Source organism: Nocardia sp. NPDC024068, assembly GCF_040638875.1.
In the GTDB taxonomy this organism is placed as follows: Bacteria; Actinomycetota; Actinomycetes; order Mycobacteriales; family Mycobacteriaceae; genus Nocardia.
Genome location: NZ_JBEZYU010000027.1, coordinates 1 through 56,004 on the forward strand (window position 1 = coordinate 1; position 56,004 = coordinate 56,004).

Annotated in this window: 56 protein-coding genes and 2 pseudogenes (1 of these 58 only partly in view); 17 read left to right on the top strand and 41 right to left on the bottom strand. The window is 69.1% G+C overall.

The genetic code is table 11. The annotated features are described in order from the left end of the window. Positions 1-377: 377 nt before the first annotated feature. From AB0F41_RS20130 to AB0F41_RS20165, 8 genes and pseudogenes are all read right to left on the bottom strand, one after another. The gene (locus AB0F41_RS20130) at positions 378-1,019 is read right to left on the bottom strand and encodes a GyrI-like domain-containing protein (protein WP_357425916.1); all 642 of its coding nucleotides are present in this window, start codon (positions 1,017-1,019) and stop codon (positions 378-380) included. Continuing rightward, positions 1,016-2,524 carry an Asp-tRNA(Asn)/Glu-tRNA(Gln) amidotransferase subunit GatB gene (gene gatB, locus AB0F41_RS20135; protein WP_357425918.1) on the bottom strand — a complete coding sequence of 503 codons (1,509 nt, stop codon included), beginning with the start codon at positions 2,522-2,524 and terminating at the stop codon, positions 1,016-1,018. Before gatB ends, AB0F41_RS20130 begins: the two co-directional genes overlap by 4 nt. Before the next feature lie 43 nt (positions 2,525-2,567). Next, positions 2,568-3,968 (bottom strand): alpha/beta fold hydrolase, encoded by a 1,401-nt coding sequence (locus AB0F41_RS20140; RefSeq protein ID WP_357425920.1) that lies wholly within the window; start codon positions 3,966-3,968, stop codon positions 2,568-2,570. A 51-nt stretch (positions 3,969-4,019) separates the two neighbouring features. Beyond that, positions 4,020-5,054: an ATP-dependent 6-phosphofructokinase gene (locus AB0F41_RS20145; RefSeq protein ID WP_357425922.1), complete on the bottom strand. Its 1,035-nt coding sequence runs from the start codon at positions 5,052-5,054 to the stop codon at positions 4,020-4,022. A gap of 90 nt (positions 5,055-5,144) precedes the next feature. After that, complete coding sequence (locus AB0F41_RS20150) at positions 5,145-6,041, bottom strand: hypothetical protein (RefSeq protein WP_357425924.1); 897 nt, start codon at positions 6,039-6,041, stop codon at positions 5,145-5,147. 1,733 nt (positions 6,042-7,774) lie between these two features. Then, positions 7,775-8,602 (bottom strand): annotated as a pseudogene (locus AB0F41_RS20155) (serine/threonine-protein kinase); the annotation flags it as partial. Positions 8,603-8,670: 68 nt separating this feature from the next. Then, positions 8,671-9,360 (bottom strand): response regulator transcription factor, encoded by a 690-nt coding sequence (locus AB0F41_RS20160; RefSeq protein ID WP_357425926.1) that lies wholly within the window; start codon positions 9,358-9,360, stop codon positions 8,671-8,673. Positions 9,361-9,504: 144 nt separating this feature from the next. Next, positions 9,505-10,983 carry a histidine kinase gene (locus tag AB0F41_RS20165; RefSeq protein ID WP_357425928.1) on the bottom strand — a complete coding sequence of 493 codons (1,479 nt, stop codon included), beginning with the start codon at positions 10,981-10,983 and terminating at the stop codon, positions 9,505-9,507. A 190-nt stretch (positions 10,984-11,173) separates the two neighbouring features. On the opposite strand from AB0F41_RS20165, the gene AB0F41_RS20170 reads away from it, so the two are divergent. Further along, positions 11,174-11,479 (top strand): hypothetical protein, encoded by a 306-nt coding sequence (locus tag AB0F41_RS20170; protein WP_357425930.1) that lies wholly within the window; start codon positions 11,174-11,176, stop codon positions 11,477-11,479. Positions 11,480-11,526: 47 nt separating this feature from the next. Continuing rightward, positions 11,527-12,237 (top strand): ABC transporter ATP-binding protein, encoded by a 711-nt coding sequence (locus tag AB0F41_RS20175; protein ID WP_357426036.1) that lies wholly within the window; start codon positions 11,527-11,529, stop codon positions 12,235-12,237. Positions 12,238-12,265: 28 nt separating this feature from the next. On the opposite strand, the gene AB0F41_RS20180 is transcribed toward AB0F41_RS20175, so the two are convergent. The 3 genes from AB0F41_RS20180 to AB0F41_RS20190 form a co-directional block, all read right to left on the bottom strand. Then, positions 12,266-14,269, bottom strand: a complete 2,004-nt coding sequence (locus tag AB0F41_RS20180) for a protein kinase (RefSeq protein WP_357425932.1) — start codon at positions 14,267-14,269, stop codon at positions 12,266-12,268. A 107-nt stretch (positions 14,270-14,376) separates the two neighbouring features. Next, entirely contained in the window at positions 14,377-15,039 is a 663-nt protein-coding gene (locus AB0F41_RS20185; protein WP_357425934.1) for a response regulator transcription factor, read from the bottom strand. A gap of 104 nt (positions 15,040-15,143) precedes the next feature. Beyond that, entirely contained in the window at positions 15,144-16,388 is a 1,245-nt protein-coding gene (locus AB0F41_RS20190) for a sensor histidine kinase (RefSeq protein ID WP_357425936.1), read from the bottom strand. 166 nt (positions 16,389-16,554) lie between these two features. Here AB0F41_RS20190 and AB0F41_RS20195 point away from each other — a divergent pair, with 166 nt between their 5' ends. The 4 genes from AB0F41_RS20195 (at position 16,555) to AB0F41_RS20210 (ending at position 20,329) form a co-directional block, all read left to right on the top strand. Further along, entirely contained in the window at positions 16,555-17,364 is an 810-nt protein-coding gene (locus AB0F41_RS20195; RefSeq protein WP_357425938.1) for a hypothetical protein, read from the top strand. Next, entirely contained in the window at positions 17,361-18,761 is a 1,401-nt protein-coding gene (locus AB0F41_RS20200; RefSeq protein WP_357425939.1) for an alpha/beta-hydrolase family protein, read from the top strand. The genes AB0F41_RS20195 and AB0F41_RS20200 overlap by 4 nt, the downstream gene beginning before the upstream one ends. Positions 18,762-18,887: 126 nt before the next feature. Beyond that, positions 18,888-19,853, top strand: coding sequence for a hypothetical protein (locus AB0F41_RS20205; protein ID WP_357425941.1), 966 nt, complete (start codon positions 18,888-18,890; stop codon positions 19,851-19,853). Positions 19,854-19,885: 32 nt separating this feature from the next. Continuing rightward, positions 19,886-20,329 (top strand): SRPBCC domain-containing protein, encoded by a 444-nt coding sequence (locus AB0F41_RS20210; protein ID WP_357425943.1) that lies wholly within the window; start codon positions 19,886-19,888, stop codon positions 20,327-20,329. 134 nt (positions 20,330-20,463) lie between these two features. On the opposite strand, the gene gatA is transcribed toward AB0F41_RS20210, so the two are convergent. Continuing rightward, on the bottom strand, positions 20,464-21,960 hold the full coding sequence (gene gatA, locus AB0F41_RS20215) for an Asp-tRNA(Asn)/Glu-tRNA(Gln) amidotransferase subunit GatA (RefSeq protein ID WP_357425945.1): 1,497 nt from the start codon (positions 21,958-21,960) through the stop codon (positions 20,464-20,466). Beyond that, on the bottom strand, positions 21,957-22,256 hold the full coding sequence (gene gatC / locus AB0F41_RS20220) for an Asp-tRNA(Asn)/Glu-tRNA(Gln) amidotransferase subunit GatC (protein WP_357425947.1): 300 nt from the start codon (positions 22,254-22,256) through the stop codon (positions 21,957-21,959). Before gatC ends, gatA begins: the two co-directional genes overlap by 4 nt. 275 nt (positions 22,257-22,531) lie before the next feature. Here gatC and AB0F41_RS20225 point away from each other — a divergent pair, with 275 nt between their 5' ends. Beyond that, entirely contained in the window at positions 22,532-23,182 is a 651-nt protein-coding gene (locus AB0F41_RS20225) for an amino acid-binding protein (RefSeq protein WP_357425949.1), read from the top strand. Between the two features lie 33 nt (positions 23,183-23,215). Here AB0F41_RS20225 and AB0F41_RS20230 read toward each other — a convergent pair whose 3' ends face one another. Beyond that, positions 23,216-23,551 carry a hypothetical protein gene (locus AB0F41_RS20230; protein ID WP_357425951.1) on the bottom strand — a complete coding sequence of 112 codons (336 nt, stop codon included), beginning with the start codon at positions 23,549-23,551 and terminating at the stop codon, positions 23,216-23,218. Positions 23,552-23,848: 297 nt separating this feature from the next. On the opposite strand from AB0F41_RS20230, the gene AB0F41_RS20235 reads away from it, so the two are divergent. Then, the gene (locus AB0F41_RS20235) at positions 23,849-24,052 is read left to right on the top strand and encodes a hypothetical protein (protein ID WP_357425952.1); all 204 of its coding nucleotides are present in this window, start codon (positions 23,849-23,851) and stop codon (positions 24,050-24,052) included. 34 nt (positions 24,053-24,086) lie between these two features. Here AB0F41_RS20235 and AB0F41_RS20240 read toward each other — a convergent pair whose 3' ends face one another. From AB0F41_RS20240 to AB0F41_RS20260, 5 genes are all read right to left on the bottom strand, one after another. Continuing rightward, entirely contained in the window at positions 24,087-25,334 is a 1,248-nt protein-coding gene (locus tag AB0F41_RS20240) for an AAA family ATPase (RefSeq protein ID WP_357425954.1), read from the bottom strand. Between the two features lie 189 nt (positions 25,335-25,523). Next, positions 25,524-27,644 carry an NAD-dependent DNA ligase LigA gene (gene ligA / locus AB0F41_RS20245; RefSeq protein WP_357426037.1) on the bottom strand — a complete coding sequence of 707 codons (2,121 nt, stop codon included), beginning with the start codon at positions 27,642-27,644 and terminating at the stop codon, positions 25,524-25,526. Positions 27,645-27,725: 81 nt separating this feature from the next. Further along, on the bottom strand, positions 27,726-28,760 hold the full coding sequence (locus tag AB0F41_RS20250) for a methionine synthase (RefSeq protein ID WP_357425956.1): 1,035 nt from the start codon (positions 28,758-28,760) through the stop codon (positions 27,726-27,728). Further along, entirely contained in the window at positions 28,757-29,857 is a 1,101-nt protein-coding gene (gene mnmA / locus AB0F41_RS20255; protein WP_357425958.1) for a tRNA 2-thiouridine(34) synthase MnmA, read from the bottom strand. The genes AB0F41_RS20250 and mnmA overlap by 4 nt, the downstream gene beginning before the upstream one ends. A 2-nt stretch (positions 29,858-29,859) precedes the next feature. Next, positions 29,860-31,086 (bottom strand): cysteine desulfurase family protein, encoded by a 1,227-nt coding sequence (locus AB0F41_RS20260; RefSeq protein ID WP_357425960.1) that lies wholly within the window; start codon positions 31,084-31,086, stop codon positions 29,860-29,862. 507 nt (positions 31,087-31,593) lie between these two features. On the opposite strand from AB0F41_RS20260, the gene AB0F41_RS20265 reads away from it, so the two are divergent. Then, positions 31,594-31,914 carry a MerR family transcriptional regulator gene (locus AB0F41_RS20265; RefSeq protein WP_357426039.1) on the top strand — a complete coding sequence of 107 codons (321 nt, stop codon included), beginning with the start codon at positions 31,594-31,596 and terminating at the stop codon, positions 31,912-31,914. Between the two features lie 80 nt (positions 31,915-31,994). Here AB0F41_RS20265 and AB0F41_RS20270 read toward each other — a convergent pair whose 3' ends face one another. Next, positions 31,995-32,426 (bottom strand): chromate resistance protein ChrB domain-containing protein, encoded by a 432-nt coding sequence (locus tag AB0F41_RS20270; RefSeq protein WP_357425962.1) that lies wholly within the window; start codon positions 32,424-32,426, stop codon positions 31,995-31,997. Then, on the bottom strand, positions 32,423-32,926 hold the full coding sequence (locus AB0F41_RS20275) for a Chromate resistance protein ChrB (RefSeq protein WP_357425964.1): 504 nt from the start codon (positions 32,924-32,926) through the stop codon (positions 32,423-32,425). Before AB0F41_RS20275 ends, AB0F41_RS20270 begins: the two co-directional genes overlap by 4 nt. A gap of 110 nt (positions 32,927-33,036) precedes the next feature. Here AB0F41_RS20275 and chrA point away from each other — a divergent pair, with 110 nt between their 5' ends. Further along, on the top strand, positions 33,037-34,425 hold the full coding sequence (gene chrA, locus AB0F41_RS20280; RefSeq protein WP_357425966.1) for a chromate efflux transporter: 1,389 nt from the start codon (positions 33,037-33,039) through the stop codon (positions 34,423-34,425). Positions 34,426-34,587: 162 nt separating this feature from the next. Here chrA and AB0F41_RS20285 read toward each other — a convergent pair whose 3' ends face one another. Next, positions 34,588-35,253 (bottom strand): STAS domain-containing protein, encoded by a 666-nt coding sequence (locus AB0F41_RS20285; protein ID WP_357425968.1) that lies wholly within the window; start codon positions 35,251-35,253, stop codon positions 34,588-34,590. A 387-nt stretch (positions 35,254-35,640) separates the two neighbouring features. Here AB0F41_RS20285 and AB0F41_RS20290 point away from each other — a divergent pair, with 387 nt between their 5' ends. Next, the gene (locus AB0F41_RS20290; RefSeq protein ID WP_357425969.1) at positions 35,641-36,237 is read left to right on the top strand and encodes a hypothetical protein; all 597 of its coding nucleotides are present in this window, start codon (positions 35,641-35,643) and stop codon (positions 36,235-36,237) included. Positions 36,238-36,339: 102 nt separating this feature from the next. Here AB0F41_RS20290 and AB0F41_RS20295 read toward each other — a convergent pair whose 3' ends face one another. The 3 genes from AB0F41_RS20295 to AB0F41_RS20305 all read right to left on the bottom strand — a co-directional run bounded on the left by AB0F41_RS20295 (position 36,340) and on the right by AB0F41_RS20305 (position 39,666). After that, positions 36,340-37,287, bottom strand: a complete 948-nt coding sequence (locus AB0F41_RS20295) for a lysophospholipid acyltransferase family protein (RefSeq protein WP_357425971.1) — start codon at positions 37,285-37,287, stop codon at positions 36,340-36,342. Next, complete coding sequence (locus AB0F41_RS20300; RefSeq protein ID WP_357425973.1) at positions 37,284-38,111, bottom strand: GNAT family N-acyltransferase; 828 nt, start codon at positions 38,109-38,111, stop codon at positions 37,284-37,286. Before AB0F41_RS20300 ends, AB0F41_RS20295 begins: the two co-directional genes overlap by 4 nt. Before the next feature lie 253 nt (positions 38,112-38,364). Then, entirely contained in the window at positions 38,365-39,666 is a 1,302-nt protein-coding gene (locus tag AB0F41_RS20305; RefSeq protein WP_357425975.1) for an NAD(P)/FAD-dependent oxidoreductase, read from the bottom strand. A gap of 111 nt (positions 39,667-39,777) precedes the next feature. On the opposite strand from AB0F41_RS20305, the gene AB0F41_RS20310 reads away from it, so the two are divergent. Then, positions 39,778-40,635, top strand: a complete 858-nt coding sequence (locus AB0F41_RS20310) for a LysR family transcriptional regulator (protein WP_357425977.1) — start codon at positions 39,778-39,780, stop codon at positions 40,633-40,635. Between the two features lie 4 nt (positions 40,636-40,639). Here the strand turns inward: AB0F41_RS20310 and AB0F41_RS20315 are convergent, their stop codons facing one another. Continuing rightward, positions 40,640-41,584 carry a WYL domain-containing protein gene (locus AB0F41_RS20315; protein WP_357425979.1) on the bottom strand — a complete coding sequence of 315 codons (945 nt, stop codon included), beginning with the start codon at positions 41,582-41,584 and terminating at the stop codon, positions 40,640-40,642. An 89-nt stretch (positions 41,585-41,673) separates the two neighbouring features. Here AB0F41_RS20315 and AB0F41_RS20320 point away from each other — a divergent pair, with 89 nt between their 5' ends. Then, positions 41,674-42,036 (top strand): VOC family protein, encoded by a 363-nt coding sequence (locus tag AB0F41_RS20320; RefSeq protein ID WP_357425981.1) that lies wholly within the window; start codon positions 41,674-41,676, stop codon positions 42,034-42,036. Between the two features lie 149 nt (positions 42,037-42,185). On the opposite strand, the gene AB0F41_RS20325 is transcribed toward AB0F41_RS20320, so the two are convergent. From AB0F41_RS20325 to AB0F41_RS20345, 5 genes are all read right to left on the bottom strand, one after another. Continuing rightward, positions 42,186-42,482: a hypothetical protein gene (locus AB0F41_RS20325; RefSeq protein WP_357425983.1), complete on the bottom strand. Its 297-nt coding sequence runs from the start codon at positions 42,480-42,482 to the stop codon at positions 42,186-42,188. A gap of 250 nt (positions 42,483-42,732) precedes the next feature. Then, positions 42,733-43,053 carry a hypothetical protein gene (locus tag AB0F41_RS20330; RefSeq protein WP_357425984.1) on the bottom strand — a complete coding sequence of 107 codons (321 nt, stop codon included), beginning with the start codon at positions 43,051-43,053 and terminating at the stop codon, positions 42,733-42,735. Positions 43,054-43,106: 53 nt separating this feature from the next. Continuing rightward, positions 43,107-43,967, bottom strand: coding sequence for an SDR family NAD(P)-dependent oxidoreductase (locus tag AB0F41_RS20335; protein ID WP_357425986.1), 861 nt, complete (start codon positions 43,965-43,967; stop codon positions 43,107-43,109). A gap of 226 nt (positions 43,968-44,193) precedes the next feature. Further along, positions 44,194-45,096, bottom strand: coding sequence for an aldo/keto reductase (locus AB0F41_RS20340; RefSeq protein WP_357425988.1), 903 nt, complete (start codon positions 45,094-45,096; stop codon positions 44,194-44,196). Positions 45,097-45,180: 84 nt separating this feature from the next. Next, positions 45,181-46,149 carry an aldo/keto reductase gene (locus tag AB0F41_RS20345; protein WP_357425990.1) on the bottom strand — a complete coding sequence of 323 codons (969 nt, stop codon included), beginning with the start codon at positions 46,147-46,149 and terminating at the stop codon, positions 45,181-45,183. Positions 46,150-46,271: 122 nt separating this feature from the next. Between AB0F41_RS20345 and AB0F41_RS20350 the strand changes: the two genes are divergently transcribed. Then, complete coding sequence (locus AB0F41_RS20350; protein WP_357425992.1) at positions 46,272-47,288, top strand: Rpn family recombination-promoting nuclease/putative transposase; 1,017 nt, start codon at positions 46,272-46,274, stop codon at positions 47,286-47,288. 52 nt (positions 47,289-47,340) lie between these two features. Here AB0F41_RS20350 and AB0F41_RS20355 read toward each other — a convergent pair whose 3' ends face one another. Further along, the gene (locus AB0F41_RS20355) at positions 47,341-48,081 is read right to left on the bottom strand and encodes a helix-turn-helix transcriptional regulator (RefSeq protein WP_357425994.1); all 741 of its coding nucleotides are present in this window, start codon (positions 48,079-48,081) and stop codon (positions 47,341-47,343) included. A 128-nt stretch (positions 48,082-48,209) separates the two neighbouring features. On the opposite strand from AB0F41_RS20355, the gene AB0F41_RS20360 reads away from it, so the two are divergent. Next, positions 48,210-49,331: an MFS transporter gene (locus AB0F41_RS20360; protein WP_357426041.1), complete on the top strand. Its 1,122-nt coding sequence runs from the start codon at positions 48,210-48,212 to the stop codon at positions 49,329-49,331. A gap of 56 nt (positions 49,332-49,387) precedes the next feature. Here AB0F41_RS20360 and AB0F41_RS20365 read toward each other — a convergent pair whose 3' ends face one another. The 9 genes and pseudogenes from AB0F41_RS20365 to AB0F41_RS20405 form a co-directional block, all read right to left on the bottom strand. Further along, on the bottom strand, positions 49,388-49,699 hold the full coding sequence (locus tag AB0F41_RS20365; RefSeq protein WP_357425995.1) for a helix-turn-helix transcriptional regulator: 312 nt from the start codon (positions 49,697-49,699) through the stop codon (positions 49,388-49,390). After that, positions 49,692-49,970, bottom strand: a complete 279-nt coding sequence (locus tag AB0F41_RS20370; protein WP_357426043.1) for a type II toxin-antitoxin system RelE/ParE family toxin — start codon at positions 49,968-49,970, stop codon at positions 49,692-49,694. Before AB0F41_RS20370 ends, AB0F41_RS20365 begins: the two co-directional genes overlap by 8 nt. Beyond that, a pseudogene (locus tag AB0F41_RS20375) lies at positions 49,953-50,339 on the bottom strand (electron transfer flavoprotein subunit alpha/FixB family protein); the annotation flags it as partial. The pseudogene AB0F41_RS20375 and the gene AB0F41_RS20370, both read right to left, overlap by 18 nt. Before the next feature lie 57 nt (positions 50,340-50,396). Beyond that, positions 50,397-50,903: a DUF2247 family protein gene (locus tag AB0F41_RS20380; protein ID WP_357425996.1), complete on the bottom strand. Its 507-nt coding sequence runs from the start codon at positions 50,901-50,903 to the stop codon at positions 50,397-50,399. 8 nt (positions 50,904-50,911) lie between these two features. After that, a complete protein-coding gene (locus tag AB0F41_RS20385; protein ID WP_357425998.1) occupies positions 50,912-51,376 on the bottom strand; it encodes a hypothetical protein in 465 nt (154 codons plus the stop codon). After that, on the bottom strand, positions 51,373-51,672 hold the full coding sequence (locus AB0F41_RS20390) for a WXG100 family type VII secretion target (RefSeq protein ID WP_357426000.1): 300 nt from the start codon (positions 51,670-51,672) through the stop codon (positions 51,373-51,375). Before AB0F41_RS20390 ends, AB0F41_RS20385 begins: the two co-directional genes overlap by 4 nt. A gap of 54 nt (positions 51,673-51,726) precedes the next feature. Further along, positions 51,727-52,005, bottom strand: coding sequence for a WXG100 family type VII secretion target (locus AB0F41_RS20395; RefSeq protein ID WP_357426002.1), 279 nt, complete (start codon positions 52,003-52,005; stop codon positions 51,727-51,729). Between the two features lie 402 nt (positions 52,006-52,407). Next, the gene (locus tag AB0F41_RS20400; protein ID WP_357426004.1) at positions 52,408-53,364 is read right to left on the bottom strand and encodes an electron transfer flavoprotein subunit alpha/FixB family protein; all 957 of its coding nucleotides are present in this window, start codon (positions 53,362-53,364) and stop codon (positions 52,408-52,410) included. A 36-nt stretch (positions 53,365-53,400) separates the two neighbouring features. After that, entirely contained in the window at positions 53,401-54,186 is a 786-nt protein-coding gene (locus AB0F41_RS20405) for an electron transfer flavoprotein subunit beta/FixA family protein (protein ID WP_357426006.1), read from the bottom strand. Between the two features lie 195 nt (positions 54,187-54,381). On the opposite strand from AB0F41_RS20405, the gene AB0F41_RS20410 reads away from it, so the two are divergent. After that, positions 54,382-55,167 carry a class I SAM-dependent methyltransferase gene (locus AB0F41_RS20410; protein ID WP_357426008.1) on the top strand — a complete coding sequence of 262 codons (786 nt, stop codon included), beginning with the start codon at positions 54,382-54,384 and terminating at the stop codon, positions 55,165-55,167. Beyond that, positions 55,164-56,004, top strand: partial view of a glycoside hydrolase family 57 protein gene (locus tag AB0F41_RS20415; RefSeq protein ID WP_357426010.1) — the 5' portion only. It continues 734 nt past the right edge of the window; 841 of the gene's 1,575 nt are visible here — the first part of the coding sequence; the start codon lies at positions 55,164-55,166; its stop codon lies beyond the right edge, outside the window. Before AB0F41_RS20410 ends, AB0F41_RS20415 begins: the two co-directional genes overlap by 4 nt.

Here is a 56,004-nt window from a genome sequence, read left to right on the forward strand (position 1 = left end):
CTCCCCTCGATGGGATTTCGTCGGTATTCGACAACGGCTTTGGCGGCCTCTTACCCGAGGAACCCGCATTGCAATGCTCGGCGGCCTTGTTGGCGTCGAGACTCGTGGCTTCGCCACATGCGCTTCGAGGTCCGACAGCCGACGCGGGCCGAAACCTTTCTGGGCCTCGCTGGACTCGGCACCGATATCGGACGGTCGGGTTGAAGTTGCGGCGCGGTGGGGTGGTGGGGGGTGGTGGGTACAGATGCGGCGCGGTGGGGTGGGGTGGTGGGTACCGGTGCGGCGCGGGGGTGGTCGGAGGTGGGGGCGAGGCCGAGGGGGATGAGCTGGTCGGCCGTGTGTGGTGGGCCGCGGAATATCGAAGGGGCGATTGCGGGTCAAGAGCCCGCGGCGACTACCGGTTGGCGGAGGATGGTGCGGAGTTTGCCGGGGGCGACCTTGCGGGCATCACTGAGGTAGATCTCGTGGTGGCGGCCGGTCATACGCAGTCCGTTGTCGGGGATGAACTTCCGGTGCAGCCGTTCCAGTACGGCGGTCTCGTCGTCGTAGGAGCCGATATGCAGGGTCTGCGCGCAGCGGCCCTCGGACAGGGGCTCCAAGCGGACATCGTGCAGGCGCGCGGGGGCGCCTTTGTCGGCAATCCGGGTCACCGCCCGGTTGAACAGTTCGTCGCCGATCCAGTCCGGGACCATGATCATCAGGGTCCAGTCCCACCGGGACTTGTCGCGGGCGGCGGTGAAGGAGTCCATATCGTCGGCCCACCACAGGCCCTCCAGCGGCATGACCACGTAGTCGCGGCCGAGTTCGCGTTTACTGGCGAATTTGAGCCGGTAGGCCAGCGGGTACAGCGCCTCGGTCGCGTGCGCGAACGCCGGATCGGTATTGGGGTCGCCGTGCCCGTCGATCATGAGGTACCGCAGATCGGGCACCTCCACGACCTCGAACCGGCCCCGGGGCGCCCGGTAGGCCGCGATCTCCTTCTTGAAGTCGACCTTGCCGGGCGCGGGGTCCGCCGTCACGCTCCGCAGGCGGCGAGGACCAGTTCGCGGACCCGGGCCGCGTCGGCCTGGCCGCGGGTGGCCTTCATGACGTCGCCGACGATCTTGCCGGCGGCCTGCACCTTGCCGGACCGGATCTTGTCGGCGATATCGGGGTTGGCAGCCAGTGCCTTGTCGACCTCGGACTGCAGCGCGCTGTCGTCGCTGACCATGCCCAGACCCTTGCTCTCCACGACGGCGGCCGGATCGCCCTCCCCGTCGAGCACCAGGTCCACGACCTGTTTGGCGACCTTGTTGTTCACCGTCTTGGCCTCGACCAGGCCGATCACCTCGGCGACCTGGCCCGGAGTGATCGGCAGTTCCTCGAGGGTGACGCCGCGTTCGTTGGCCTTCTCGGTCAGGTAGGCGACCCACCAGGAGCGCGCCTCCTTGGCGGGCGCCCCGGCATCGACGGTGGCGATGATGAGATCCAGCGCGCCCGCGTTCACCAGATCGCGCATGACCTCGTCGGAGACACCCCACTCCGACTGGATGCGCGCGCGGCGCAGCCACGGGTATTCCGGAATGGTGCCGCGCAGGCTGTCCACCCAGCCGGTATCGGGCGCGACCGGCTCGAGATCGGGTTCCGGGAAGTAGCGGTAGTCCTCGGCGGTCTCCTTGCGGCGACCCGGGGACGTGGAACCCTCGGCCTCGAGGAAATGCCGTGTCTCCTGGATGATTTCGCCGCCGGTCGCGAGAATCGCCGCCTGCCGGCGCATCTCGAACCGGACCGCGACCTCGACGCTCTTGAGGGAGTTGACGTTCTTGGTCTCGGTGCGGGTGCCGAACACCTCGGCACCGACCGGCATCAACGAGACGTTGGCATCGCAGCGCAGCGAACCGTGCTCCATCCGGACATCGGAGACCTCGAGGGATTTCAGCAGATCACGCAGGGCGGTGACATAGGCGCGCGCCACCTCGGGCGCCCGGTCCCCGGCCCCGGTGATGGGTTTGGTGACGATCTCGATGAGCGGCACCCCGGCCCGGTTGTAGTCGAGCAGGGAGTGGCTGGCACCGTGGATACGTCCGGTGCTGCCGCCGACGTGCAGGGACTTACCGGTGTCCTCCTCCATATGCGCGCGCTCGATCTGCACCCGGAACGTGGTGCCGTCGTCGAGGGGTACGTCGAGATAGCCCTCGGTCGCGATCGGCTCGTCGTACTGGCTGATCTGATAGTTCTTCGGCTGATCCGGGTAGAAGTAGTTCTTGCGCGCGAACCGGCCCCACGGCGTGATGGAACAGTTGAGCGCCAGCCCGATCCGCACCGCCGACTCCACGGCCTTCTGATTCACCACCGGCAGCGACCCGGGCAGACCAAGGCAGACCGGGCAGACCTGGGTGTTGGGCTCGGCACCGAAGGCCGTGGGGCAACCGCAGAACATCTTGGTCGCGGTGTTCAGCTCGACATGGACCTCCATGCCCAGCACCGGCTCGTACCGGGTCACGACGTCGGCGTAATCCATGAGTTCGACGGTGGGTGCGCTCATGGCCCACAGTCTAAGCGCGCGCGTACCGCCGGGCGGTGGGCGGTCAGCCCGCCGGAACCCGCTCGCCCAGCCAGCCGGTGACGGTATCGAGGACCAGCGGGTCGACGGTGGTCTCGATGGATTCGTATTCGGTGGGCAGGCCGGTGTAGGCGGGCTGCATCAGATGGTTGAGACCCTCGAAGACGGAGACGGTGGTATCCGGGTTCGCGGCCAGCGACCGCCGCATCGGCGCCTCGTTCTGCGCGGGGGTGACCTGGACGTCCCGGGAACCGAAGAACGCCAACACCGGTACCCGCAGCGCGGTGAGGGCGGGCGTCGGGTCGTGGGCGGCCAGCGCCGCCATATACGGGGTGTTCTCGCTGTTCAGCGGTTCGGCGACGGCACGCAGGTCCGGCGGCAGCGTCCGGTTGTAGGTCTCCGACAGCCGGGCCGCGCGGGTGAGCGCACCGGCGCGCAGCGCCGCGGTCCAGTCGAGGAGGAACGCCCGGTGCGCGTCCACCTGGTCCGGGGTGGCGCCCGCCTCGGTGAACGCGCGACGGCCCTGTTCGAGAACGATATCGGTACCGGGTACGGCCGGCGCGGCCATGAGGATCACGAACGCGACCCCGGCCTCGGGGCGGGCCGCCACCACGGGCGCCAGATATCCGCCCTCGCTGTGCCCGAGCAGCCCGATCCGGTCCGGGTCGATATCGGGACGACCGCGCAGGTAGTCCATACCGGCCACGACGTCAGCGGTCAGGTCGGCGTAATCGGATTGGTTCAGGTTGCCGCCCGTCGCGCCGACACCGCGATCGTCGGTGCGCAGTACCGCGTACCCGGCCCGGGTGAGGGTGTCGGCGAGCACCAGGAACGGCCGGTGTCCGGCGATCTCCTCGTCGCGGTCCTGCGGGCCGCTGCCGGAGATGAGGACCACCGCGGGAAAGGGCCCGTCCCCGGCGGGGTGAGTGAGTGTACCCGCCACCGTGATCGGACCGCTCGGATACGAAACATCTTCGGATACATAGGGATACGGTGGCCCCGGCTGCTGCGGCCGGACCGGCGGCGGCACCGGTTCGCGGTTCAGGGTGAGCCCGAAAGTTCTTCCGGCCTGGCTGAAATCACCCACGATGGCGCCGGCGGATTCGTCGAGCCTGCCGTCGAAGCGGGCGTCGCCCGGCACATCGGGAACATCGAATCGCACCTCCCCCGGCTCGGCCACCACATCGCGCAGCGGATGACGGCCGGTGCGCTGCGCGGGGATATCGATCACGCCACTGCGGGACCCGGTGAAATCGACCGCGACCACGACCGGCGCTCCGGGCACCGCCACGGCGCCGTGCCACTGTCCGCTCACCCGCTCATCCACGTCGCCGCCGGCGCAGGCCGCCACCACGATGACGCCGACCAGCAGCGGGACGAAGACCGACACGACCGCAACCAGAAACGCTCCCCTGCGATGGCGCATGGTGCGACTGTATCCCCGGGCCGGGCCGTGACCGCGGCGCAGCGCCGTGGCTCAGCCGAAGAAGGCCTCGGCCTCCTCGTAGCGGTCCACCGGAACCCGCTTCAGCTGTTTGGTGGCCTCGTGCAACGGCACCAGCCCGATCTCGGTGCCGCGCAGCGCCACCATCTGACCGAAATGCCCGGCGTGTACCGCCTCGGCGGCATGCAGGCCGAAGCGGGTCGCGAGGACCCGGTCGTAGGGGGACGGGCTGCCGCCGCGCTGGACGTGACCGAGCACGGTGGTGCGCACCTCTTTGCCGATCCGGCGCTCGATCTCCATGCCCAACTGCTGGGCGACGCCGGTGAACCGCTCGTGGCCGAATTCGTCGACACCGCCTTCCCGGAGCGCGAATCCGGAATCCGGCGCGGGATGGGCCCCTTCGGCGACCACGCAGATGAAGTGTTTGTCACCGCGCTGGAAGCGGCGTTTGATCAGCGCGCAGACCTCGGTGACATCGAACGGCTGTTCCGGCACCAGCGTGAGATGCGCGCCGGCGGCCATCCCGGCGTGGATCGCGATCCAGCCGGCGTGCCGGCCCATGACCTCGATGAGCATGACCCGCTGATGGGATTCCGCCGTGGTGTGCAGCCGGTCGATGGCCTCGGTCGCGATGGACAGGGCGGTGTCGTGGCCGAAGGTCACATCGGTGCAGTCGATATCGTTGTCGATGGTTTTCGGCACCCCGACCACCGGCACGCCCTCTTCGGACAGCCAGCTGGCGGCGGTCAGCGTCCCTTCGCCGCCGATCGGGATGAGCGCTTCGATCCCGTTGTCGTCGAGCGTCTGCCGGATACGCCCCAGCCCGGCCCGCAGGACGTCGGGGTTGGTGCGAGCGGTACCGAGCATCGTGCCGCCCTTGGCGAGCAGCCGGTCGGTGCGGTCATCGTTGTGGATCCTGATCTTGCGATCCTCGAGTAGACCGCGCCAGCCGTCCTCGAAGCCCACGATCGCGTCGCCGTAACGGCCGTTCGCGGTGCGAACGACCGCGCGGATCACCGCGTTCAGTCCCGGGCAGTCCCCACCTCCGGTCAGGATTCCGATGCGCATGGCGCCCATCTTGCCCGTTGCGGGCGCTTCGCGCCGCTTCGGGCCCGTGAATGTCCGGTAACGCCGGGAAACCCCGTGGCCGGGCCGCCGTCAGGCCGGGCAGGAGCCGCCGGTGAACTCACCCAGATGCTGCTGGATCAACTCCGACATCTCGTCGAGCAGCGTCATACCGTCGGCGAAGGTGCCCGAATCCGGTTGCGCGGCAAGGGCGATCGCCAGGGAGCCGCCGCCGGCCGGAACCAGCCCGAATTGGCGCACCAGATAGCCGCCATCGGTGTCCGGGCCCCAGCCGCCCTTGAATTCCGCCGTGCCGAACACCGAACCCAGACCCCACTGCTGGTTGGCCGTCACCGACCCCATCAGTTCCACGGCCCGCTCCGAACCGGGCAGGCAGGGCAGCCGGGAACCGAATCGCACCTGATCGGCCAGCGACCACTCCGACTGGCCGAACGACGAATACTCCGAGCGGCTGCGTTTCTCCTGGACGACCGTCGTATCGTCGCCGCCGTCGCGCAGTACCTCCTGCACCGCCTGCGCGGCCTCGCGCGGGGTGCCCAGCGTCGACCACAGGGCGTCGGCCGAGGAGTTGTCCGAGGCGGTGATGGCCGCCGAGGTCGCGTAGTTCTGCCCGCCGGGGCTCTTACGTTCCGCGGCCACGACCAGCGGCACCTTCATCGTCGACCAGGCCGGGCCGGTGGTCCACTGCCCCAACCCGACCAGGTTCTCACCGCCGACCGGCATGATCGCCAGCCCCAGCTCGCCCTCCGTGGACTTCTCCAGTTCGACGAAATCGGCGGCCAGAGTGCCGGGAATGGTGACCAGCACCTCGGGCGCCTCGGCCGCCGCCTGGGTTACCGAGGTCGAGACCGTGCGGCGCGATTCGGGTTCGGAACCGCAGCCGGCGAGCAGGGCGGTGGCGGTGAGGCAGCAGCCGAGGGCGAGCAGGCGCCGGACCAATGGGAGTTCCCGTTTCTTCTCGGTCGACACGTCGCTCCGCATGGCTGTTGTGCTCTCCCACAGTCCCGATGATTCGTACCCGGTCGGAAAACCGTACTCCATCGGCCCCCGGCTTCGCCCGGATCGGGTCGCGAAAGTAGGCCACCGCGACCGGATCCGGACTCGAGTACCGCTCAATACAGGTAGATGATCGCGTTGTTGCCACCACGGCAGGTGACCAGCGCGTCCTCCGCCACACATTCCAGTGTGTAGGACTGCCCGGTCACGGGACTGGTGGCTTCCACCGGAACCGTCTCACCCTCGGCGGAGACCACCGCGGGATCCAGATACGCCTGGCGCACCGCTTCAGCGAATTCGCAGCTGGTCACCGAGGTGCCGGTGGCCGCCGAGCCGAAGCGGGAGCCGCCACCGGAGGAACCCGAGCAGGGTTGCGCCCCGGCGGGCAGATCGGCGGGCGCGGTGGTGCTGGTCGCCGGAGCCGAGGTGGTGGTGCGGCCACCGGTGGTGGTCGTACCGCCCGCGGCACTGCTGCGGGGAGCGGCGGAGGTGGCGGCGGCCCCGGTGCTGTCCGCGGCGCTCGGCGACTCCTGGTCGCCGGAGCCGAGGAACCGGATACCGAGGACCGCGACGATCACCACCAGCGCGAACACGATGACACCGGTCAGGATCGGTACGACCGGCGAACGCCGGGACTCGCCGGAGGGCTCCGGCCGCCGGGCGGAGTTCGCGGCGCGGCTGTCCCGGTAGCCGGCTTCGTAGGCCGCCGCGTAGGGGTCGGGCGCCGGGCCGGGGTCGTCGCCGCGATAACCGAACAGGCCGGCGGGGCCGGGGTCCGCCGGGGCGGGTCGAGCCGCGTCGTAGTCGCGGTCGCTGCGGTAGCCGTACCGGTCGCCGGGACCGGAATCGGGCGGCGAGGCGTCATAACCGGAGTCGTCACCGCGGTAGCCGTACCGATCGCCGGGACCGGCCGGTGTGGGCGGAGCGGCGTCATAACCGAGGTCGTCGCCGTGGTAGCCGTACCCGTCGGTGGGGCCGGAACCGGCCGGTTCGCCGTAACCGGACCCGGCCCGCGGATCTCGATAGGGTTCGGCGGCCTGGTAGGCGCGAGTGGTGTCATCCGCCCGGTAGGCGTGAGTGGCGTCGTCGGCCTGGTAGGCGTGAGTGGCGTCGTCGGCCTGGTAGGCGTGAGTGGCGTCGTCCGCCCGGTAGGCGTGAGTGGCGTCGTCCGCCCGGTAGGCGTGGTCGATGTCGGCGCTGTAGGGGTCGGTGGCCCGGGGTGCGCCCGCGGAGGGGAGCATCGTGGTTTCTTCGGCCGCGGGCGGGTGGTGCCCGGCCTCTCCGTAGATGCGGGTCGCCTGGTCGGGCGGGTAGAAATCGGCGACCGGCATACCACCGGTCGCGGGTGCCTGATCGGCGTGCAGTGCCGGATCGGCGGCGGGATGCAGCTGTTCGTGCTGGAACAGATGGGCGTCGGGAAACGGACGGATACCCGGGGCCTGCTCGGCCTCGGCGGGCGGTTCGTCCTGGGTGAGCGGGGTGAACTCGGAATCGGCGGGCCGGAACGAGGTGGGGTCGCCGGGGATGATCGCGGGCAACGTGGTGGTCGGGTCCGGTGCGCCCTCGTCGTCGCGGCGCGGCATCCGCACCACCAGGGTCGGGATACCGCCGGTGGGCGGTCCCGACGGGGGCACCGGGACCTCCGGGGTTGCGGCGAGTTCGCCGGTATGGCCGCCGGTGCCGTACTGCGGCGGTCGCGCCGGGGAATTCAACGCGGACCGGGCGGCGGCCGCGAGTTCACCTGCGGTGGCGAAACGCTCGTACGGATCCTTGGCCATACCGCATGCGATCACATCGTCGAGTCCCGCCGGCAACCCGGTTCGCTGGACGCTTGCCCGCGGCGGCGGTGCGGCCTGATGTGAGCGGATCAGCGCGCCCGTACTCGTGGCCGGGAAGGGGGGCGCGCCGGTGAGGCATTCGTGCAGCACGCAGGTCAGCGAGTAGATATCGGCGCGGGGCGTGATGGCGCCGTGGTCGAAACGTTCCGGCGCCATATAGATGTGGGAGCCGAGCGACGGACTGGCCTGGGTGACCGCGGTGTCGCCTTCGTGGTGGGCGATACCGAAATCGGCGAGATAGGCGAAATCGTCGGGCGTGACCAGGATATTCGCGGGTTTCACGTCCCGGTGCACCAGACCGGTCCCATGGGCGGCGTCCAGTGCGGCGGCGATCTGCTCGAGCACCCCCACCGCGCGCTGCGGGCTCAGCGGGCCCTCCGACCGCAGGATCGCACGCAGATCGGTACCGGCGACCATCCTCATATCGATGAACAGCCGGCCCTGGATCACCCCCCAGTCGTGGATGGGGATGATGTGCGGTTCGGCCAGCCGGGCCGCGGCCTGCGATTCCCGGCGGAAGCGGATCTGGTACTCGGGGTCACCGGCGAGTTCGTCGGCGAGCAGTTTCAGGGCGACCACCCTGTCCTTGACGGTGTCGTAGGCCTCGTAGACCTCGCCCATACCGCCCTTACCCAGCAGTGAGCGCAGCTCATAGGGACCGAACCGTCCACCGACCTCGGAGCCAGGCGCCTGCACCCGTCCATCCTCTCCATTCGCGGGCGCCGTCTGCCTGCCCCGGGCACCTGTCGCGCCCGGGCTGCCCGTCAAACCTTGGATTGTCCCGGGGAAACCACACCGTGGTCAAACGCGTAGACGATCGCCGCGGCCCGGTCTCGCAGGCCGAGCTTCCCGAAGATATGGCCCACATGGGATTTCACGGTGACCTCCGAAATTCCCAGCGCGTGGGCTATCTCACTGTTGGCGCGGCCGCGGCCGATCAACGCCAGTACTTCGTGCTCCCGGCCGGTCAGCTCGCCCGCGGTGACCGACGGGGATACGGCCGGGGCGGTGGTGCGGTAGGTGGTGAGCACGCGTCCGGTGACAGCGGGGTCGAGCCAGGACCCGCCCGCGGCGACGGTACGGACGGCGCGGATCAGATCCTCGGCCGGGGAGTCCTTGAGCAGGAAACCGGCCGCACCGGCCCGTAGCGCGCCGGACAGCAGCTGATCGTCGTCGAAGGTGGTGAGTACGAGAACCGGCGGTTCGGCCCCCCGGGCGCGCAGCATCCGGGTGGCCTCGATCCCGCCGACCCGCTTCATCCGCAGATCCATGAGCACCACATCGGGAGTCTGCGCCGCGACGGCCGCGAGGGCCTCGTCACCGTCGGAGCATTCACTGATGTGGAAGCCGTCGCGGCGCCGCAGTATCCGCCGCAGCCCGCCGCGGACGAGTTCCTGATCGTCGACGATCAGCACCTCGAGCGGTTCCTGCTCGGTATCACTCACCCTGGTCATCGTCCCTCCCGTACCCATCGACCGGCGACCGGCCGGTAGACCGTCCGCCTCGCCCACTCGCCGCGCCGACGGCGGCCCGGCGGTCGGTGCCCGGGTTCGCTCCCAGTGGGCGCGCTCCCCCGGTGCGCCGCGACCGCTGGAACGTCACGACGCGGGCCGCGGCGCAGGACCGTACACCGGGCTGGATTCGGCGACCGGCCGCGGCCCACCCAGGAGGTTCGACAGCACACAGCCCCCGCCGGCCGGAGCTCCGGCCGCGTCGTCGTCGCCGCCCTCGGCCTGCGCATCCAGCGGGAACTCGGCACGCACCCGCCACCCGTCCGAATCCGGCCCGACGACGATACGACCGCCGAGGCCCTCGGCGCGGTGACGCATTCCGGCCACCCCGGCGCCGTTCCCGAGCTGCCGGCCGGGACCGCCGGCCGGGGAGTCCGGTCCGCCGGGTACCGGATTGCGCACGTGCACCACCACCGACCGCCTGCCCACCTCCACGGCGAGGTCGACGGCCGAACCCGGGGCGTGCTTGGCGCTGTTGGCCAGCGATTCCTGGCAGATCCGATAGAGCGCCAGACCCACCGCCGGCGATACCGCGCACAGATCTCCGGTGAGCCGCCGCCGCACCGCGAGCCCGGCATTGGCGAAGTCGTCGACGAGGGCCGGGATGTCCTCGGCACCGGGTTCGGCCCCGGCGGCCGCGGGCCCCGAATCCAGCAGACCCACCGTGCGCCGGATATCGGCCATGGCCTGCCGGCCCAGCCGTTCGGCGTCGGCCAGGGCGTCGACCGCCTCGTCGACGTCACGGTCACTGGTGAGCGCGTGCCGGGCCGCGGTCACGTGCAGCAGGGTGACGGTGAGCGAATGCGCGATGACGTCGTGCACCTCGCGGGCGATCCGGTTGCGTTCGGTGGTCGCGGCCTGGGCGGCGCGGGCGTTCTGATTCTCACGTTCCTGGTAGAGGAAGAGCCGCTGATACTGCAGCATCACCCCGACCAGCCAGCCGAGCAGGATGCCGAGCGCGTACATGGGGACACCCACGCGCAGCGATTCGTCACTCCACAGCGCCTCGCCCAGCACCGCGAAGACCACCAGCTCGGCCGCGGCCAGCAGGGCCATCGGCGCACTCACCGTTTTCGGGGCGATCGCCGCGATCTCCGCGATCGCCACCATCAGCACGAACGGTGCGAAATCGGCGTCGACCGGCTGCACGAAGAACAGCGCCGCGGCGACCATCGTGGCCGCGCACAGCGCCAGCGGCCGGGGCACGATCCCGAAGAACACATAACCGGGCACCGAGACGAACAGCAGGACCAGCGCGATCAGTGGGAGCACGGTCGGGAAATACTCGTGACGTTGCAGGCAGGCCACCACCCCGACGACCAGGATGGCCAGATCGGCGAACAGCACGACCTTCGGCGGGTAATCGAACGGCAGATCGCGCAGCGGGTACAGGCCTACCCGCACACCGCGGCGGGCGGCACGGTCCCGGACCGCGCGCAGAAGGTGCCCGATCCGGCCGGCGGACCGTATGCCCGCGGGCCGTAGGCCCGTGGAGGGCGTGTCCGTCTCCGCCGCCGTGGTGCGCTCGCCCGCGGCGGTACGGAGTGTGAGGTGGCTCTCGGGCACATGTCCAGGGTAATCACCGGCACACCCGCGGGGCATCCTCCCGCGGCGGGTTCCGCGCTCCGCCCACGGTAGGAGATCGATTCACGTCCACGGCACGACGATTTACCGGACCCGGATTCGTAGCGTGGAACACGAGATCGCCGCACCGGACCGGTGGGCGACGGAGGTCCCGGCAGAAAGGACCAGAGCCATGTCCTGGGAAGATCAGCATCTACGCACCGAGATCCTGCACACCGTCCTGGACCGGGCCGCCGCCGACCCCGGCCGCGAGGACCTCTTCGACGCCATCCCGCAGCTCGAACGGCTGTTCGGCGATCCGCAGGGAGTACTTGCGGCGCTGCGGTATCGGTGGAAGATTCATCTCGACGCCAAGCTGGAGGCCGGGGCGGCCCACGGCCGGACGCTGCGGGAGGCCTACCTCGAGCTGGCGTCGGAACAGCCTGTGCTGCGCGCGGTTCTCGACGCGCGCACGGCGTCGCCCGTTCCGGTCGGGTGAGGCACCCGCGCGGGCCCGGACGGACAACCGTGGAAGACGGGGTGGCGATGACGCAGCCGGCCATGCTGGAACTGACCGAGGTCGTGAAGGAGTATCGCGTCGGCGAGGAGCCGGTCCGCGCGCTCGACGGCATCGACCTGCGCCTGGAAGCCGGGGAGTTCACCTCGGTGATCGGCCCGTCCGGCTCGGGTAAGAGCACCCTGCTGCATATGCTCGGCGCCCTGGACCGTCCCGATTCGGGATCGATCCGCTTCCGGGGCACCGAGATCGGCGATCTGAGCGAGGAGCGGCAGTCGGAGTTCCGGCGGCACCGGGTGGGTTTCGTCTTCCAGTTCTTCAACCTGCTGCCCACCCTGTCGGCCTGGGAGAACGTCGCGGTGCCGAAACTGCTGGACGGCACCGGTCTGCGGAAGGCCAAACCGCGGGCGCTGGAACTGCTCGACCGGGTCGGGCTCGGCGCCCGCGCGGACCACCGGCCCGCCGAACTGTCCGGCGGGCAGATGCAGCGGGTCGCGGTGGCCCGCGCGCTGATCATGGATCCGCCGCTCATCCTCGCCGACGAACCCACCGGGAACCTGGATTCCAAAACCGGTGCCGCGATTCTGGAACTGCTGGCAGCGGTGGCGGATTCGGGTAATTCGGTGGTGATGGTGACCCACGACCGGGGCGCGGTGGACTACTGCGACCGGGTGGTCACCCTCGGTGACGGCCGGATCGGCGCGGACGAACGAACCCCGGCCGGCGCCGTCGGGGCGTGACGGCGCGGCCTCCCGGTGGCGGGCGGGCTCACAGCGGGGCCCGAGACCACCACTGTTCGACGTCCTGGCGTGCGGCCGATCCCCAATAGCGCACGAAGAGCAGCGAATTGCCCCGCGGTGAGTCGACGCCCGTCCCGAACTCGACCACCATATTCGTGCTGGACCGGCCGCGGTCGGCGGGATCGTCCCAGAAATGCGCGGTATACGGTTCGCCCTGTTTATCGCCGGATTCGGAATCGTTGGGCGGCAGCGAATCGACCACATCGCGGGCGGCCTCGGCGTCGGGATAGGTAAGGACCGTGTAATCCAGCCGGGTGGCGCTCAGGGTGGGCTGGCGGCAGTCCCAGACCGCCTCCCAGGGTTGCGATTCCAGCATCTCGCGGAACACCGCCACATCCTCGAGGATCGGAATACGGTCGCCGGGTTCGTACTGCCCGCACACCGTGTCCTGGTACCCGATGCCTTCGAAGCCCGAACCCTGCGGGAGCAGGGCCGGGAACAGCCGGCGGGTGCGGTCACCGGGTGCCGTACCCGGTGAGCGGCCCGCGTCGGTGGTGCCGGGACCGCTGGTGCCGGTGGGTTCCCGCTCCATGGTGGAGGGCGCGGGTGCGAACGCGGCGTCGTCCGAATCGTCACCGCCCACGACCACCAGCAGCGCCGCCACGATGAGCGCCACGATGATCAGCGGAATCAGGACCGCCACGGCGATCAGCGCCGCGCGATTGCCACCGCGCGACGACGAGTGCTCGGGATGGTAGCCGCGATACTGCCCCGGCGGAGGTACCGCCGAACCACCGGTCTGTTCGACGCCCGGCGCGCGGCCCGCGCCCGGCGGCGCCGCCACGACCACCGGCTGCGCCCCGGTGCGCTCGGCGTCGCCGGGGCCGGGGTGCGCGGCGCCCGGGACCGGATGCGCGGGCGGCGGCGCGGCAACCGCAGCTGGGGGCACGGCGCCCGGGGGTACGGCGGTCGCGGCGCCGGTCTGCTCCACCGAGGGCGGCGCCGGGTAGCCGGATCGGTCGCCCGCGGACTGGGGCGCCGGGGCGCCCGGAGGCACCGGCGCGCCCGCCGGGTACCGGTTCTCGGTGCCCGGGTACCCGGCGGGTGGCGCGGCCGGGAACCCGGTCGCGGCACCGGGATACACACCCCCGGGACCGCTGAGTTCGGTCCCGGGCGAATAGGTCTGCGTACCGGCCGGGGCCGTCAGCGCGTGTTTGGCGGCCGTCGCGAATTCCACACAGGTGCGATAGCGGTGACCCGGATGTTTGGCCATTGCTTTGGCCAGCACGGCGTCCAGGCCTGGGGGCAGACCGCGGCGTTTGACGGCCAGCGGCGGCGGCGCGAGCTGCAGATTGCCGTGGATGATATCGGCGGGGTTGGGCGAATCGAAGGGCGCCATTCCGGTGAGCAGCCAATACAGCGCGCAGGCCAGCGAATACTGATCCGACCGGCCGTCCATCTCGCCGCCGGTCATCTGTTCGGGCGAGGCGAAGGCCAGGGTCGCGGTGAACATGCCGGTCTGCGTGAGCCGGACGGTTTCCGCCCGTAACCGGGCCAGCCCGAAATCGGTGAGGAAAACCCGTTCGCCCTGGCCCGTATTGGCGCGCGCCAGCAGGATGTTGGAGGGTTTCACATCGCGGTGCAACACACCCATACCGTGGGCGTAGTCGAGGGCGTCGGCGACCCCGTCGATGATCTGCACGGCCTTGTCCGGCGGCAGGGTGAGCGGGTTGACCGTTCCCGCGTCGGCACCGTCGATGTACTGCATACACATCCACAGGTGCTCGCCCTCGACCCCCCGGTCGTAGACCGTGACGATGCCCGGATGGTCGAGCTGGGCCGCGAGATCCGCCTCCCGTTCGAACCGGGTGCGGATCGCGGCGTCGGCGAAGAGTTCCGGTTTGAGCAGTTTCAGCGCAGTCTGTTTCCCGAGTCGCGGATGGCGGGCCAGATAGACCGCGCCCATTCCCCCTTCTCCGAGCAGCCGCTCGACGGTGAACCCGGCGAACACGTCACCGCTGTTGAGCAACACGACCCCCTTCGGGTGACCGACAGACACGTGAGCCTACCGGGGCGGACGCGCCGGTAACGCTCCGACGACGGGAATCGGGGCACCTCATGAAAATCCTGATATTCCGGTCAGCCCGGGGTGACCAGGCCCGATTCGTAGGCCAGCACCACCGCCTGCGCGCGATCGCGCAGATCGAGTTTCGTGAAGACCTTCGACACATGCGTTTTCACCGTCTGTTCGGCGATGAACAACGCCGTGGCGATCTCGGTATTCGACATACCCCGGGCCACCAGTTCCAGGATCTCGCGTTCCCGCGGGGTCAGCGCACCGAGGGCGGGAGAGGGGCTTCGCCGCGCCGCCCGGCGGGCGGTCACCTCGGCGATCAACCGGCGGGTGACGGTCGGGGCCAGCAGCGCCTCCCCCGCGGCCACCACGCGCACCGCCCGCACCAGCTCCTCGGCCGGCGCGTCCTTGAGCAGGAAACCGCTGGCGCCCAGTCCCAGCGCCTCGTAGACGTAGTCGTCGATATCGAAGGTGGTGAGCATGAGCACCCGCACCGGCGGGTCGAACCCGGAGGACAGGATGGAACGGGCCGCGTCGAGTCCGTTCATCTCCGGCATCCGCACATCCATCAGCACCACATCGGGCCGCAACCGCGCCGTCTCGGCGACCGCCACTTTCCCGTCGGGGGCGTCGCCGACAACGCTGATATCCGGCTGCGCCGCGAGCAACGCCCCGAAACCCTGCCGCACCATGGCCTGGTCGTCGGCGATCAACACGGTTATTGCCACGAGCTCAGCTTAATTCCCGAACCGGCCCGGTGTGCGCCGCCGGTTCCCGGGGGGCGGCGCCGGCGGCGCACCGCCGAGCCGGATCGGTGCCGGAAGACAGCCCCTCAGACCGCTGTTCCGGTGCGAGGCAGCACCGCGGTGGCGAAATCCGGGCCCCCGGGCAGCGGGATCCGGGCGGCGACCCGGAACCCGCCGTCCGCCGTCGGCTCGGCGCTCAACCGGCCGCCGACCGCGACCGCCCGCGCCTGCATCCCCTGGATGCCGTGCCCGCCCGGACCCACCAGCACCGGTCCCGGCGCCGGACCGTTGACCACCGCCAGGTCGATCGACCCGCCGCAGTCGAGTGTCACCCGGACCTGCGCGCCCGGCGCGTGCCGGCCCGCGTTGGCCAGCGATTCCTGCACGATCCGGTACAGCGCCGAGCCCACCGTGTCCGGGATCGCCGCGAGCGTCCCCTCCACCGACCAGGTGAGATCCACTCCGGCCCGGGTGGCGCCGAGGAACAGTGCTTCCAGATCACGGGCGGTGGGCTGAGGGACGTTCTCGGCCAGCTGACCGTCGCTGCGCAGCACCCCCAGCAGACTCCGGATCTCGTTGAGCGCCTCCCGGGCGGTGGCGCCGATCGATTCGAACTCCGCGCGCGCCGAGTCGGTCACCCCCTCGACCCGGTAGGGCGCGGTCTGCGCCTGCACCACCACCAGCGACATATGGTGGGCCACCACATCGTGCAGATCGCGGGCGATCCGGGCCTTCTCCTCCAGAATCGTGCGCCGCGCCCGTTCCAGATCGCTCAGCTCCGTCTGCCGGTCGAGTTCGGACCGGGACCGGACCAGCGACCGCACCAGCAGCGCGACGAACACCAGGCCGCCCAGTGACACCGGCCAGGCCCACGGGTCCGCGCCCAGGCCCTCCGCGGACATACCGGCACCCAGCAGCAGTGAGGTCGCGCCCCACACCACGGCGGTCAGCTGGATCGTCGACCGTGTCGCCACCGCGAACACCAGGAAGTACAGGGCCACGATATGGACCACCTGGAACGGGATCTCCTCGCCGGGGAGATTCGGCACGGCCAGCGCGATGAGCAGGGCCGAACCGGCGGAGACCGCCCAGCCCAGCAGCGCGTTCACCCGCATCAGCAGCACCGGGAGGGCCGCGAACGCGGCGATCAGCGGCGCCAGCGCCGGCGGCACATCGTGGGTGAGGAACAGGGTGGGCCACGCCACCGCGTAGAGGACGATCGCCGTCAGCACCGTGCCGGCGTCGAGCCAGCCGCGCCATCCGACCCGGATGACGAAGCCCCACATACCGCGGCGCCTCGGGGCCGGTTTCACGACGGTCGTCTCGTTCATTCCCCCGACATTAGGAACCGGGGCCCCGCGGCGCCTCATACCGTGGGGTGAATTCCCGCCCGTACACGGGAGGGAGCGCGGGGCCGCTCTCGCCTGCCGGACCTGCACCGCAACCCCTCCCGAGCGGGACGCCGGCGGCCGCCTTCCATTCATAACGTCCTGCACCATGCCTGTCTCGAACAACGCCGGGCGCCACGGCGTGCCCCGGCCCCGGAGTTCCCGGCGAACCGTGATCGCCGGTGCCGGGATCGCCGCGGTGGTCGCGCTGTCGCCGTTGCCCGCGGCCACCGCCGCCGGGCCTTCGCCCGCCGTATCCCCCGCAGCGGCCGCGGTACGCGCGCTGACCTCACCGGGAGCCGCAGCGGTGATACCCGCCGATTTCCCCGCCGTCGCCGGCTATCTACCCGAACGGGTCGACGGGCTCCTGGTCGCACCGCACGGTTCGTGTTCGTCCCCGGTCCCGCTGCCGGCGGAGTTCGAGACGGCCTGCAAGTCCCACGATCTCGGCTACGACCTGCTGCGCTACGCCGACCGCACCGGACACCCGCTGGGTCCGTGGGCCCGCCGCGAACTCGATCGCACCCTCGCCGATCGCATGCGCACCGTGTGCACCCACCGGGTGCAGGCAGCGGCCCGCCTACGGTGCGCGGGGATGGCCGAGGTCGCGGCTGCGGCGGTGGGAATCAACTCGATGCGGCAGAGCTACGGGGTCCCGGTAGTGGAGCGGCTCTCCTTCACCGCCGGCGGCGACCGGTTGCCGCAGATGGCCGGGCTGTTACTCGCGGCACTGGTCGCCGCACTGTTCACGAGCCGGATCGAACCTCTCCCGTATGGGCGCTCGCCGGATCGAACCGGATCCCCGCGTACCGCACGCCGACGAGCGCTGCCACAGCCCACCATCGCGCAGACGAGTGCCCCGGCTACCGCAATCGTCATCGCCCGCCCCACCGCGGCGACGAGAGGCGAATTCCGATGAGTGTGCTCACCGTCGACCGTGCCCCGGACCGGCTCCGGGCCAAGGCCGCGATGCACCCGGCCCGCACCTGGTTGCCGCGGGAGTGGCCACCGGTCCGGGCGACCCTGGCGGTCGGCGCGGGCACCGTGGTCTCCCTCACCCCCGGTCTGCTCCCCCGGTCCGCGGCCGTCCAGGCCGCGCTCACGGCGCTGCTGGTCGCGGTCGCGCTCGGCCTCGCCTACGGTTTGCGATCCGTGGCGCGCCGGATCCCACCCGGCCTGCCCCGGCCCGTACTCTCCCGGCCGCTCATCGCGGCCGGTACCGGCGCCGCCGTCCTCGCGGCCGTCGCCTACGCGAACGAATGGCAGAACTCGCTGCGCGCCGCCATGGGCGGCGCGCCCGTACCACCGTGGTACTGGCCGCTGTGGGCGATCTGCGCGCTTCTGCTCACCGCCGGGCCGGCGACCGCGGTCACCGGGACCCGCTGGGTACTGCACCGTCTGGGCTGGTCGCGGGTGCTGGTGACGGCGGTGGTCGCGGCGTTGCCCGCGACCCTGCTCGGTATCCCCGCGGTGGCCGGTCCGGGCGGCCCGGTCGAATCCGGCCTGGTGCGGCCTGTCACGCCGACCCGCTCGGGTAGTGCCGAATCGCTGGTGAGCTGGGCGTCGCTGGGGCGGGAAGGCCAGCGTTTCGTGACCTCCGGTCCGCCGGGCGCGGTCCAGGTGTACGTGGGACTGGATTCGGCGCCGGATCCCGCCGCCCGCGCCGCGCTCGCGGTCCGGGAACTGGTGCGGACCGGCGGGTTCGATCGAGCGCATCTGGTGGTGGCCGTACCCACCGGGTCGGGCTGGGTGGACGCCCGGGCCCTGCAGGGACTCGGGACCCGTTTCGGCACGGATATGGCCGTGGTGGCGCTGCAGTACTCGGGGCTACCGAGTTGGGCGACCTTCCTGCTGGGCCGGGATAGCGCCGCCACCTCCGCGCGGGCACTGTTCGCGGCCATCGAGGCGCACAGCGCGACACTGCCGGATCCGCCGCGGCTGTACCTCTACGGGCAGAGCCTGGGCGCTTTCGGAGGTAGCGCGGTATTCGCCGGATCCGCCGAACAGAACCGCCGGGCCTGCGCGACGCTGTGGGCGGGCATACCCGGCGGTGGCGGGCCCGAACCGGGCGCGCGAACCGCGATCCTGGCCAACACCTCCGATCCGGTGGTCAGCTGGTCACTCGATCTGCTGTGGCGGCCGCCGGACCTCACCGGCGCCCGCCGGGACGCTCCGACCCCGCCCTGGCTGCCCGTCGCGAGTTTCGTGCAGACCACCACCGATCTGCTCGGCGCCCTCGGCGCACCGCCGGGACACGGCCATCGCTACGGCACCGACCAGGGCACCGCTATGCCCTCCTGCGATCCGGAACGCTGATCGATTCCGGTCCCGGACCGGCCGGTTTGCCCGAAGGATGCGGGCCGGTTCCGAGACAGGTCCCGGCGTCCACGCCGGGACCTGCCGTGCGCGCGCCGTCCTGTCGTGCCCTTAAGGTGTCCCACCATGGCTTCACCGAGTTACCACCACCCGCGTCGCGGGCGGCGCCGGTTCCGGCGGCTGTCGCGACCGGCACTGCTGATCGCCGCGCTGTTCGGTCTGGTGATCCCCGTGGTGCCGGCGCCCGCGTCGGAGGCCGTCGGTATCGACGCCTCGATCGCCGGGCCGACCGGTCTTGCGGTGGTGGATCTGACCTCGGGCGCGGCCGGCGCGGCCGCGGCGGCGGATATACCGCGCGATTTCGCGTCCTACTCGGGGTACCAGCCGATTCTCCGGCAGGGGCTGCTGGTGGCGCCCGACGGCCAGTGCTCCTCACCGGTCGAACTGCCCCCGGAGTTCGACACCGCGTGTATGGCCCACGACCTGGGCTACGACCTGCTGCGCTACGCCGACCGCACCGGCGCGCCCCTGGGCCCGTGGGCCCGGCACGCGATGGACCAGGCCCTCGGTGTGCGGCTGCATCAGGCCTGCGACGCGCATACCGAGCCGATGGTCCGCACCCGCTGTGAGACGTTCGCGGAGATCGCGTCGAAAGCGGTGGAGCTGAACTCGCGCCGCCAGCAGTACGGGGTCCCGGTGGTCGAAACCTTCACCCAGGCGGCCACCCATGCGGCGACCGGGCATCCGACCCAGCCGTGGCTGCTGCGGGCGGCGGCACTGAGCGTGGCGGCGCTGGCGCTGTTGTTCGCCGCCGTGCGCCGGCTGCACCGGCGGGTCCGCCGCCCGGCCCTGCCCGTTCCGGGCGTGGCCGCACGACTGGGTCTGCCGACGGGCCCCGGCGATCTGGTCGCACCCCGGCACCCCCGGCCGGGCCTCGTTCCCCGGTCCGTGCGGAATCTGGTGCGCCTGCCCGTGACGGCGGTCGAGATATCGGTCCCGCTGCCACAGTTGGACCCCGTTCCGCTACCGCGGCTACCGAAGCTACCCCCCGTCGCGCCGGAACGCGCCGGGGCCGAGTCGCCCACGGGTTGACCAGCCCTGTAACGCGTTCTAGTTTTGACCCTGTGCTGGTAGTGGACGACGCAGTCGAGGTGGATGCTCCTCCCGAGGTGGTGTGGTCGGTACTCACCGACTTCGGGCGATACGCAGAATGGAATCCGTTCATCGGCCGCTGCCGCGCGGAGCTGACCGTGGGCGCGCCGATCGATATGTCGGTCCGGCAGTTGCTGCCGCGACCACTGCCGATGCGCGAATGGATCCGCAGCGTCACCCCGGGCCGCGAGTTCAGCTACTCCATGAAACCGCTGCCGCTGGGCGCACTGCGCAGCCACCGCGCGCATACCGTGATACCGCTGGACGGCGGCCGCACCCGCTACGAATCGCATTTCGAACTCGACGGCTGGCTTTCGCCACTGGTCGGGCTCCTGTTCGGTCGCGGTTTCCGCCGCGGGTTCCCGGGGATGACCACCGGCGTCCAGGGCGAGGCCGAACGGCTGCACTCCCACTGATCGCCGGTATCGGCAGCCATCGCTCCGGGCCGGACGTGGTCCGGTACGCACCGAAAAGGCGGTGACCCGATCTTCGGATCACCGCCTCTCGTACGATTCCGCCACCCCGGCGGAGGACCCGCCGGGGTTCGCGGTCAGGCGATCGCGCCCCGCGCCGCCTCGTAGGCCGCACCCACCCGGTACAGCCGGTCGTCGGCCAGGGCCGGCGCCATGATCTGCAGGCCCACCGGCATCCCGTCGTCGGCGCTGAGCCCCGAGGGCACCGACATCGCCGGATGCCCGGCCAGGTTGGTCGGCAGCGTGCACAGATCCGACAGGTACATCGCCAGCGGATCGTCGACCTTCTCGCCGAGCTTCCACGGGGTGAACGGGCTGGTCGGCGACACCAGGACGTCGACCTGCTCGTAGGCCTTGTCGAAATCACGGGCGATCAGGGTGCGCACCTTCAGCGCCTGCCCGTAGTAGGCGTCGTAGTACCCGGCCGACAGCGCGTAGGTGCCGATCATGATGCGTCGTTTGACCTCGGGACCGAAGCCGGCGGCGCGGGTGGCCGCCATGACCTGTTCGGCACTGTGACTGCCGTCGTCGCCGACCCGCAGCCCGTACCGCATGGCGTCGAAGCGGGCCAGGTTGGACGAGACCTCACTGGGCAGGATCAGGTAGTAGGAGGCCAGGGCGTATTCGAAATGCGGACACGACACCTCGACCACATCGGCGCCCAGATCCTTCAGGACCCCGACCGCGGCATCGAAGGAGGCCAGCACACCGGCCTGGTAGCTGTCGGAGTGCAGTTCCTTGACCACGCCGACCTTCACCCCGCGCAGATCGCCGCCCGCACCCCGGCGAGCGGCCTCGACCACGGGCGGCACCGGGACATCGCGGGAGGTGGAGTCACGCGGATCGTGCCCGGCGATCACCTCGTGCAGCAGCGCGGTGTCGAGAACCGTCCGCCCGCACGGGCCGCCCTGGTCCAGCGAGGACGCGCAGGCCACCAGACCGAACCGGGAAACGGTGCCGTAGGTGGGTTTGGTGCCGACCGTCGCGGTCACCGCGGCGGGCTGCCGGATGGAGCCACCGGTATCGGTGCCGATCGCCAGCGGCGCCTGATAGGACGCCAGCGCCGCCGCCGAGCCACCGCCGGAACCGCCGGGGATACGGTCGGTATCCCAGGGGTTCCGGGTGGGGCCGTAGGCGGAGTTCTCGGTGGAGGAACCCATCGCGAACTCGTCCATATTGGTTTTGCCGAGAATCGGGATCCCGGCCGCGCGCAACCGCTGGGTCAGCGTCGCGTCGTAGGGCGCCACCCAGCCCTCGAGGATCTTCGACGCGCAGGTGGTCGGCATATCGGTCGTGGTGAACACGTCCTTGAGTGCCAGCGGCACCCCGGCCAGCGGCGAGGCCGGCGCGTTTCCGGCGGCCAGCGCGGCGTCCACCTCCGCGGCGGCGGCCAGCGCCTGTTCCCCGGCCACATGCAGGAACGCGTGGTATTCGCCGTCGACCTCGGCGATCCGATCCAGATGCGCCCGGGTCACCTCCACCGAGGTCACCTCCCGGCCGTGGATCTTGCCGGCGAGGTCGGCCGCGCCGAGTTTCGTCAGATCGGCGGCGCTCACGCTGTGTTGATTGCTCATTCGCCCTCCCCCAGGATCTGCGGGACCAGGAAACGCTGCTCCTCGGCGGCGGGCGCGCCCGCGAGGGCCTGCTCCGGCGTGAGGCACGGACGCACCTCGTCGGCGCGGGTCACATTGGTCACCGGATCCGGCGACGAGGTGGCCGGAACGTCGGCGGCGGCGACCTCGGAGATGGTCTGCACATGGCTGAGGATCGAATCCAGCTGCCCGGCGAACTGATCGAGTTCGGCCTCGGACAGCGCGAGCCTGGACAGCCGGGCGAGGTGTGCGACCTCGTCGCGGGAGATGGCGGTCACCGCGAACCCCTTTCGGCGATAGTTTCGATTGTTACGGCGATCGATCACGAGCACCGGTCAGCCTAATGGTGCGGTCCCCACGGGCCGGTGGGCAGGCCGTGCGTTCCGGTTCCGGCCGGAAAAATTCGAAAGTTGCACATTTCACACCAGTCGACTATCTGTGAACCCCGGGTAGCACGCACAATTCGACTCGATAACCCTCCGAAATGGGTGTAAGCATGAGCAGACCGGGTATTCGTTGAGAGCCTCGGTCACAGAAGGAAAGGGAAACGCACGTGTCATATCTGCTCCGCGTGCAACTTCCGGATCGCCCGGGAAGCCTCGGCTCGCTGGCCGTGGCCCTCGGAACCGTCGGTGCCGATATCCTTTCGCTGGACGTGGTCGAGCGCGGGGCGGGCTTCGCGGTCGACGATCTCGTGGTCGAGATCGCGCCGAACGCGCTACCCGACACCCTCATCACCGCCGCCGAATCACTCGGCGACGTGCGGGTCGACTCCATCCGGCCCTATTCCGGCGTCCTCGACACCCACCGCGAGCTCGAGCTCATCGACAATGTGGCCAATGCCCGCGACGACAGGTTGCAGGTGCTGGTCGACGGCGTGCCCCGGGTTCTGCGGGTCGGCTGGAGCACGGTGCTGGATATCGGCGAGCAAGGCGCCTACCGCGTGGTCGGCAGCCAGAGTGCCCCGCAGACCCAGGCCGGGTCGGTGCCGTGGATGCCGCTACAGAAGCCGCTGGCACTCGACGGCGACGCCGACTGGGTGCCCGAGATCTGGCGCGATATGGACACCAAACTGGCCGCCGCCCCGCTGGGCCCCTCGACCAAGGCGCTGCTGCTCGGCCGGCCGGGCGGACCCGACTTCCGGCCCTCGGAGATCGCGCGGCTGGGCTATCTGGCCGGGATCGTGGCCACGGTCCTCGGCTGACGGGCCACCGCCGCGCCGCTGTACCGGCGGCCGCTACCCCGCGCCACCGGGTTCGACGATCCGCCACCGGTCCGGTTTACCGGGCGGGTACGCGACGGTGAGGGTATCGCCGATGGCCGGCCAGTACGCGGCATCCCACACCATCCGGCCGTAGACCACGGTGCCCGTCTCGGTGGGGCCGGTGAGGTTACCGGTGATGGTGACGAACTGTTCGCCCATCGCCTCGGGTCGCGGACTCACGCCGGTGAGATACAGCGACCCGACCTCGGCGTCGGCGGGCAGCCGTCCGCCCCGCCGCCCGCGAAACACCAGGACGAGCATTCCCGCCAGTGCGGCCACCATGATCACCAGCATCGCCAGTTCGAACACTCCACCATGCTAGGCCCCGGCGGGGCGGGGACGACCGCCGACGCCCCGGGGAAAGCGCCCGGACCCGCGAGCACTTCGAGCCCGGAACCCCACCGGCACCTCCGAACGCCCCCGACCGGCGAATCGTCCGCACGAACGGCCGTGCGGCGGAGAAAAACCGGCCGGAACCCCGGGGAACCCGTACTTCTGTGACTCCGGGCTCGGCGCGAATCAATGTGAAACGACGGGGTATCCCTTCCCTACCGGATGTGGAAGGAAGCAATCGACATGCCGGATTCAACGATAAGGGCAGGTGCAATGGGAAGCCGTGTAGCGAGCCTCGTCATCCTCGTCTGGTTCGTGGCGGGCATTATCGCCGCGTGGCAGCGGGGCTATTTCAACGATCCACCGGAGGAGTGCTCACACCTCGCGACGCTGACGGTCACCGTCGTCTCCGGGCCCCTGAACTACGTGGGACTCAATCCGCGTATGGGATGCACACTCCCCGAACCGAGTAAGTGATCCCGGAACCGGCCGCCCGATCGGGCGGCCGGTTTCACGTTGCCGCCACAGTGCTGGCCCCGGCGCCGGAGCGGCGGATGGTCCAGGCACCGGTGCGGGTCCGCGCGGACCGGCCGTTCCCGCGATCGACCAGCGCGCGGTCGCCGGTGGTGTACACGAGTTGCGCACCGCGGGTGTTGGTTTCCGGGTTCTGGAACAGCTGGACCAGCCGGTCGGCCTCCTCGATCGTCAGCCGGTCGCCGAGATCGTCGACAACCAGCACCTTTCCGGTGTCCAGGGCATCGAGGAGCATGGGCAGCAGCCGCAGTAACGCCAGGGTGGCCGACGATTCCTCGGCGAGGGTGAACACCGGCTCCACCCCGCTGTGCACCAGCCGGAGGCCCACACCGCGGCGCGCGACCATCCGGGTGTAGAGCGCATCGCGGGCGTTGCGCATATTCGTGAGTTCACGCGCGAGCTGAACGGAGGTCAGCCCGCTGTCCTCCGCCAGCTGCGCCGCGTAACCGGGCGAGGCGGCGGCGTGATCGAGCTGCTCGGTCAGCGCCGCGATATCGGCGTCCAGATCACGCAGATAGTCGGCGTACCCGGGATCGTTCTGGGCGATGAGCAGATCGGTGATCCCCAGATCGGCCGTCTGCAACAGGGTGAGCAGCCGGGCCGCGTTCTCGGTGGACCGGGACAGATGCGATCCCACCCGGCGCTCGACGGCCTCGATATCCCCGGCACCGCGGACGACCTCGAGCATGGTCTCGAACCACCGGTAGGCGGGAACCAGCGCCTCGGCATACATCTGGCCCGCCAGGCTCAGCAGCAGCGCGTTGGGCCGCACCAGCGGTACCAGCGCGGTGATCCCGAAACGCGCCGGTTCGAACATGGGCCCGACCCGGACCAGCTCGCCCTCGCGTTCGAAGACGATCCGCCGGCGATTGCGTGGATGGCTGTACAGCCATTCGGCGGCCACATCGGCCGCGTCCGTGCGGAATCCGTAGGTGTACGGGATCCCCTCGGCCACGAAGACCGCTTCGAATTCCGAGGCACGCCCGGTGTGCGCCAGATGCGGGGTGCGTACCGGTCCGGCGTACGGGTCCCAGCCGGTCACCGATTCCAGGACCGCGTCCCGCATATGTCCCAGCGCGTCGACCAGATTGGATTTTCCGGCCGCGGGCCCGCCGTGCACCGCGGTCACCGGGATCGCCACCGGCGCGGCGACGCCACGGGTCAGCCGCAGTTCCTGTAGGTCGGCCAGGGATTTGTGATTGGACACCCGAAAACTGCGCAGCATCCCGCCATCCTGCCGTGTCCGGTCCCGATGCCGCAGGACGGGGAGCCGCCCGTGTCGGATACGCCGCGCGAACGATCTCGGGGTTGGTCCGGCGGACCGGCTGATCCCGGGGCAGGCGCCGGTGGGCGAGCTGCCCCCGGGGCGCGCCGGTGGGCGGGCTGAACCCGGCGGCGGGCGCCGGTGGGCGGGCTACCCTCCGTCGCCGGGCTCGGCGGGTGGCCGGACCGCGTCCGGACCGGATTCCAGCAGCAGCCGGAAACCGTCCTCGTCCAGGATCGGCACCCCCAGTTCCTCGGCCTTGGCGGCCTTGGTGCCCGGCGCATCCCCGACCACGACGAACGCGGTCTTCTTCGATACCGAACCGGCCGCCTTACCGCCGCGCAGCAGGATCGCCTCCTTCGCCCCGTCCCGGGAGAAGCCCTGCAGCGACCCGGTGACCACGATCGACAACCCCTCGAGGGTGCGAGGAATCGACTCGTCGCGTTCGTCGGCCATCCGCACCCCGGCGGCCCGCCATTTTTCGACGATGGCGCGATGCCAGTCGACGGCGAACCACTCCGCGACCGCGGTGGCGATGGTGGGCCCCACCCCCTCGGCGTTCGCCAGTTCTTCCAGCGATGCCTGCTCGATCCGTTCGATACTGCCGAATTCGGCGGCCAGCGCCCGGGCGGCGGTCGGCCCGACGTGGCGGATGGACAGCCCCACCAGTACCCGCCACAGCGGCAGATCCTTGGCCGCGGCCAGATTGTCGAGCAACCGGCGTCCGTTCGCCGAGAGACTGCCGTTCTTGTTGACGAACAGGCCGACCCGCTGCAACCGGTCGGCGTCGAGATCGAAGAGATCGCCCTCGTCGTCGATCGCACCGGCATTCAGCAGGGCGATGGCCGCCTCATAGCCCAGTGCCTCGATATCGAAGGCGCCGCGCCCGGCCACATGGAACACCCGTTCCCGCAGCTGGGCGGGACAACTGCGCTGGTTGGGACAGCGGATATCGGCATCGCCCGCTTTCTCGTAGGCGAGTTCGGTACCGCATTCCGGGCAGTGCGTGGGCATCACGAACTCCCGCTCCTCGCCGGTACGGGCATCCGCCACCGGGCCCAGCACCTCCGGGATCACATCACCGGCTTTCCGGATCGTGACGGTATCGCCGATCAGGACGCCCTTGCGCACCACCTCGGCGGCATTGTGCAGCGTCGCCATCGCGACCGTGGACCCCGCGACCATCACCGGTTCCATCACCGCGAACGGGGTGACGCGACCGGTACGTCCCACGTTGACCGCGATATCGCGCAGTTTCGTGGTGGCCTCCTCGGGCGGATATTTGTAGGCGATCGCCCAGCGCGGTGCGCGCGAGGTCGACCCCAGCCGGCGCTGCAGCAGCAGTTCGTCGACCTTCACCACCAGGCCGTCGATCTCATGTTCGATATCGTGCCGGTGCTCGGCCCAGTAGGCGATCCGTTCCAGCACCGCGTCCACGCCCTGCACCAGTTTCGTATGCGCGGAAACCGGCAGGCCCCAGGCTGCCAGGGCGCGATACGCCTCGTGCTGGGAGGCGGGCGTGTACCCCTCCGTCCGGCCCAGACCGTGACAGATCATCCGCAGCCGCCGGCGCGCTGTCACCGACGGATCCTTCTGGCGCAGCGAGCCCGCCGCGGTGTTGCGCGGATTCGCGTAGGCCGGCTTTCCTTCCGCCACCATCGCGGCGTTGAGGGTTTCGAAATCCTCGAGCCGCAGATACACCTCACCGCGGACCTCGAGCAGCGCGGGAACGGGAAACTCCGGATCGGCCGTGAGCTCGCCCGGGATATCCTCGACGGTGCGCGCGTTCAAGGTGACGTCTTCACCGGTGCGCCCGTCGCCGCGAGTGGCTCCGCGGACCAGTTTCCCGTCGCGATAGACGAGATTCAGCGCGACGCCGTCGATCTTCACCTCGCACAGATAGTGCAGGCCCGGGCCGGTCTCCTCCTCGACTCGCGACGCCCACGCCCGCATATCCGCCTCGGAGAAGGCATTGTCCAGGGAGAGCATCCGCTCGAGGTGGTCCACCGGGGTGAAATCGGTGGCGAATCCGCCGCCCACCAGCTGAGTCGGCGAATCGGGGGTGCGGAGGTCGGGGAACTGCTCCTCCAGCGCCAGCAGCTCCTGGAACAGGGCGTCGAATTCGCCGTCGGAGATGATCGGCGCGTCCCGCACGTAGTACCGGAACTGATGTTCGCGGACCGTATCGGCGAGTTCCTGCCAACGCGCGCGCTCCGGCCCCGCGGCGGGGGCGGGAGCGGCATCCGTATCGGGCTCGGTGGGGCTTCCGATCTCAGTCACATCTGGCAGATTAGTCCAGCCCACCGACAGCGCGGGTACACCGAAACCGCACGTCGCGGGCGCGGGCCGGAGTTATTGCGCGACCACCGATTCGGGGTCCCGGGTGAAGGCCGTCGCGGTATCGGAGGCCAGCCGCAGCGCGTCGCGCGCCCAGTCCGGCTGCGCCCCGGCCAATCCGCACGCCGGGCTCACCAGCATCCTGCGAGCCAGTTCCGAGCGCGGGAATCCGAGCCGATCGATCAGGCGGACTCCGGGTTCGGCGATCTCGCGCCAGGCCGGCGGCGGCGCCGGCCGGGTCGCCGGAACCAGCCCGAGCACGAGATACTTACCCCGGTCGAGCGCCTCACCCAGCGCGTCGAGTGCCGCTGTCCCGGATACGGTGGCCAGGTCGAATCCGAGCGCCGTCGCGGACGAGCGGCCCAGGAAGGCCAGCGGAGGCGGACTCGCACAGGTGTGCACCAGCGTCGGCACCCGCTGCTGGTCCAGTACCGAGTCCAGCAGCGACAGCGCCTCCGGCTCCGGTACGGCGGCGACCGTGTTCAGCACACTCGCGCCGCGCAGCGAGCCCTCGAGCACCTGCCCGAGCAACGGTTCGTCGAGCTGCACGACGACTTCGGCCTCGAGCCGGGCCCCGATCTCGGCGATATGCGCCGCCAACCCCTCGGCCAGCGAGCCCGCCAGATCACGCACCGCGCCCCGATCGGTGAGCACCCGATGCCCACCCGGCAGCTCCACCTGCGCGGCGAGGGTCAGCGGACCGGCCGCCTGTACCTTGACCGTCCGGCCGGCACCGCGCAGGCCGGCGTTCTCCCACGCCTCCTGCAGGGCGTCCAGATCGGTGCGCAGCAGATCATGGGCACGCCGCGAGGCCGACCCGGGCCGGGCCGCCAGCCGGTATCCGCGCGGGGTGAGGTCGAATCGCATATCGACCAGCAGCGCCGATACCCGTCCGATCATGTCGGCCCCGACCCCGCGGTCCGGTAGCTCCACCAGATGGGGCAGGCCGGGCAGCTCACCGACGATAACGGCCGCGGCCTCCCGCGGGTCGGTGCCCGGCCAGGAGCCGACCCCCGTCGCTACGCCAACCGGAAAACCGGCCGCGCTCATCGAGACGCGCCGGCGGTGGCCGTGCGCGCGGTCGCGGAGATCGTCCCGCTGCCGAGTACCGCGTCGCCGTCGGCGTCGGGCCGGTACAGCACCGCGGCCTGACCGCGGGCCACTCCGCTCAGCGGTTCCCGCAACCGGATCACCATCCCGGCCGCGGACGCTTCGGCGGTGGCGGGCGCCGTACCGCCGTGGGCCCGGACCTGCACCACACAGTCGATCGGCCCCTCCGGCGCCGCGCCGGAGGTCCAGACGGCCCGGTCGGCCTCGATCTCCCAGACCTCCAGATCGTCGACCGAGCCCACATGCACGGTCCCGGAGTCGGAATCGATACCGGTGACGTAACGGGGTTTTCCGTCGGGCCCGGGCCCCGGCAGGCCGAGACCCTTGCGCTGGCCGATGGTGAAGCCGTGCACGCCGTCGTGGCGCCCCAGCTCCGCGCCGTGGGAGTCCACGATGGCGCCCGGCCGGATGCCGATCTTCGCGCCCAGGAAGGCCTGGGTGTCACCGGAGGGGATGAAGCAGATGTCGTGGCTGTCGGGTTTGTTCGCCACCGCGAGCCCACGCTCGGCGGCCTCGTCCCGGATCCGCGGCTTGGGGGTGTCGCCCACCGGGAACATGGCCCGCCTCAGCTGGTCCGCGGTCAGCACCGCCAGGACATAGGACTGATCCTTGTCCGCGTCCACCGCCCGGCGCAGCACACCGTCGGCGAGCCGCGCGTAGTGCCCGGTGACCACGGCGTCGAAGCCGAGCGCCACCGCGCGGTCGGCCAGCGCGGAGAACTTGATCTTCTCGTTGCAGCGCAGGCAGGGATTCGGCGTCTCCCCGGCGGCATAGGCGGCGACGAAATCGTCGATCACGTCTTCTTTGAACCGGTCGGCGAAATCCCAGACGTAGAACGGGATACCGAGCACATCGGCGGCGCGGCGGGCGTCACCGGCGTCCTCCTTGGAGCAGCAGCCGCGCGATCCGGTGCGCAGGGTCCCCGGCGCGGACGAGAGCGCCAGATGCACTCCGACCACCTCGTGCCCGGCATCGACGGCCCGTGCCGCCGCCACCGCCGAATCCACTCCGCCACTCATCGCGGCGAGTACGCGCATATCTACGCACCTCCTCTCGCACCGGCCAGACCCGCGGCCCTGGCTCGTTCCACCACCTGCGGCAATACATCCAGCAGAGCATCGATATCGGATCGCCGCGAGGTGTGGCCGAGGGAGAAGCGCAACGAACCCCGCGCCTCCCGGGCGCCGACACCCATGGCGATCAGTACATGACTCGGCGACGCGACTCCCGCCGTACACGCCGAACCCGTCGAACATTCGATCCCCGCGGCGTCGAGCAGCATCAGCAGCGAGTCGCCCTCACACCCGGGAAAGGTGAAATGCGCGTTACCCGGCAGCCGGCGCTCGTCGTGCGGGCCGTTGAGGATCGCCTCCGGAACGGCATCGCGCACACCGGCGATCAGTGCGTCGCGCAGCACCACCAGTTCCGCGGTCCGCGAAGACATCTCGGCGACGGTTTCGCGCAGCGCCGCGGCCAGCCCGGCGGCGGCCGCCACATCCGAGGTACCCGAACGCAGGTCACGTTCGTGCCCGCCGCCGTGCAGCAGCGGTACACAGCCCACCTGCCGGCCGAGCAGCAGCACGCCCACCCCGTGCGGCCCACCCAGTTTATGCCCGGCGAAGCTCGCCGCCGCGAGCCCGCTCGCGGCGAAATCGATCGGCATCTGGGCGGCGGCCTGCACCGCGTCGCTGTGCATCGGTACGTCCGCCGCCTGCGCGGCGGCCGCGAGTTCACGGATCGGCTGGATCGCGCCGATCTCGTTGTTCGCCCACATCACCGTCACCAGCGCGATCTCACCGGCGTTTTCGGCCAGCGCGGCGCGCAGGGTTTCGGGGGCGACGAGGCCGTCGGCGTCCACGGGCAGCCAGGTGACGCGGGCGCCCTCGTGCCGTTCCAGCCATTCCACCGCGTCGAGCACCGCATGGTGCTCGGTGGCCGAGGCCAGAATCCGGGTACAGCGCGGATCGGCGTCGCGGCGGGCCCAGTAGATGCCCTTGACCGCGAGATTGTCGCTCTCGGTTCCGCCGGAGGTCAGGATCACCTCGGAGGGCCGGGCACCGAGGTCGGCGGCGATCGATTCGCGCGATTCCTCCAGCCGCCGCCTGGCCTCCCGGCCGGATCCGTGCAGCGAGGACGCGTTACCGACCTGCGTGAAGACAGCGTTCATCGCCTCGATGGCGGCGGGCAGCATCGGTGTGGTCGCCGCATGATCGAGGTAGACCGTCGTGGGCACACCGCTGACAGCACCCGGGAAAGCCGACTTCATGACCGACAAAGCCTATCCCACCATTGACCTGGGCATCTTCGGGGGCCTCCCCCCGCTTTCTACGATTTTTCTACGATTTGCACGCGATTCACAACCGCGCAGGCACCACCGGCATTCCCGGATTCCGAGTGCCCGCCCGAACCAGCTCTACGACTTCACCGAAGCCGAGGTCTGCGAGGCCGACACCTGTGTCGTTGGAAGAGTAAGAAGTATCCAGAAGCCACGGGAGATGATGAACTGCCCGTGATGATAGGACGGCGGGCACGGCCCGGGACCGGCAGTTGTGACGGTCCCGCCGCCCGCCGGGAAGTAAATGAAGGCGCACGGAAAGAAGATGAAGTAACACCGTGAGGAGAAAGGAGGCGTTGCCCGTCGGGTCCCCCGTGAAGCTATGTGACGAGGGTGATCGCCGACGTATCTGTTATATGTCGGAAGACGAAGTAATTCCCCCTTTCAGTGCCCCGGCGCCGCAGGCGCCGGGGCACTTCGGCGTATGGAGGCCGCACGATTTCTGAACTCACGACCGCGAACGAGAAGTTCGACGATGACGACTACCCCGCCTACACCATGGGCCGGGCCGCCGACCTGCTCGGCACCACCCAAGCGTTCCTGCGCACCCTGGACGACGCGCAACTGATCACCCCGCAACGATCCGCCGGCGGGCACCGCCGCTACTCCCGATACCAGCTGCGTATCGCCGCCCGCGCCCGCGAACTCGTCGACGCCGGCACCCCCTTGGAAGCGGCGTGCCGGATCATCATCCTCGAAGACCAACTCGCAGAAGCCCGCGAAATCAACGCCGAACTCACCGAGCAGGACCGACCGTGAATTCGCCACCCTCGGCCGAGAAAGACGACCGGCCACCGGGTGGCAGGAGCGCTTCCCATAGAGACCGCTCGGGTCAGCGGTCAGGCCGGAGGGCGGCCGAGGAGGGTTTCCCGGCGGTAGTACTCGTAGAGGCCGTCGAAGATCGGGCGAGCCACGGTCAAGGTGTGGGTGTCGTCGCCGATCATCGACAGCCCGCGCAGGACCACGTCCAGACCCGGGGCTTCGGGGGCGTCGTAGCGTTCGTCGTCGATATCGGCCTCGTGCACGATCTCGGCGATCCGCCACAGCACCGGGTCGGTGAGATCGTGGCGGCGCAGGATGGTTTCGAAGCTGCAGTCCCCGCCGTGGTGGCCGAGTTCGACACCGCGCATATCGAACGGTGTCGCCTCCGCCGGTACCTCGGCCGGGTCGCCGACGAACACGAACTCCGCTTCCGGATCGATCTCGCGGCGGATCAGCCAGGCGCAGGCGGCCCGGTCGATGTGGATACCGGCACGGGTGGCCCATTTCATGCGGACTCCTCGGAGACGTGATCGGGATGCAACGCCGCCACCGCACGCACCGCGGCAGCGCGCTCCGGTGGCGGGAAGTAGTCGCGGCGCTGGATCCGGCGCAGCTCACTACGCAGCCGGCGCAATGCCCGCAGCCGCTGCGGCTCTGCCAGCGCGGTGGATTGTTCGGCTTCGGCGATCACCGCGGCGTATTCGACGATGCGGGCATCGGCCATCTCTTGGGCCAAGCGTCGTTCGGGCCCGAGCGCTGCGGGTTCGGCCAGCCACACCATCGCCTCCCCGCCGCCTTCGACGATCTCCTCGGCGATCCAGTCGAGCTGCTCACGGGTGCGGGCATCGGCCGGTAGCGCCACCACCCCGTCCCCGAGGGATGCCACACCCAGGCGTTTGAGTTTGCGCCACACCGTGATCCGTGCCGTGGACGGTTCGCGCGGCATCCGATACGACAGCAGCACCCACTGCCCCGCGGCCTCCGCCCGCCCGGACATCACGCTACTCATACCCTCACCCCCATTCGCTCCTCTACGACCACCCGGCCCACCATAGCGCAACCATGGTTGCAATCTTTCTCACATTCCGAAACTATGCAACCACGGTTACATTTCCCGGCATGGATCCGGATGGAGAAGGGAACACCCCCGTGCTACGCGACACCACCACAGACCTCATCCCGCTACGCACCGCGACCAAAGCGTGGTTCCTCATCTCCCTGCAGACCTTCGGCGGCCCCGCCGGCCAGATCGCGGTCATGCAACGCACCCTGGTCGAGGAGAAGCGCTGGATCGGCCAGCAACGCTTCCTGCACGCCCTCAACTACTGCATGCTGCTCCCCGGCCCCGAAGCCCAGCAGCTGGCCATCTACATCGGCTGGCTGCTCAACGGCCGCCGCGGCGGCCTCATCGCCGGCACCCTGTTCGTCCTGCCCGGCATGCTCGCACTCCTGGCGCTCTCGGCGATCTACGTCGGATTCGGCGATACCACCTTGGTTACCGCCCTACTGGCCGGTCTGGCCCCCGCCGTGGTGGTCATCGTCGCCCAAGCCGTCCTGCGCGTCGGCCGCCGCGCCCTCACCCGGCCCGGGCTGGTCGCGATCGCCGTCACCGCCTTCACCGCGCTCACGCTGTTCGCGGTCCCGTTCCCGATCGTGATCGCCGCCGCGGCGGCCGCCGGATGGGCACTGGGCCGCAAAAGCCCTGCCACACCGGCGAATTCCCACGACTCGGACCAGGACACCGAGGCAGGCGCGCCGCTGATCGCCGACGACGCCCTGCATCACGAGGTGCCCTCGACCCGGCGCGGCCTGGCCGTGCTCGGCATCGGGCTGCTCATCTGGGCCGCTCCCGTCGCGGCCGCCGCCGTATTTCTCGGCCCCACCAGCACACTCACCACCCAAGGCGTGTTCTTCTCCGGCACCGCCGTGGTCACCTTCGGCGGCGCCTACGCAGTACTCGCCTTCGTCGCCCAACGCGCCGTCGAGGTCTACGGATGGCTCTCACCCACCGATATGGTCCGCGGCCTCGCCCTCGCCGAATCCACCCCCGGCCCCCTGATCATGGTCGTCCAATTCGTCGCGTTCCTGGGCGCCTACCACCATCCCGGCACCCTCGACCCCTGGACCGCGGGCATTCTCGGGGCCCTGCTCACCACCTGGGTCACCTTCGTACCCTGCTTCCTGTTCATCCTCCTGGGCGCCCCCTACGTCGAACGCCTCCGCCACAACCACACCCTCACCACCGCACTGACCGGCATCACCGCCGCGGTCGTCGGCGTCATCGCCAACCTCGGCCTCTACTTCACCCTCCACACCCTGTTCACCGACACCCACACCATCACTACCGGTCCCCTGCACCTACAACTCCCCGACCTCACCAGCATCCAGCCCACCGCCATCGCGATCACCGCCATCGCCGCAGTCCTCGCCTTCAAACTCAACTGGCCGATGCTGCGAATCCTCGGCATCAGCGCTGTTCTCGGCCTCGCCGCAGTCCTGGCGGTGTGAGAATGCATCGATCGATGAGCAACACTCCGCAACTGCGATTCGACGCTGTCCAAGTCGGCCGTCCGGCCGAAGCCCGGCACCCTGTGCCCGGCAGAACCGGACGCGGTCGCGGTCTGCCGACCGTCACGTCGACCCCACCTGCCATATCCATATAAGGAGTGATCACGGACAGTCACCCGGCTGTCGCCGGTCCTCGCCCGCCGGGTGCATTCCCGGCACCGATGGTGTCGCGATGTCGGGGCGCCCGACGCGATAGGCCACGGTTTGTCCGGCCCGGTAGTGCGCTCTCCCGTTCGGAACCGCCTTCGGCTCGTCGGGGGCGATCCGTGGCGTCCGGTTGGTCCGGTGGCGCCCGGCGGCGGAAAGTGTCCGACGGTTCAACTGGATCGCTGTCATTGCGCTGACCACGGTCGAACGGACTTGTAGATGCGCGGTACGCGGATCGGCCGCGGCGAGTCGAGCGGTACGCAGATCGGTGGCGACCAGGCACACCTCGAGACCATCGGCGCGGTATCGGTGCGCGTCGTCGGCCACGGCGGCCAAAGTACGAAGCGACAGGAACTCCAACCGGGTCGCGTCGATGATCAGGCCTGCGCCCGCTGCCGCCTCGGCGGCTTGCCGGACCTGCCGCCGCCACAGTGGCAGGGTGAAGGCGTCTGCTTGACCACGCACGGACAGAACAACAACCTCGCCGCGCCACCGGGTGCGGAATACCAGCTGTTCTTCGGGTGACCTGCCCGGCACCACGGGAGAAGCGGAAGAGAACGAGGAAGAGCCGACACTTGGTTTCATAGTGCCCTCACATCGGGTCGATAGGCGATATCGCATCGCGGTCGGGCAGCCCTGGCGGGTTTCAAGGCGACTTCATGGGCCCAATCGGCAGGCTAGACCGGTGCGGCTCGACCGCCAACGGCCGTTCGGAAATGTTCGTTTGCCGAAACCCGGCTGTGGCCTGCTGCTCCAGTTCGTCACGCAGCGATATCGACGCCGGGTCTGCCGATCCAGGCCCTGATCAGCAGGTCGCGCGAGCGCAACCCGCACACCGACGTTCGATACCCGAACCGATCACCGAACCGATCTCCATCCCACTTGACGTTCACCTGTTGAACGTACCGTTATTTAGCGGTACGGTCATTGGTGTATCGATAAAGCACTCAAAAGTGCGACCGCCCCGAAACCCCGACCCATCGGGGCGTGACCGAGTGAGGACCACCGATGAACCGAAATCCCGAACAGCGCACCCGCCGCCTGGCCGCCCGGATCGCCGCGATCGCGGTGCTCACCCTCACCTCCCTGACCGCCGTCGCAGGCCCGGCTCTCGCCGGTCCGAACGACTCCCACGATTCCGGCCACAGCTTCGGCGATAGCAACGGCTGGGACAGCAACGGCTGGGACGACAACGACAGCCAGGCCTACGACGGCGACGACTGGGGCGACGGCGACGAGTTCGGCTGGGACGACCACGGCCAGTACGGCTACAAGGGTCATAACCAGCAGAACTACGACGGCTGGAACGACCAGTTCAACAGCGGCCACGACGAGCGCGACGACGACAGCCACCCCAATCGCGGCGGCACCCGGGGTCACGACTACGACACCCCCGTGGACTGGGACCGTGAGGACCACAGCGGCGGCGGCGGCATTCCGCAGACCTGGAACAAGCCGAACCCCTACATCCCGCCGGCCCCGGCGAGCCCGTTCCCGTTCCCGATCCCGCAGGTGCAGCTGCCGGCACTGCCGCAACTGCCGCTTCTGGGACTTCCGGGCCTTCCGGGAATCGGGGGGCTCCCCGGCACCGGCAGCGTCGGCTGACTCGATCACGTTACCGTTGTCCAGCGGTACACTATAAAGCGAGTCGCTACTCAACAATGAATGGCCGGATCCGAGATTCCCGGATCCGGCCATTCACACCGATCAGGCAGATACGGCCGCCGCCGCACTCAGCTGCCGCCCCGCCGCGGCGAGCACGGCATGCGCGGAATCGGACAACTCCTCCTGGCGTACCGCCCGCTCACAGCGGCGCGCGAGATCCTTGCGGTCCGCCCCCGCCGGTTCGACCGGGGCCAGCACGACCTCCGCCGTGAGTCCACGGGCGCGCAGCACCCGGGCGATCGAGCCGACCAGCGTATCGTCGCCGACGAATCCGGGGATCGTGCTGCGATCACCGTGCGCGCCGAGATAACGCAACCGCACCGGCTGCACGGGAACCCCGGTATCCACGGCGGCCTGGAACAGCGCGGGACGCAGGGTGCCGTACGCCCGCCCACACCAGGTGGTGCCCTCCGGGAAGAAACCGATCCGCTCCCCCGCGGTGAGGCGGGCGCCCACCTGTGCCACCACCTCGGGCAGGTCGCGCAGCCGTTCCCGTTCGATGGGAACGACACGCATCACCCGGGCCAGCCGGCCGAGCAGCGGCCAGTCGATGAGATCGGCGCGGGCCACGAACGCCAGCGGCTGCACGGCCGCGAGCACGACGATATCCGCCCACCCGATATGCCCGCAGGCGACCAGGACTCCGGTGTCCGGCGCCGCGAACCGGGGCCGGGTGGGGACGGCGCCGCCGCGGCGGTCGACCACTCGCAGGCGGATCCCGCAGGCGCGCAGCAGGGTGTGCGCGAAGCGCCGCTGCACACCCGATCGCCGCGACGGCGGCGTGACGATATGCGCGAACGGGTAGGCCAGTAGCACCGAGATCGCCCCCGCAGCGCGGAACCCCGCCCGGACCACCCCGATTTCGGGGCGGTGCGCGACGCAGCCTGTCACACACGGGCTCACCGGCATCCACGCATGAACCGCGGGTGCCGCCGCGGGGGACGCGATCGGCGCGATCGGCTGGATGCCGTCGCGTGCCACGGCTGTCACCGCGCACCGCCGAGATTGGCGGCGGCGCCGCGCAGCCGATCCAGGTAGCGGGTGTTGATGGTGTCCAGGCCCAGCAGGACCACGAAATCGGCGACGGCGAAATCCGGGTCGTGGGCCGGTTCGCCGCAGATCTCCGCACCCAGGCGCAGGTAGCCGTTCAACAGCGGCGGCAGTTTGGGCCGCGCGGGCGCCGGGAGTTCGTCGAGCGGTACGCCGTCCACGACCACCGGCCGGTAGGGCCGCACCCGCTTGTCCGGGCCGCAGGCGTGCTTGGCGAGCAGAAGATCACGGACACCGCGGACGTTGACCCCCGCGGGGTCGCCGGGGTTGTTTCGCATCGGCACCGACGCGCATCCCATCACCCAGTCGTACCCGGTGAGCTGGATGTAGTGCAGGATTCCCGCCCACATGAGAGTGAGTACCGATCCGTTGCGGTGTTCGGGGACCACACAGGCCCGCCCCATTTCCACGACCCGCAGCCCGTGCGGATCCAACCGCGTCAGGTCGAATTCGGTGGCCGTGTAGTACCCACCCGCGGCCGCGACCTTGTCCGGCGGCAGCATCCGGTAGCAGCCGACGAACTCGCCGGAGAGTTCGTCGCGCACCAGCATGTGGTCGCAGTGCTCGTCGAAGCGGTCCGCGTCCAGACCGGTGCCGTCGTCGGGAATCCGGAAGCCGGGCTCGTTGGCGAAAACGTTGTACCGCAACCGCTGCGCCGCGATGCGATGGTCGGAGTCGGAGGAGACGATCAGTGCGTATCGGGACCGGTGATCCTCGCTGCCGGCCGGGCGGGCCGGCGCTGTCAGCACGGACGTAATAGCCATAAGGCCTAGGAGGCCAGTCCGACACGGCGCCGGAGCAACCGCAAAGTGTCGCCGGCATGCCGGTTCGGTTAACGAGACCTTCATCACACCGGACGTTCACCGCCGGGTTTCCGGCCGTTCGTCCGAACCGCGCACACACGCCCGGAGTTGGGCCGGAATCCATATCGAATTCGCACACCTTCGGCGCCATCCACCGTGGGCACAGCGTCATCCGCCGTGGGCAGACCCCGCTCGACCGGGCCCGCCCACGCGGTTATGCCACGAAGCGCTCGGGTTCCCGGATCCGGTCGCGCCGCTCGTCGACCTCTTCGAATCCGGGCCGCCCGGTTCCGATGAAGGCCACCAGCCAGGACAGGACCGCGGCGAACCGGTTCCGGAAGCCGACCAGATAGAACAGGTGCACGGCCAGCCAGATGAACCAGGCGACAACACCCTTGAAGGTGATGCGATCGTTCAATTTGGTGACCGCGCTGAACCGGCTGATCACCGCCATGCTGCCCTTGTCCCAGTACACGAACGGCGTACCCGGGTGCTTATCGCGGCTGATGATATCGGCGGCGTGCCGGCCCTCCTGCATGGCGACCGGCGACTGGCCCGGGTAGCCGTTGAGCGAGGTCATATCGCCGATCGCGTAGATATCGGCGTATCCGCCGACGGTGAGATCGGGGTTGATCAGCAGCCGGCCGGCCCGATCGGTCTCGCATCCGGTCGCCTCGGCCAGGAGTTTCGCGAAACCACCGGCCTGCACACCGGCCGACCAGACGATGGTCTCGGCTTCGATCCGCCGCTCGGCGCCGTCCTTGTCCTTGACGGTGACTTCACCGTCGGCGATATCGGTGACGAAGGTGCCGAGCAGCACCTCGACACCGCTGCGGGTCAGCGTCTTCTTCGCGTACTCCGACAGGCCGCCGCCGAAGGGCGGCAGCACCGCACCGGCCCCCTCGACCAGGCTCACCGAGACGTCCTGGTGGAAGTGCCGCTTGGCCAGTTCCTTCAGCTGGCCCGCGACCTCGACACCGGTCGCCCCGGCGCCGACCACCACGAACGAGAGCAGGCGGCGGCGCGTCTCCTCATCGGCGCCAGAGGCTTCCCGGAACACCCGCTCGATCTGGGCGCGTAGCAGCTTGGCGTCATCGATGGTCTTCAGCGAATAGGTTTTGTCCGCGAAGTCGTCGCGGCCGAAATAGGACTGGCTGGCGCCCGTCGCCGCGATCAGCGATCCGTAGCGGATCCGGCGGTCGCCCTCCGCGGTCCGGTAGGTGAGGATCGCCGCGTCGGGCTCGATGGCGGTGACCTCACCGAGGCGCACATCGGCCTCTTCGTGACGGCGCAGGATATTCGCGATCGGGGGCGCGATCTCCTCGGACGCCAGGACCCCGGTGGCGACCTGATACAGCAGCGGCTGGAACAGGTGTTCCGGTGTGCTCGAAATCAGGACATAATCGACACCGGCCTTGGCCAGCTGCTTGGCCGCGGCCAAACCTCCGAAACCCGATCCGATGATCACGACATCCGCGTACTCGACCCCTGCGCCGATACCAGTGACGTTCTGCATGACAGCCTCCTTCACTCATTAGGAACCGTCATCCAAGTCCAAGATATTTCAAGGTTCAGGGCGCATAATTGAGATGACTCTTATCTGTTCTGGTCATGAATGGAGGCCCTGGTGGAACTTCGGCAGCTCACGTACTTCGTCGCGGTGTGCGAGGAGCTCAGTTTCAGCAGGGCGGCGGCCCGCTGTTTCATCTCGCAGTCGGCGATCAGTCATCAGATCGCCCGGCTCGAACACGACCTGGGCGTGCAGCTCTTCGAGCGCTCTACCCGATCGGTCGTCCCCACCGACGCGAGCACAAGGTTACTACCGCTGGCAAAGCAGATGCTAGGTCTGGAATCGGCCATCCGCGCCTCCATCCGCACCACCGGCCCGCGCGTCCGGCTCACCGCGAATATGTCCTTCGCCACCCGATCGCTCTCGGCCATCGCCGGCGCCCGCGAGGCACATCCGGGCGCGGAGATCGAGTTCGTCATCAAACCGTTCCGGCAACGGGTCGCCGCCGTCGCGGACGGGGATTGCGATCTGGCCCTCATCCGCGGCAGTGTGCAGCAGGCGGGCATGATCGTCGAGCAACTCTGGGTGGAGGATCTGACCCTCGCCACCGCCCCGTCCCATCCGTTGGCCGGGCGCACCGATGTCACGCTTCCGGAGCTCGCCGACTATCCGCTCCTGCTGCCTCCGGAGTCCGAGCAGATCCTCATCCACAATGTCATCCGCGCCGCGTTCGCCGATATGCCCAGCGGCCCCACCTACGGACCGCCCATTCCGCCGGACCATACGGCCACCATGGAACTGATCAACCATCCCGACGCCTGGACCGCGCTCTACGCCAACAGCTCCACCGAAGGTATCGCCACGCTCCAGTTGGCCGACCACCGCCTGCGCATCCCGGTCTCCGCCGTCCTGCGCGCCGACACCCGCCGCACCCCCATCCTCACGACCCTGCTCAACGGCCTGCGCGATCTCTAGGCGGTCAGCTGTATTGCTGCCGGATCCCGGCGGCCAGGTCGCGCAGCAACGTCCGGGCCTCCGGTGGTGCCAGTACGGTCAGGTGATTCGCGAACTGGAGCAGCTGCCGGGTGTCGTCGAGCACCCGGCAGGTGATGGTGACCCGGGCCCGGCGATCGGCGACGGCTTCGTGCACGGTCAACCGGGTACCGAGGATTCGACCGGCGCGATCCAGCTGCTCGATATCGAGTTCGGCGTGCACGAGGAGCTCACCGGTCGTCTCCCAGCGCGCGGTCAACTGCGCGGCGACGGTGTGCAGAGTCGCCCCGGCGCGTAACCGGCGCGGCAGCCGCAGCGCCTGCCACCGCGCGATCCGGTCGAGCAGGAACAGCCGCGGCGTCTCCCGCTCGTCGGCCACGAGATACCAGCGTCCCGATTTCGCCAGCAGCCCGTACGGATCGGCGACCCGCCAGACCGGCCCGGACTCGTCCGACCGGCGATAGAGCACCCGCAGTCGCACCCCGCGCCGCAGGTCACCGACCAGCTCCGCAGGGGACGCGCCACCACTGTCCGCCGCGAACCACGGACGGTTGTCGGTGACCACGAGACCGCTGAGCGGTAGCAGACCTTCGGCGCCCGGTTTCGCGGGCGCGACCTTACGCCGGGCCCGGTCACTGTCCGCGGCCGCGCCCAGATCGTCGCGCTGCTGGTCATCGAGACCGGTCAGGACCAGGTGGTCCCGATCGCCCGGCGTGAGCCGAGAGGTATCGAGGGCACCGCCCGGCAGTAACGTCACTCCACCCCCGCGGCCCTGCCGGGCGTGCACCGGGAACCCCGCCTCCTGCAGCCAGTTCAGATCCCGGAGCACGGTCCGCACCGAAACCCCCAGTTCGTCGGAGAGCGCCGCAGTGGTCGTGACCGGGCGTGACTGCAGGGCCAGCAGCAGTCCGAAGAATCGATCGGGCGTCATATCCGAAGAATCTCAGAAAAACCTGACAGATTCCGTCGGGTTTGCCGGATACAACGGGGTCGGCCCACAGCTACGAAAGGAAACAACCTATGCCCGCCCCCACCATGTTCATCGTCTACGTCGCCGACGCCCCGGCCGCCGCCCGGTTCTACGGGGACCTGTTCGATATGACACCGGTGTTCGAGAATCCCGGATTCTTCGCCTTCGACCTCGGCGGCGGAGTTCAGCTGGCGCTGTGGCGGTCGCCGGCGGGTGATCTCGCCACCACACCCCGCACCAGCGAACTGTGCCTGACCCTGCCCGGTGATCCCACGGTGATCGACGAGCTGTTCGCGGCCTGGAAGGGCCGCGGCGTGACCGTCGTATCCGAACCCGAGGACGCGGTGTTCGGCCGCACCTTCGTCGTCGCCGATCCCGACGGCAACCTGATCCGGGTGGCGCCGGTGGACTGATACCGACGAAAGGCCCCGGCGGCCGGGCAGTGGCCGCCGGGGCGTTCGATGGCGGCACCGGTTCGGCGCGGTGCGCCACCTACCGATCCGAGTGGCGAGGGACCATCTCTCGGGCCGGTATGTTCAGGCCGCCTCCCGGCGGCGGGCCGTCACCGGCGCTGCCGCAGTACGGCGCCCTCCGGCACCGCCTGCACCTGGCCGTTCTTCAGGATGATCACGCCCGGGCTCCCGGGCGGCAGCTGATATCCGGGGAGATACCGGTCGATGTTCTCGCGCAGGATCACCCGATCGATATCGGACCGCTCCTGACCGTTGATGATGATCTTCTTCGCACCCGGGCCCGGATCGGCGCCGGCCACGCCCGCACCCGTCACCGCCGCACCCACGATCCCCGCTCCACACATCACCGCTACCAGCGCTCTACTCGCCGGTTTCAGCTTCACCATGGGAACTCCTTGTCGCACCGTATTTTTCGCCGACCCTGTCGACCGGCTCTCCGATAACAGCGACGCTATCCGGGCTCGCTGTGCCCGCCCTGCGAGCCGAGCTGTGAGTCTGCTGGGAACCCGGATCCGTTCCCCAGGAAATCCGGGGGCACCCGATCCGCCGCCCGGGTCGTATCCTCCCGGCATGACCTCGATCGACGGACTGTGTACCGTTCGTCCCGGCGCCGGCCGTGAGAATCGGGATTCGGCGTCAGCCGCAGCAGAAGGGGTCGTCGCAGGGCCGGCCCACTTCACTGCCGTAGGTTCCGAGATGCCGGATCGGTTCGAGCACCGCGTGCACGGTTGTCGCGTCCAGCGGCGCCGTCACCGCGCTGGGCCGCCCCCAGTTCGGGGGCGCCTGTCCGACGTCGTAGCGGGCCACGCCGTCGATGAACAGGGTCCACAGGCAGTGGTCGGGAAACGGGTTCATCCGCAGCACCCACCACCGGCCGTCCACCAGCGCGGCGACCGGGAACCGGCCGTCACCGGTCCGCTTCCAGACCGGCCGTGCGAATGCTTCAGGCGCGACCACGACACTGCACCATTCCGACCTCCTGGACAGGTGACCACCGGCAAGTGATTCTCCTACGGTGCCGCGGTCCGCGTGGGCCGGTCCGGGGTACCGAACGATTCCAGAATCATGTCGGTCCGGTCGCGGGCTGCCTGCGCCATCCCGGGATGAGTGGTCTCGTACAGTTTCCCGGACTCGACCGCGGCCAGGATGATCTCCGCCGCCCGCGCCGGGGGCAGGGATTCCTTCGCCATCTCGGCGATCGCCTCCCGCATCGGCGCCAGCTTCGCCATGACCTCCGGCGGCATCCCGTCCGACTCCCCCGCCGCATCGGGGTCCGCGAGTTCGGCGAGGCCGCGGAACATCTGCGTATCCACCGGCCCGGGACAGACCGCGGTCACCCCGACCTCGGGCGCGATCAGAGCCAGTTCGCCCCGCAGCGATTCCGAGATCGAGATGATCGCCGCCTTGCTCGCCGCGTACGGCGCGCCGAACAGCCCCACGGTCAGACCCGCCAGTGAGGCGGTGTTGACGATATGGCCGCGGCCCGCGGCGATCAGGTGCGGAGTGAACGCGTGCACCCCGTTCACTACGCCGCCCACGTTCACTGCCCATACCCGATCCCAGGCCGCCGGGTCGATCTCCCAGCTCGGCCCTCCCGCGCCCATGCCCGCGTTGTTGACCACCAGGTCCACCCGGCCGAACTCGGAGAGGGTGCGGTCGGCGAGCGCTCGAACCTGCGCGAGATCCGCCACATCGGCCGGTACCGCAAGGGCGTTCTCGCCCAGCTCGTCCGCGGTCGCTTCCAGGGCATCGGTGTCGATATCGACGATCACCACCCGCAGGCCCCGTGCCACCAGCGCCGCCGCAACCGCCGCACCGATTCCGTTGGCGGCACCGGTGACAACGGCGACCTGCCCCGCTTCGAGTTTCATGAGCCCTCCATCCCGACCGGGCCACCCCGATGGCGGCCCGGCACCACCATCTTCTCGACCCGAGACACCGAGCGCATCGGCCCACAGACCGATCTCCACCCGGAACCTCGGAACTACAGCGCGATACCGGACTCGGCATACGGGTTCTGGAACCGCTGTGGCGGCGGATGCACGGATCCCACTCCAAACCAACCGGGTTCGCGCCGGGCCGCGCGGGAGGCGACCTCTATCTCGCGGTCGGCTCCGCGGGAACCTCACCGCCGGACGACACCGCCGCCTCCAACCGCGCGACCGCGTCCGAGGGAAGCTCCACCTGCCATGCGCCGAGATTCGCCACCAGCTGGTCGGCACTGTCGACTCCGACGATGGGCAGGACGGACGGCGAGCGGTGGCGGGTCCAGGCCAGCGCCACCTGCGCCGGAGGCACCCCGAGATCCCCCGCCACCTCCGCCACCGCGGCGGCCGCGGCCTGCCCGCGCGGGCCGCGATCCGGCGCGTCGGCGGCCCCGGCGAGTACGCCGTGCTCCAGTGGCGACGCCACCGTCACGCTGACACCGAATGACTCTGCCATGGGCAGTGTTTCGCGCTCGATATCGCGGCGCAGCAGATTGTAGGGGACCTGCACCCCCGAAAACGGTGTCCACCCCTGGCATTCGGCCAGCGTATTGGCCTGCGCCACCGTCCATGCCGGTGCGTCGATGATCCCGGTGTGCAGGACCTTGCCGCAGCCGACCACATCGTCGAGCGCCTGGAGAGTCTCCTCGATGGGTGTGCCTCGATCCGCGACGTCCACCCAGAAGACGTCGACATAGTCGGTGCGCAACCGCCGCAGACTCCGCTCCAGCGACAGGATCAGACTCTTGCGGTGGCCTCCCGCGGTACCGGCGTCGGCGGGATCGGGTGTGAGCGTATGCCTGGTCCCGAGCACGAGCCGATCCCGCTTCCGCACAACCTCACCCAGCATTTCCTCGCTGGAATCCTGGGCCCAGGCGGTATCGACGAAATTCCCGCCGGCGTCGGCGAAGATATCCAGAATCCGCCGATACTCGTCTTTGTTCCGGATCGCCGTCGTACCCAGCACGAACTCGGAGACCCGCAGCCCGGTCCGCCCGAAAGGTCGGTATCGCATCACTCTGCAGTCTTACCGCACAACCCCGGCGCCCGCTCCGCACGGACCGCGACGCCCGCCGGAACGGGGTAGGCCGGATCGCCGTCAGCGCGGATCGACTCGATCCACCGCCGTGCCGTAGACATGCGGTGATTCGTCACATCGTGTGATGAACTCCTGCGGGAATCCCGGGTCGAACGGCGCAGCCGCCTCCAACCGGGCGACCATCTCTTCGGGTAGAACCACCTGCCCGGCCGCCAGATTCGCCGCGAGTTGCGCCGCGCTGCTCACCCCGACGATCGGCAGGACCGCGGCCGAACGGTGGCGGGTCCACGCGAGGGCGACCTGTGCCGCCGTGACCCCGAGTTCGGCCGCCACGGCCGCGACAGCGGAGGCCCCGGCGCGGTCCCGCGCGCTGAGCTTCCCCGGGTCCGCCCGCCTGCGCGCGGACCCCGACAGCACGCCCTGCGCCATCGGCGCCCACGCGGTCACGCTCATCCCGAACGCCTCGGCCATGGGCAGCAGTTCCCGTTCGATATCGCGTTGCAGCAGGTTGTAGGGCACCTGCAGGCCCGAGAAGGGCACCGAACCGCGGAACTGCGCGATCATATTGGCCTGGGCCACGATCCACGCCGGGGCATCAGAGATCCCGACGTGCAACACCTTCCCGGACCGCACGACATCGTCGAGGGCCCGCATGGTCTCCTCGATCGGCGTATGCCGGTCCCAGACATGCACCCAATAGATATCGACATAGTCGGTGCGCAATCGACGCAGGCTCCGTTCCAGCGAGAGGATCATGTTCTTACGGTGATTGCCCGCGGCATTGGGGTCGGCCGGATCACGGCTGAGCGTGTACTTGGTGCCGATCACGAAACGATCCCGCTCCCACAGCACCTCCCCCAGCATTTCCTCACTCGCCCCGTACGCCGACGCCGTATCCAGGAAGTTCCCGCCGACCTCGGCGAAAACCTCCAGTATCCGCCGGTATTCGTCCCTGTCGCCGATCGCCATCGTGCCCAGCACGAATTCCGAGACTCGCAAACCGGTCCGCCCGAACAATCGGTATCGCATCACGCCGTCAGTCTGGCAGCACAGGTCGTAGCCGGGTCGTCCGCCAGGAGCCCGCACCGAGACCACAGGTCGTCCCCCGCACGCTCGGCAACTTGTCACCGGCCCGGCATAGGGTCGCCGACATGTCCGAGCAGCGGTCCAACCCGCACGACGCGTATTTCCGGAAAGTCATGGCCCGCCCCGACAACGCCGCCTCCGAACTACGCGCCGTACTACCCGACACGATCACCGCACGCATCGACTGGCCCGCACTGCAACTACAACCCGGCAGCTACGTCCACCCCGACCTACGAAACCGCTTCAGCGACCTGCTGTTCCGCACCCGCCTCGACGGCCACCCCGCCTACATCTACATCCTGATGGAACACCAATCCAGCAGCGACGGGTTCATGGCCTTCCGCATGCTCGAATACATGGTCGCCATCTGGCGTCAGCACCTCGCCCACCAGGAGCACCGGAATCAGCGCACCGGCAGACGCGCCACTCTGCCTGCGATCATCCCCCTCGTCGTCCACAACACAGCCGAGGGCACCCGCTGGTCACCGGCGCATCCCACCGAACTGGCCGACCTGATCGACCTCGACCCCGCCGCCCGCGAAGCACTCGGCCCCCACCTGCCCCGGCTGCAATTCCTGCTCGACGATATCGCCGCCCTCGACCCCCGGGCGCTCCGCGACCGCGACCTCACCCCCGCGACCAGGGTATTGCTGGTCCTGCAGCGCATCGCCCCCAAGAACCCCGCCCTCGGACACGATATGCTGGACTGGCTCGAAGACCTGCGTGCCCTGGAGTCCGGCCCGGACCCGCTCGGCGACTACCTGACCGTCCTGACCTACCTCATGACCGTCGGCGAAACCACCGAAACAGACCTCGCAACGGTCTTCGAACAGCTCGGACCACGAGCGAAGGAGGCGATAGTGACCACAGCAGAAATTATCGAAGCCCGCGGGGAAGCCCGTGGAGAAGCCCGCGGAGAAGCCCGCGGCCGCGTCGAACTGCTCATCGAACAGATGACGGCCAAATTCGGCCCACTGCCGGCCGCCACGACGCACCGAGTCCGCTCGGCCGACCAGGCCCGGATCCGCACGTGGGCGACACGCGTGCTCACCGCCACCACACTCGACGAAATGCTGGCCTGACCCGAGCGCTCCTGGAACCGGCCGCACGCCCGGGCGCGGTTCCCGCCGGGTGCTATCGCCGCCGGGAGCTGCCCGGGGTGTGGCCGAGGGCGTGCCGGTAGACATCGATGAAGGCGCTGGGTGAGGCCCAGCCGCAGCGACCGGCGACCGCGGTCACGGAATGCCCCTCCGCGAGCATCCGCACCGCACGGTGCAGACGGAGATGGGTCCGCCACTGCGGGTAGGTCATGGCGAACTCGGTGCGGAACAAGCGGGTGAGGGTTCGTTCCCCGGCGCCCACCCGCCGGCCCAGTGCGGCCAGCGTCCAGGTGATCTCCAGGTCGCTTTCCACGAGCACGCACGCGGCCCGGAGACGTTCGTCGCGGGCGACCGGCAGCGGCAGATGCTCGCGCGGCATCCGGTCCAGCTGATCGAGCAGGACCTGCCGCAATCGGCCGAGTTCCCCCGCGGGCAGATCCTCCGGTGCGGAGCAGGTGATGATCAGTTCACGGACCAGCGCGGAGGTCGCGAGAACCGCAGGCGCCGCGCGATCATCGCGCTCCCCGAGTGGAAACGCGATGCAGTGGAATCGGGTCGGGCCGAAGAAATGGTGTTCGTGCCGATGGCCCGCGGGAATCCAGATCGCGCGATCCGGCGGCGCGATCCAGGTCCCGCTGTCGGTGCGGACCTCCGCGGCGCCGCCGCTGCAGTAGATCAGCTGATGGTCTGGATGGCGATGCGCGTCGATATGCGATCCGCCCGGTAGATCGCGCGCCCGGGTGGGCGTGGGGATCGCGTGGCGGGTTATCGACATATCTCGGGCATTTTATCGGAAGAAGTCACGGCAGACGCTTTCTACGCTGATCGTCGAACGACGACAGGAGACCCGCTGTGGACACCGCCACCACCCCCACGACCGAACCGGGTACGAGGTGGAACCGCATGCGGCACTGGGTGTTCGCGCACGCGGCGGACGATTTCTATCAGGGACTGGTCCCCGCGAGCATCCCCTTCTTCGTCCTGGAACGCGGCTACAGCTATACCGCGGCGTCCGGTCTCGCCCTGGCGGCCGCGCTCGGCAGTTCGCTGCCGCAGCCGCTGCTCGGGGTGCTCGTCGACCGCCGGCCACTGCTGTGGCTCGCGCCGACCGGTCTGCTGGTAGCCGGAGCCGGAGCCGGGCTGGCAGGGCCGGTACCGGCCTATCCGATGGTCTGGCTGCTGATCCTGATCTCCGGAATCGGTATCGCGGCCTTCCATCCCGCGGCCGGCCGGGGTGCCCGCCTGGCGGCCGGGGACAGCACCGTCGCCATGAGTTTCTTCGCGGCCGGCGGAAGTATCGGCTTCTTCCTCGCACCCGCCCTGGCCACCCCGCTGCTCGCGTCGTGGGGTGTCGGCGCCACCGCGGTTTTCGTCCCGCCCGCGGTCCTCATGGCGTGGGTACTGTGGCGGCATCAGTCGCGGCATGCCGGACCCAGCACGCCGGCGGGTCTATCTACAGGCCGGGATCAGTGGGGTCCGTTCGCACTGCTCACAGTGGTCGCGGTCATCCGCTCGATCCTGTTCCTCGGGATGAACACTTTTATCGCGCTGTACTGGATCGGGTATCTGGGGGCCGGCCGCGTCATGGGTGGGGTGGCGCTCACCGCGTTCCTCGTCGGCGGTGTGGTGGGCACCCTGTGCGGTGGGCGCCTCGCGGATCGGATCGGTACGCGGGCCACCATCCGGCTCGGCGGTCTCCTCGCGATTCCCGCATTGGTCGCGCTACGGCTGATCGACGACACCTGGATCGCCCTGATAGCGGTGGCGCTGGCCGGTGTGGCCGCCAATCTGCCGTTCGCGGTGCTGGTGAAACTGGGACAGGACTACCTTCCGGCCCGGCCCGGTACCGCCGCGGGGGTCACCCTCGGCATCGCGGTCAGCGCGGGCGGCCTGTTCATGCCGCTGCTGGGCAGGCTCGCCGACCACCACGGACCGCAGGCCGCGCTGACCGCATTGTGCGTCGTACCGGCGTCGGCCGCCGCACTCGCCTTCCTGCTACCGCCTCCCGGCAGCACCGAGCGCTGACCGGGACAACCGCCGGCCGCGCCGCGTCGGAGAACCCGGCCGGCCTTGCGCAACCTTCAGGCCGCGTCCGGCTTTTCGAACCTCGCGACGAACCGGAGTTCCAGGGCGTATGCCAAACGCTCCAACATACCGATGGTCGGGGTACCGCCCCCGGATTCGAGCCGCGATACATCCGGTTGACGCAATCCCGCACGCGCGGCCACCTCGGTCTGGGTGAGCCCGAGCTCCAGGCGGCGCTCACGAATGGCGTTGGCGAACTCTATTGCGAGCCGTGCCTCTTCACGACCGGCCTCGTATTCCGCCGCATTGAAATCGGCGCGCGCTGCCCGCTCTCGCCGCAACTCGTCCATGGTCCCGTGCTCAGCCATCGCCGTTCACCTCTCTGTGGAAACTGAATCGAGCGTGATCGTGTTCTGCTTCGCATACCTTGCGCAAAAGCTTCGCCCGCTCGACCTCAGCGGATTCTCGCATCCGCGTTTTGCGGAACACCGTCAACAAGATGACGCGGCGCCCCGGCGCGAGCCAATAAGTCACTCGCATTTCCCTTGGATGCAGGTGGAAGCGGAGCTCACGAACCTTCTCTCTCAGGTTCCGAGACCACGGATCACCGAGAGTTTCCGCCTTGTTGACCGCGATGATGGTCTTGGACGTCTGCATACCGGCACGGTGCTGGATGGCACCCGAGATCCCCAGGGCCACATACAGCTGCGGGGAGACCGTCTTACCGGTCTGGCCGACCTGGAACTGGCCCGGGTAATAGCCCGAGTCGACCGCGGCGCGGGAGGCGCCGACAGCCGCACCGAACGAATCGGCGAGAGCCTCGACCACGGAGAAGTTGTCGGCCGAACCGACACCGCGGCCGCCGGAGACGACGATATTCGCCTCGGTCAGCTCCGGACGGTCACCACCCACGATGGGCTCGCGGCTGGTGACCTTGACGACGCCCTCTTCCTGCGCGGGGACCTCGACGGTGACCTTCTCGCCGGCGCCGGCCGAGGGCTTGGCCTCGTCGGTATCGCATCACGCCGCCAGTCTGGCAGCGCGGCAGCGTTCCAACCGTGCAAGCTAACTACCGCCACCGAAGGCGGACCCCGGCGGCTCACCGGCGCGGGCCATGTAGCGATCCCGGCCGTCCGAAAGGTAACGGCGCCAACGTTGTCTCATTCCGAGCATTCCGGGAAGACTGCCAGTGGGTGGTGGCATGTACCGGACGAAGGGGGCTACGTCATCCGGGTAGTCGAAATCGGCATAGAGGTCCTCGACAGTACCGAACGGATCTTCGAATTCGTCGGGATTCTCGTGCACCCACGCAATGGCCAGGTAGACCCACACGTGGTCATCATGCTGTGCCAACTCATCCATCAACTCCGGCAGCCGATACAGCTCATCCGACAAAAGCAGCGAAATATCCTCGATCACCCCCATCTTCGTATCGGACGGCACCACCGCACTCAATGCCAATGTCACCGCGTCTTCTCCGGTGATCCATTCGTGCTCATACCCGTATCTCAGTTCACCCGGCGTCAAGCGGGCCCATTCGGCAACGAATGAACCCGGAATCGAGAACTTCACCGTAGCACTCATTTTTTGATCGGAATCCCATTGATTGTGCCGGGGATACCGACCTTCGCAGCGAGGCCCAACCCGCCGTCCAGTAGGCCGGTGCCATTTCCTCCTGCGGAAAGAGGCGAACTCGGAGTGCAGCCGGGTGAGGTCGGGGGCAAAGCGGGAGGTTCCGGCGGTGCGCCCGGCGCTCGACCCGCAGAGTGTTCGGCAATCGCGTGATTGTAGCCGGCTTGCCGTAGCACATCCGCGTAATTCTCCGCTGCTCGGATAGCAATTTCCCAGCCCGCAAGAATTCCGGACGAAGCCTCGTCGTATGAAATGGCCCATTGCCGCGCGGCGTCGAAGCTACCCGCCATACCACCACATTGCATCTTCAGCAGAGATACGGCAGTTGAATAAGCGTCATAAATTTCCAGGGCCGCGTTGTGACAGTTGGTGGCGGCGGCGTAGTAGGTGTTCGGATCTACATCTATCGTCACCGCCCGAGCATCCTGACATTCACAGCCATTGCACCCTGATAGTTTTCACGTGCCTGAGTGGCCGCGTCCTGCAAGGCCTGGAGCCCTTCCTGAACTTCGCCCGCGCTCACAGACCAGGTCCGGTGCGCTTCGGCGTACGCCAGTGCGGCATCGCCACTCCATGCCGGCCCCAATGACTTGACCTTTGCATCCAAAGCAGTCAGTTGGTCGATCGCATATTCTTTCAGTCCCCGGATGCGGTTAGTGACATCCTCGAGGTGATCCAGGTCTACTCGAAATTCACCGATATCAGCCATGGCCCGCTCTTCAAAGATTCAGCGAGGAATACTCCGATGAGTTCCCCTCGTCTGTTATGCGATAGTTTTCTGCGTTGACCCGAGCTTCTCCGCGATCTCGAATAATGCCTCCCACACCTCCAAAACGCCGGCGCGCATCTCCTCCCAGCCGAGAAGGTAAGCAGCAGCAGCGGAACCACGCCAGGTGTCCTGCAACCCCTCCACGTCTGCACCCAATGAGATCGTTCCGGCTTTGAGATCTGTAGCGATCACGTACGCCATCCGCCCTACGGCGAGTACCTCTTCGGGCTGGATGGTCACCGAGGTTGCAGAAGTCGAATCAGCAGGAGACATGTCTGCTTCCCCCGAAATTCCGCACCGGGGAACGAACGAACGAGCGCTGCACGCCGCACGGGCCGAATCGGCCCGAACCAGACGAAAGGCCTTCATCCGCTGAATTCCCCAGCGCCGGAGGCTGGTTGACGAGCATCTTTCCCCCTTGCAGTCTGACCGGTCACCAAGCTACAGCACACTTCCCCGAATCCACCTGCCATCCAACCTTCGGGAATCATGGCCGGAACGTGCCATACCCCCGCGCCCGGCGACCGAGACAACGACAACCGGCGATGGTCGCGGCTCGGACTCCGGCGTGACGCTTCGAGAGAGTGCCGGTGCCGGTGGAATACGACCACGCCCGGCCGGATGATCCGGCCGGGCGTGATTCCGAGCTCGTCGCGGGGTAGTCCGCGCGGGCGCTCAGCCCTTGTGCTTCTTGACCTCTTCGGTCAGCTGCGGGGCGACATTGAACAGGTCGCCCACGATGCCGTAGTCGGCGATCTCGAAGATCGGCGCCTCTTCGTCCTTGTTGACCGCGATGATGGTCTTGGACGTCTGCATACCGGCACGGTGCTGGATGGCACCCGAGATCCCCAGGGCCACGTACAGCTGCGGGGAGACCGTCTTACCGGTCTGGCCGACCTGGAACTGGCCCGGGTAATAGCCCGAGTCGACCGCGGCGCGGGAGGCGCCGACAGCCGCACCGAACGAATCGGCGAGGGCCTCGACCACGGAGAAGTTGTCGGCCGAACCGACACCGCGGCCGCCGGAGACGACGATATTCGCCTCGGTCAGCTCCGGACGGTCACCACCCACGATGGGCTCGCGGCTGGTGACCTTGACGACGCCCTCTTCCTGCGCGGGGACCTCGACGGTGACCTTCTCGCCGGCGCCGGCCGAGGGCTTGGCCTCGATCGATCCCGGGCGTATCGAGATGACCGGGACATCGCCGGTGGCCTGGGCGTCGACGGTGAACGCGCCACCGAAGATGCTGTGCACGGCCGTGCCGTCGGACTTCACGTCGATAACGTCGACGAGCAGGCCGGAGCCGATACGCGCGGCGAGCCGCCCGGAGACCTCTTTGCCCTCGGCGGAGGCGGCGACCAGGACGGCGGCCGGGGAGGCCGATTCGACCAGGCCGGCCAGCACATCGACCTTCGGGGTCACCAGGTAGTTGTCCGCGTCATCGGATTCGGCGACGTAGATCTTGGCGGCGCCGGCGGCGGCGAGGGCATCGGACAGTTTGTCGGCGGTGCCGGGGGCACCCACCACGACCGCCGACGGCTCACCCAGGGTGGCGGCCGCGGTCAGCAGTTCGGTGCTGACCTTCTTGACCGCACCTTCGGCGTGCTCGACGAGCACAAGTACTTCTGCCATTTGTCTCTTCTCCTAGAAGTTGCTGCGGTGCGGGTCTCAGATGATCTTCTGGCCGACCAGGTACTGGGCGATCTTGGTACCGCCGTCGCCTTCGTCGGAGATCTTCTCGCCCGCGGTGCGCGGCGGCTTCGGGGTGGAGGCGGTGACCTTGGTACCCGCGTTCTCCCAACCCACGGTCGACGGGTCGATGCCCAGATCCTCCAGGGTGAAGGTCTGCACTTCCTTCTTCTTGGCGGCCATGATGCCCTTGAAGGAGGGGAAGCGCGGCTCGTTGATCTTCTCGGTGACGCTGACGATGGCCGGCAGCGACGCCTCGAGCTTGAACACGCCTTCGTCGGTCTCCCGCTCGCCGGTGATCTTCTCGCCGTCGACGGTGAGCTTGCGCAGATGCGTGAGCTGCGGGATGCCCAGGTATTCGGCGATGATGGCCGGGACGGCGCCGGAGCGGCCGTCGGTGGCCTCGTTACCGGCGATGACGAGTTCGACGCCCTCGACCTGACCCAGGGCACCGGCCAGGACCCACGCGGTCTGGACGGTGTCGGAGCCGTGGACGGCCGGGTCGTTGATGTGGATGGCCTTGTCGGCGCCCATGGACAGCGCCTTGCGAATGGCCTCGGTGGCGCGGTCGGGGCCGGCGGCCAGCACGGTGACCTCGCCGCCCTGCGCCTCCTTGATCAGGAGGGCTTCTTCGACGGCGCGCTCGTTGATCTCGTCGAGCACCGCGTCGGCGGCTTCGCGGTCGAGAGTGAAGTCACCGTCGGTCAGCTTGCGCTCGGACCAGGTATCGGGCACCTGCTTGATGAGTACGACGATATTCGGCATCGGTCTTCGTCGACCTCCTGTTCTGGTTACCTGTATTGGCGGTCGCACGATCTCCAACGGCCGTACGTCCTTGTGAGTAGCTCAGGCCGAGACATTACCCTACGTTAAGTTACTGGTGGGTAACTTAGCATCCGGGCCCCTGCCCGGGACTACCGGGCATCCCCCGTACCGGGTCCTACCAGTAACCTCGACCCAATGAGCAAGGCTGTGATTCCCGCCGCACCGGCCGCCGAGGACGTACTGGAGCCGCTGCCGCTGACCGGCGAGCGGACGGTCCCGGGTATCGCGGAGGAGAACTACTGGTTCCGGCGGCACGAGATCGTCTACGAGCGCCTGCTGGACCGCTGCGCCGGCAAGGTGGTATTGGAAGCCGGTTCGGGTGAGGGTTACGGCGCCGATATGATCGCCGGCGTCGCCGCCGCGGTGGTCGGCCTGGACTACGACCGCGGCGCCGCCGAGCATGTGCGCGCCCGGTATCCGCGGGTCCGGATGATCCGCGGCAATCTCGCGACACTGCCGCTGCCGGACGCCGCCGTCGACACCGTGGTGAATTTCCAAGTGATCGAACATCTCTGGGACCAGGTGCAGTTCCTGCGGGAATGCCTGCGGGTGCTGCGCCCGGGCGGGGAACTGCTCATCAGCACCCCGAACCGGATCACGTTCTCGCCCGGTCGCGATACCCCGCTCAACCCTTTCCACACCCGTGAACTGAATGCCGCGGAACTCACGGAACTGCTGGAGGAGGCCGGTTTCCGGGTCGCGCTGATGACCGGCGTGCACCACGGGCCGACCCTGCGTGCCCTGGACACCAAACACGGCGGCTCCTTCATCGATGCGCAGATCGAGCGCGCACTCGCCGGTGAGCCGTGGCCCGCCGATCTCACCGCCGATGTCGCCGGGATCACCGTCGACGATTTCACGCTGACACCCGCCGATATCGATACCAGCCTGGATCTGGTGGCCCGCGCGGTGAAGCCTTGAGCGGCAACAACACCGGCGGCAACAACACCGGCGGCAACAACACCGGCGGCGAGGTACCCGGGCAGTTCACGCTGGTCCTGCATTCACACCTGCCCTGGCTGGCCCATCACGGGCGGTGGCCGGTGGGCGAGGAATGGTTGTATCAGTCGTGGGCCGCGTCGTATCTGCCCGTGGTGGACATGCTGCGCACCCTCGCGGCCGAAGGCCGTTCGCATCTCCTGACTCTGGGCATCACCCCGGTGCTGGCGGCCCAGCTCGACGACCCGCACAGCCTCGCGGGAATGCATCACTGGCTGGGCAATTGGCAGTTGCGCGCGGACGAGGCCGCGATGGCGGGCAATCCGGCGCTGGGCAGCCACGAACATCGGCTGGCCGCGGCCGCGCTGGCCGAATTCGAGCAGAACTGGCAGCACGGGGCGTCGCCGGTGTGGCGGCAACTGCTGGATGCCGGGACCATCGAGCTACTCGGCGGGCCGCTGGCCCACCCGTTTCAGCCGCTGCTCGACGAACGGCTGCGCGAATTCCAGCTGACCGAGGGCCTGGCCGACGCCCGGCTGCGGTGGGGTCACACCCCGTCGGGTATCTGGGCGCCGGAATGCGGATTCACCCCCGGTATGGAACAGGGCTACGCCGCTGCGGGTGTGACGCATTTCATGGTCGATGGACCCGCACTGCGCGGGGATACCACCCTCGGCCGGCCGGTCCGGGACTCTCCGGTGCTGGCCTTCGGCCGCGATCTCACAGTCAGCTACCGGGTCTGGTCGCCGAAATCCGGTTACCCCGGCAACGGGGCGTACCGTGATTTCCATCACTACGACCACGCCACCGGTCTCAAAC

Excerpts from the sequence above, each read along its gene's own strand:
- gatB (WP_357425918.1), bottom strand. The coding sequence starts at position 2,524 with ATGAGCGCACCCACCGTCGAACTCATGGATTACGCCGACGTCGTGACC.
- AB0F41_RS20140 (WP_357425920.1), bottom strand. The coding sequence starts at position 3,968 with ATGCGCCATCGCAGGGGAGCGTTTCTGGTTGCGGTCGTGTCGGTCTTC.
- AB0F41_RS20145 (WP_357425922.1), bottom strand. The coding sequence starts at position 5,054 with ATGCGCATCGGAATCCTGACCGGAGGTGGGGACTGCCCGGGACTGAAC.
- AB0F41_RS20160 (WP_357425926.1), bottom strand. The coding sequence starts at position 9,360 with ATGACCAGGGTGAGTGATACCGAGCAGGAACCGCTCGAGGTGCTGATC.
- AB0F41_RS20170 (WP_357425930.1), top strand. The coding sequence starts at position 11,174 with ATGTCCTGGGAAGATCAGCATCTACGCACCGAGATCCTGCACACCGTC.
- AB0F41_RS20175 (WP_357426036.1), top strand. The coding sequence starts at position 11,527 with ATGACGCAGCCGGCCATGCTGGAACTGACCGAGGTCGTGAAGGAGTAT.
- AB0F41_RS20190 (WP_357425936.1), bottom strand. The coding sequence starts at position 16,388 with ATGAACGAGACGACCGTCGTGAAACCGGCCCCGAGGCGCCGCGGTATG.
- AB0F41_RS20195 (WP_357425938.1), top strand. The coding sequence starts at position 16,555 with ATGCCTGTCTCGAACAACGCCGGGCGCCACGGCGTGCCCCGGCCCCGG.
- AB0F41_RS20200 (WP_357425939.1), top strand. The coding sequence starts at position 17,361 with ATGAGTGTGCTCACCGTCGACCGTGCCCCGGACCGGCTCCGGGCCAAG.
- AB0F41_RS20205 (WP_357425941.1), top strand. The coding sequence starts at position 18,888 with ATGGCTTCACCGAGTTACCACCACCCGCGTCGCGGGCGGCGCCGGTTC.
- gatA (WP_357425945.1), bottom strand. The coding sequence starts at position 21,960 with ATGAGCAATCAACACAGCGTGAGCGCCGCCGATCTGACGAAACTCGGC.
- AB0F41_RS20235 (WP_357425952.1), top strand. The coding sequence starts at position 23,849 with ATGGGAAGCCGTGTAGCGAGCCTCGTCATCCTCGTCTGGTTCGTGGCG.
- AB0F41_RS20240 (WP_357425954.1), bottom strand. The coding sequence starts at position 25,334 with ATGCTGCGCAGTTTTCGGGTGTCCAATCACAAATCCCTGGCCGACCTA.
- AB0F41_RS20250 (WP_357425956.1), bottom strand. The coding sequence starts at position 28,760 with ATGAGCGCGGCCGGTTTTCCGGTTGGCGTAGCGACGGGGGTCGGCTCC.
- mnmA (WP_357425958.1), bottom strand. The coding sequence starts at position 29,857 with ATGCGCGTACTCGCCGCGATGAGTGGCGGAGTGGATTCGGCGGTGGCG.
- AB0F41_RS20260 (WP_357425960.1), bottom strand. The coding sequence starts at position 31,086 with ATGAAGTCGGCTTTCCCGGGTGCTGTCAGCGGTGTGCCCACGACGGTC.
- AB0F41_RS20270 (WP_357425962.1), bottom strand. The coding sequence starts at position 32,426 with ATGAAATGGGCCACCCGTGCCGGTATCCACATCGACCGGGCCGCCTGC.
- AB0F41_RS20275 (WP_357425964.1), bottom strand. The coding sequence starts at position 32,926 with ATGAGTAGCGTGATGTCCGGGCGGGCGGAGGCCGCGGGGCAGTGGGTG.
- chrA (WP_357425966.1), top strand. The coding sequence starts at position 33,037 with ATGGATCCGGATGGAGAAGGGAACACCCCCGTGCTACGCGACACCACC.
- AB0F41_RS20285 (WP_357425968.1), bottom strand. The coding sequence starts at position 35,253 with ATGCGATATCGCCTATCGACCCGATGTGAGGGCACTATGAAACCAAGT.
- AB0F41_RS20290 (WP_357425969.1), top strand. The coding sequence starts at position 35,641 with ATGAACCGAAATCCCGAACAGCGCACCCGCCGCCTGGCCGCCCGGATC.
- AB0F41_RS20300 (WP_357425973.1), bottom strand. The coding sequence starts at position 38,111 with ATGGCTATTACGTCCGTGCTGACAGCGCCGGCCCGCCCGGCCGGCAGC.
- AB0F41_RS20305 (WP_357425975.1), bottom strand. The coding sequence starts at position 39,666 with ATGCAGAACGTCACTGGTATCGGCGCAGGGGTCGAGTACGCGGATGTC.
- AB0F41_RS20315 (WP_357425979.1), bottom strand. The coding sequence starts at position 41,584 with ATGACGCCCGATCGATTCTTCGGACTGCTGCTGGCCCTGCAGTCACGC.
- AB0F41_RS20320 (WP_357425981.1), top strand. The coding sequence starts at position 41,674 with ATGCCCGCCCCCACCATGTTCATCGTCTACGTCGCCGACGCCCCGGCC.
- AB0F41_RS20325 (WP_357425983.1), bottom strand. The coding sequence starts at position 42,482 with ATGGTGAAGCTGAAACCGGCGAGTAGAGCGCTGGTAGCGGTGATGTGT.
- AB0F41_RS20335 (WP_357425986.1), bottom strand. The coding sequence starts at position 43,967 with ATGAAACTCGAAGCGGGGCAGGTCGCCGTTGTCACCGGTGCCGCCAAC.
- AB0F41_RS20340 (WP_357425988.1), bottom strand. The coding sequence starts at position 45,096 with ATGCGATACCGACCTTTCGGGCGGACCGGGCTGCGGGTCTCCGAGTTC.
- AB0F41_RS20345 (WP_357425990.1), bottom strand. The coding sequence starts at position 46,149 with ATGCGATACCGATTGTTCGGGCGGACCGGTTTGCGAGTCTCGGAATTC.
- AB0F41_RS20350 (WP_357425992.1), top strand. The coding sequence starts at position 46,272 with ATGTCCGAGCAGCGGTCCAACCCGCACGACGCGTATTTCCGGAAAGTC.
- AB0F41_RS20355 (WP_357425994.1), bottom strand. The coding sequence starts at position 48,081 with ATGTCGATAACCCGCCACGCGATCCCCACGCCCACCCGGGCGCGCGAT.
- AB0F41_RS20360 (WP_357426041.1), top strand. The coding sequence starts at position 48,210 with ATGCGGCACTGGGTGTTCGCGCACGCGGCGGACGATTTCTATCAGGGA.
- AB0F41_RS20365 (WP_357425995.1), bottom strand. The coding sequence starts at position 49,699 with ATGGCTGAGCACGGGACCATGGACGAGTTGCGGCGAGAGCGGGCAGCG.
- AB0F41_RS20390 (WP_357426000.1), bottom strand. The coding sequence starts at position 51,672 with ATGGCTGATATCGGTGAATTTCGAGTAGACCTGGATCACCTCGAGGAT.
- AB0F41_RS20395 (WP_357426002.1), bottom strand. The coding sequence starts at position 52,005 with ATGTCTCCTGCTGATTCGACTTCTGCAACCTCGGTGACCATCCAGCCC.
- AB0F41_RS20400 (WP_357426004.1), bottom strand. The coding sequence starts at position 53,364 with ATGGCAGAAGTACTTGTGCTCGTCGAGCACGCCGAAGGTGCGGTCAAG.
- AB0F41_RS20405 (WP_357426006.1), bottom strand. The coding sequence starts at position 54,186 with ATGCCGAATATCGTCGTACTCATCAAGCAGGTGCCCGATACCTGGTCC.
- AB0F41_RS20410 (WP_357426008.1), top strand. The coding sequence starts at position 54,382 with ATGAGCAAGGCTGTGATTCCCGCCGCACCGGCCGCCGAGGACGTACTG.